Consider the following 57,671-nt stretch of genomic DNA (forward strand, 5'->3'; position numbering starts at 1 on the left):
GCGTCCTGCAGGTGGAGCTGACCGTCGAGGACAACGATGGCGATACGGCCAGCGACAGCGTGGAGCTGGGCAACCTGATCAGCTTCGAGGACGACGGTCCGACGGTTACTACCTTTGCCGCCCAGCAAGAAGCTGCGCTGGTTCTGGATGAATCGGCTGGCCCTGATACTGTTGCCGACCCCAACGCGGGTGATGAGGCGGACACCGATGACACGGATGCTATCGGCTATGCCACCCTGGCTGGCGATGACCTGTTCACCATCACGGTGGACGGTGGCGCCGACGGTGAGAACGCCGACGCGCGCAGTTTCGCCTTGAGCTTGGTCCTGGGCGAGGGCGAGAGCACGGTCGACTCTGGCCTGTCGGCCACTGACGGTGGCGCCATTCTGCTGTCGATGGACGGTGATGATGTGGTGGGCAAGGACGGTGACGACGACACCGTGTTCCGCATCGAGATCGACGCCGATACCGGTGCCGTGACGGTGACCCAGTACGAAGCTATCGACCATGGTGACGATGACAACGATCACGACGCCTCGCTTAGCATGGCCACTGGCGTCCTGCAGGTGGAGCTGACCGTCGAGGACAACGATGGCGATACGGCCAGCGACAGCGTGGAGCTGGGCAACCTGATCAGCTTCGAGGACGACGGTCCGAACTTCATCAGCCCCGACATCGGTTTCCTGGTCAATGATCCGGACTCTGCCTTCAATACCTTCGTAGGCAAGCTCGATCTAGATGGTCAAGTCGAGGACAATTTTGGTGCTGACCAAGACGGCAAGGTACGTTTCAGTGCGACAAATGGTACTGAAACTACGCTGACTTCGAATGGCGCAATTATCTATCTGTACGTTAGCGAGGACGGTCAGACGCTAATTGGCTCAACCTTTGGAGATGGAGGAAGCGCGGGTAGCTCTGACGTTCAAGCGGAGGAGGTGTTTACTGTCAACCTGAGCGTGGACCCTGAGGGTGAAGACACTTATGATTTCACGCTTCATCAGCAGATTGATGGCGGTGCTGGCAGCTTTACCACCACGGAAGGTGACTATGACTTTTCTGGTGGTAACAAGAAGTGGGTATCTTTTGACTCGGATGATGGCCCTAACCAAGACATCCTGATCACACCTATCAATGGTTCAACAATTAATACAACTAACTCTGTTGGTGGCACTGCTGGTGTTGCGAACACCTTCGTGGGGCCTTCGAATGATGGAGACCAAGCTGTTCGAGTCGACTATGTGACGAATTTGGGTGGGACTGCATCATCCGGTGGGTCCTATGACGTGAATAATCCCAGTCATACATTTGATGGTCATTATACGGTTAATGGTGCAACTGCAATCTTGGTGGAAGCCGATGATACAACCATAAATATCAAGGCGTTTGATTATCCGGATGATTATAATGGTGATGTTGTCGGCGGAAGTGTTGCAGGCCATGAAGAAGATGTCGTTACCCGTGTGGTCATAAATTATCAGGGCGTAGAGGGAAGTCTTGATCTATCTGACTGGAACGTAGGTGATAGTGGTCAGATTGTGCTAGTTGATGATGCGGATGAAGTCGTTGACACTTACACGGTAACCTTGCAGGGGAGTGGTGTTGATATATCTGGCCTGGATGCAGGGGCTCAGGTCGGAGTCTCAACTCAGGATGGTTTCAATAGTGTCGAGTATCATTATGCCTCCGGTGGCGTGTTCCAGATAGGTGGTTTTGGTGGTGTTTCCTTCTCACCTGGTGATGCTATCGACTTTGGCATCGATCTCGATATAATCGACGGTGATGGCGACAGCCTGACCGTGATGGATGCCATTAAATTGCAGCTAGCCCCAGACAGTCATATCGTTCAGGAAGGAGGGGCTAGTGATGATACCTTGATGGTTGATGACAGCACCGAAGGAATGCTGCTGGGTGGTGATGGAGACGACGCCCTTACCGGTAATCAGGGCAATGACATCATCTATGGCGGCGACGGTAACGACACCATTGTGGGTGTGGGTGGTGATAACCTGCTTTACGGCGGTGCCGGCGACGATACCATCACGGGTGACACAGGCAACGACACCATTATCGGCGGAGCCGGCGACGACGAGTTGACCGGTGGCGGTGGCAACAACGTCTTCGTCTGGCACTTGGGTGACCAAGGCACCGATGGCAGCGAGGCTACCGACACCGTTATGGACTTCGACAGTAACGGGGGGGTAGATAAACTGGTCCTTTCCGATCTGCTGCAGGGCATGGAGACCGCTGATGATCTCTCAAGCTTCCTGCATGCCAAGCAAGACGGTGACAATACAGTTCTACATATCAGCTCAACAGGCGGGTTTGCTGAAGGGCAGTTTGATGCTGATGTTGTTGATCAGACCATCATCCTCAAGGATGTCGCCTACAGCGATACCTTGATTCAAGATATGCTCGGCAACGGCCAACTCGATATCGAGTAATCCCTTTCCACTCCCCCAAGCGCCCGGCAGTTCAATTGCCGGGCGCTTGCTTTCACACCATGCTGCACGGCTGCACGATCTGGCTTAGCATGCACGGTATAGCCAGAAAAGAGAGCTTCCATGTACATCAAACGCGACGATGAAGGCCACATCGCGCTGGTCAGCCGCGACGAGACGCCGGAGTGTAGCGAGTACCTAGCGGCGGATTCCCCGGAGCTGCTGGCCTTCCTGATGGAGGGCGAGAAGGGCAGGGGGCAGGCGCCTTTTCAGGCATCGGACCTGGCCTTCGTGCGGGTGCTGGAGGACGTGATCGAGCTGCTGATGGACAAGGGCGTGATCAGCTTCACTGATCTGCCGGAGCCGGCTCAGGAGAAGGTGATGGAGCGCCAGTCGCTGCGTCGCCGGCTCAATGGGCTTCAGTTGATGTCCGGCAGCGACGAGGGAAGCGGGGTGATCTAGACCCGAAGAAACAGCACAGAAGACGACAGCACGGGCCGGCATCTTTCAGAATGCCGGCCCGTGTTGTGTTCAGCCTGCGGGCTTGTCGTGCTGGCGGATGCCGGGGCCGGTGGCGCCATCCAGACCCAACTCGTAGAGCATCCGGGCCTCTTCCAGGTTCACGACCCCCTCACCGATGGCCAGTATCCCCAGCGAATGACAGAGCGTGGCCATGCCGCGCAGGATGGTCTGCTGCTCGGCGCTCTGGTCGATGTCCTTGACCAGGGACCCGTCGATCTTGAGATAGGCCAGGCCCAGGTCCTGCAGGTCGGCGATGCGAGTGAATTCGGCGCCGACATGCTCCAGGCCGAGCTTGCAACCCAGCGGCTGCAGGGCGCGGCACAGGCTGCGGAAGCTGGCCAGGTCATGGATCGCCATGGATTCGGGGATTTCCAGCCAGAGCCGCTCGGCGACATCAGGCCGTGACCTGAGACGGGCCTGAAGCTCCATGACGAAGCGCGCATCCTGGATCGAGGCAGCCGAGATGTTGATGCCCAGAGGCTTGCCGCGCTGGGTGATGTCGCGAACCGCTTCGTCCACTACCGCCAGGTCGAGCTGGCGATCGAGCTCGAGCCGCGAGATCCAGGGCATGAAGATCCCGGCGGGCTGCCACTCGCTGTTCAGCCGCAGCCGCGAGGGGCTCTCGAAGTGCAGCAATTCTCCCTTTTTGTCCAGTACCGGATAGTGGGCCAGGTAGATGCCCTTGGCCATGGCCTCCTTGAGGGCGCGGCGCCATTCGTCGTGGCTGGTGAACAGACTGCGGCGCTGGGGACCCTGGGCGATGACCAGGCCCGTGTCACCGCGAATCTCGGCGGAAGACAGGGCGCCGTCCAGGCTGGCCAGCAGTTCGTTCATCTGGTTTCCCTGGGCGTAGTCGACCAGCGCCGCGGGCAGGCCGAGGGGAACCTGACGGTGCTCTCTCAAGGCGGCGAGACGCTTGCCGAGCTCATGGCGTAGCTGTTCCAGGTCATGAGCGTCGGGCAGCAGCAGGGCGAAGTCGCTGCCATTGAGCCGGCCCACGACCCCGCCACCGAGGACCTTGCCGAACTGGTCCAGGCCACTGGCCAGTTCCTTCAGCAAGGCATCGGTGTCGCGATGTCCGAGACGTTCGTTGATCTCTGCCAGGCGGGCGAGGCGTACCAGGGCGAGCGTGCCGCTGGCCCGGGAGTCCTGGCTCTCCAGGTGGATCTGCAGTTGGGCGAGGAAGGCCTCGCGCTTGAGGACGCCGGTCACGCCGTCGTGCTGCAGTCGCCGGCGCAGGAGGTCGAGTTTCTGGCTCTCTTCGCCCAGCATGTTCCGCACGGCGGCGGAGAGCTGGTTCATGGCCAGTACGACCTCGCGCAGCTCGCGCGTGCGCGGGGCGGGAATGGTGGTGAAGCGCCGATCGCCGATATGCAGGGCCTGCTCGACGACATTGCGCAGCGGGCGGCGAATGGTCCGCACGATCCACCAGGCCAGCAGCAGGCTGAGGGCGCCGGCCAGGGCGAACCAGCCGACCAGTTCCAGGCTGCTGCGCCACAGCGACCGGTAGGCGTAGCTGTGCTGGCTCTCGAGCGTGAGGGTGCCGAACTGTCGCCAGCCGTCCTGGATGACGGCCTGTCCCGCGGGAACATCGAAGTCCACCAGATCGACGAACCAGGCCGGCACGTCCTCGATGGCCTCGCCAGCGCTGCGTTGCTCGATGATCTCGCCCTGGGGGTCGCGCAGCTCTATCTGCCGATAGTGGCCGGTATCGAACTGGGCGGCTATCAGCAGCTCCAGGGTCACCGGGTCCTTGGGCATCTGACTCATGGTCAGCGCCAGGGCATTGGCGTTATCGGCATTCTTGATGCGGACTTCCTGCTCGATGTAAGCCCGGCTGGAACTGACCCCGATGAAGAGGCTGCCACCGAAGGCGAGCAGCAGCAGTATGCCGATGGTCAGCCAGAGCTGCTTGATAAGCGACATCGTGCTTCCCTCTTGTGATAGGTCGGCTTGCAGGTCGGTTGTGCGTCGGCGACCCCCAATCAGATGAATCCCTGGTCCTGCATGCGTCCGATCACGCTGCGCCAGCGCGACAGGCGCGCTACCGGGTCCGCACGTGACCGGGTCGAGCCGCCGGCCCAGAGGCCGCTGCTGTTGAAGCTGAACAGCGGGTCCAGGTCGTCGCGAAGTGAACCGCGAGTGATGGTGGGCTGCAGGTTGTCGAGTACCAGCGGATCCGCTGCCGGCGTCTCGTAGTAGCCCAGCACCATGTGGGCCTGAGTGATACCGCTGCGGCCGATGCGGGCCTTGACGTAGATCATGCGTAACTCATCCCCCGGCACTCCCAACTCCTTGAGCGTGATGTACTTGGCAATGGAGTAGTCCTCGCAGTCCCCCTGGCCACGGCCCAGGGTCTCCAGCGGCGTGGCCCAGTAGTCTTCCTGACCCCAGATGTCGATATCATCCAGCCAGCGGACGCGCCGATTGAAGAAGTCGTTGACCTCGCGCAGGCGGGTCTCCAGGCCGGCGGTACGCAGCCGCTCCAGCAGTGCAAACCACGCCTCGAGGCTTGCCAGTCCCCTCTCGCCGTACTGGGCCTGCATGCTGCGGCGCAGGCGCTGTGGCGAGAGGTTGGCCCCGACGCTAGCGGGACCAAGCCCCAGGCCGACGGCCAGCCCCAGGCTGCCGAGCCCCGCCAGGAAACGACGGCGCCCGGGCGAGGCGAGTGTCCGGATGAGAGGCGACGTCATGGAGCTGGCCTGTATGGGCATTGGCTCAAGTCTAGGGGGGGAGCCCTCCTAATGCGAGTGGCCCGGAGCCAAGAGGTCGAGAGTTTCCGCGCTTGTCGGGGCTTCGCCTGAGTGATCACGCCGCACGTCTCATGCCCCCTGCCTCGATTCTCAGCGGCAGCGTCCCGCCTTGTTGAGCACGGGGTTGGCATACTGGGTCAGCCACCAGTGGCGGAGTTCGTCGGGCACCGTATGCAGACGCGCCTGGAAGCGGGCGCGGTCGGCGTCGCTGATCTCGCTCAGGTCGAGCAGATCCGGGGCCTCGCCCAAGGCCTGCAGGGCCAGGTAGTGGCTGGGAAAGAGGTGATAGCCGGCGAGCACCTGGCGATCGATCTCGGCGGCCGCGGCATCGGGGTCGTGGAACGCCGCCGTGAGCGGGGTGCCGAAGGTGAGCTGCACCCGCCCCTTGTGGCCGGTGATGCCGGCGACGATGGAGCTGATGTCCTCGAACTCGCTCTTCTCGTAGTTGCCGCTGGTCTGCATGGCGTGCAGTTCCCGGGCCTTCTGCAGGTCGCAGGGGTCGTACTCGTAACTGATCGACACTGGCACCAGGCGCAGTTCGGCGATGGCCTCGCCGATGCTTGCGTCCCGCGATTTACCGCGCCGGGCCATGGTCAGCATCTTGATGATCGCCGGGTCGGTGCGGTCGATGCCATCCTTGGCGCGCCCCTCGCGCTGGGCCATCCAGATGGAGTGGTTGTCCTCGAGAATGGAGTGGCGGATATAGGCCGAGAGGTTCTGGTAGGCAACCAGCATGGCCCGCTTGCCTCGGGCGCTGCGCGGCACGATGAAGCTCTTGTTGAGCCGCATCAGGTCGTTGACGTAGGGCTTCTTGAGCAGATTGTCGCCGATGGCGATGCGTACGGTATCGCGTCCGGCCAGGTAGAGGGCGTAGTTGACGAAGGCCGGGTCCAGCGAGATGTCACGATGGTTGCCGATGAAGAGATACGCTCTGTCCGGGTCCAGCGAATCGAGCCCCTCCACCCGAAAGATGTCGGTGGAGGTGCGGATCATGCGCTGCATGTAGTGGGCGATGCGCATCTGGAAATCATTCACGCTGGTGACGTTGCTTACCTCACGGCGGATGGCGACGCTGGCCAGAATGCGTGACAGGCGCGGCATGAAGCGGCTAAGTCGCGGCAGTCGATAGCGGGTCAGGGCATTGAGCAGCTCGGGATCATGGGCCAGGCGCGCGAGAACCTCGGCCACCTCGTCGTCCTGGTAGGGCCGGATCTCGGCCCAGGGGTCGGCTGCGGGGGTGTCGTGAGTCGTGGTCATGGTTACCAGGCTGTGGTCGGAAGCGGTCAGGCGCTGCGGGCGTCGCCGGCACTGCCGGCCTCGCCACCCAGCCACTCGATCAGGCGCTCGATGCTTTCCGCCAGCGCCTGGGTCATCAGGATGAAATCGGTCTCCAGGCGCACCAGGGCATCATCGCCATCATCGGTCTGGGACGCCTCGTCGATCAGGGCGTCGTCGAAACGCAGCGACTTGATCGCCAGATCGTCATGTAACACGAAGCTTAGTCGCCCTTCGATCGACAGTGCCAGTTTGCTGGCCTGGCGACCGCTCTCCAGCAGCTGCTGGATCTCGTCGCTGTCGAGGTCGACCTGGCGGGCACGCAGCACGCCATCGTCCCCCTTGGCCTTGAGCTCGACCTGGTCGCCCAGCACCAGATCAGCGGGGCGCTCGCTCGGGTCGCCGAGCCAGGTGGTCATGGCCCGCATGGGCAGCGTCTGGCTGGCCAGCGGGGTGACCTTGAGGCTGCCCAGGGTCTCGCGCAGCAGGTCGAGGAGTTCCTCGGCGCGCTTGCGGGAGCTGGCGTTGACGGCGATCAGCTGGCGGCGGTTGTCCCACCACAGGTCGACCTTCTGGCTGCGCACGAAGGCACGCGGCAGCAGCTCCTCATAGACCTCTTCCTTGATGGCCAGCTTCTCCTTGCGAGGCAGCTTGCGGCCCTCGCGGGTCTCGATGGCTTCGCTGCGCTCCTCGACCTCCTCGCGGACCACCGAGGCGGGCAGGATGCGTTCCTGGCGCAGGGCGGTGATCAGACGCTGGCCCTGCAGCTCGTGCAACAGCTGCGTGCCGGCCCGACCGGCCGGAGCGGACCACCCGAGGCGGCGCGCTTCGCTACCTCCCAGAGGGCGAAAGGCCTGTTCGCCCAGGGCCGTTTCCAGGCTGTCGGCATCCAGCTCCGGAGCGTCGTGCAGGCGATAGAGATGCAAGTGCTTGAACCACATGGAGCATTTCCCGAGAGAAAAGGGGGCACATTATGGCCAAAGGGAGGCGCCTGTGCCAGCGCATGAGAGAGCAGCGCAAGATATCGACGTTCAAACGATGGTTTGAATATCGATTGCCACTTTGACTAGACTCGAGGCTTTTCCTGTCAAGTAGCACGCCAGCATGGATTCCCGCATCTCTCGCAGTACCCTGCGAGTCAGAGGCTATCATCTGGATGGTTATGGCCATGTGAACAATGCCCGCTATCTGGAATTCCTGGAGGAGGGCCGCTGGGCCTACTTCGACGACCGTCCCGGGCTGGCCGCCTTCCTGCAGAAGCGCGACGTGGCCTTCGTCGCGGTCAATCTCAATATCGACTATCGGCGTGCCGCCGTTGCCGGCGACGATCTGGAAGTCCTGACGCGGCTTGCCGAGCTCGGGTCGCGACGTGCTCGCATGCACCAGGAGGTCTGTCGCGTGCGGGACGGCAAGACGGTGGCCAGCGCCGACATCACCTTCGTGCTGCTCGATGTGGCAACGAATCGCGCGACCGAGATCGACGGCGAGATTCGCAAGGCCATGGCAGCGCTGGTCTTGCCGTAGCCCCTTGCACAGCTCCCTTTGCACCCGCCGGGATGGTATGATGTCAGGCTGATATTGCGCGCCATGTCTCGGCCACGTGGCGCGCCAACCTGTTGCAGTGCAAAGGATTCGACGACCCATGGGTGACATCGCCAGAGAGATTCTGCCAGTCAATATCGAGGACGAGCTCAAGCAGTCGTACCTCGATTACGCGATGAGCGTGATCATCGGCCGTGCGCTGCCTGACGTGCGCGATGGCTTGAAGCCGGTGCACCGGCGCGTGCTGTTTGCCATGCACGAGCTCGGCAACGACTGGAACAAGCCGTACAAGAAGTCCGCCCGTGTGGTGGGCGATGTCATCGGTAAGTATCACCCGCATGGTGACAGCGCTGTCTATGACACCATCGTGCGCATGGCCCAGGACTTCTCGATGCGCCACGTGCTGGTCGACGGCCAGGGCAACTTCGGTTCCATCGACGGCGACAGTGCCGCCGCCATGCGTTACACCGAGGTGCGTATGGCCCGGCTCGCCCATGAGCTGCTGGCCGACCTGGAGAAGGATACCGTCGACTGGGTCGACAACTATGACGGAACCGAGCGCATTCCCGATGTGCTGCCGACCAAGGTCCCCAACCTGCTGATCAACGGCTCGTCGGGTATCGCCGTGGGCATGGCGACCAACATCCCGCCGCATAACATGGCCGAGATCATCAGCGCCTGTCTGGCGCTGATCGACGACTACACCCTCACCGTCGACGACCTGATCGAGCACGTGCCCGGCCCGGACTTCCCCACCGCCGGCATCATCAACGGGCGCGCCGGCATCCTCGAGGCCTACCGCACCGGTCGCGGGCGCATCTATGTGCGGGCCCGCCACACCATCGAGCATGACGACAAGACCGGTCGCGACCACATCATCGTCAACGAGCTTCCCTACCAGGTAAACAAGGCGCGACTGATCGAGAAGATCGCCGAGCTGGTCAAGGAGAAGAAGATCGAGGGGATCGCCGAGCTGCGCGACGAGTCCGACAAGGACGGCCTGCGGGTGGTGATCGAGGTCAAGCGCGGCGAGTCCGGCGAGGTGGTGGTCAACAACCTCTTTGCCCAGACCCAGCTGCAGACCGTCTTCGGCATCAACATGGTGGCCATCGAGGATGGCCAGCCGAAGATCATGAACCTCAAGGAGATTCTCGAGGCCTTCATTCGCCACCGCCGTGAGGTGGTGACCCGGCGTACCTTGTTCGAGCTCAAGAAGGCTCGCGAGCGCGGTCATATCCTCGAGGGCCTGGCCGTCGCCATCTCCAACATCGATGAGGTGATCGCGCTGATCAAGGCCTCGCCGAACGCCTCCGAGGCCAAGGAGAAGCTGCTGGCCCAGTCCTGGCAGCCGGGACAGGTCACCGCGATGCTGGAGCGTGCCGGGGCCACGTCGTGCAAGCCGGAGAACCTGGAGGAGGGCTTCGGCCTCAGCCAGACCGGCAGCGAGTACCGCCTGTCGCCGGCCCAGGCCCAGGCCATCCTCGAATTGCGCCTGCACCGCCTGACCGGTCTCGAGACCGAGAAGCTGCTCGACGAGTACCTCTCGATCCTCGAGAAGATCGCCGAGCTTACCGCCATCCTGGCCTCCGCCGAACGGCTGCTCGAGGTGATCCGCGAAGAGCTGAATGCCGTTCGCGACCAGTTCAGCAACCCGCGCAAGACCGAGATCCAGGCCAGCCATCTCGACCTGCGCCTCGAGGACCTGATCGCCGAAGAGGACATGGTGGTCACGGTGTCGCGCACCGGCTACGCCAAGACCCAGCCGCTCTCCGACTACCACGCCCAGCGCCGCGGCGGGCGCGGCAAGTCGGCCACGGCCATGAAGGACGAGGACGTCATCGAGCACCTGCTGGTGGCCTCGACCCATGACACCGTGCTGCTGTTCTCCAATCGCGGCAAGGTCTACTGGCTCAAGGTCTACGAGATGCCCGTCGCCAGCCGAGGCTCGCGGGGCAAGCCGCTGGTCAACCTGCTGCCGCTGGACGAGGGCGAGGCGATCAACGCTATCCTGCCGGTGCGTGACTACCATGCCGACAACTACATCTTCTTCGCCACCGCTCGCGGCACCGTCAAGCGCACCAGCCTCGAGCAGTTCTCGCGGCCGCGTAGCGTCGGCCTGATTGCCATCGACCTGGATGAGGGCGACCGCCTGGTGGGTGCCGCCATTACCACGGGCAGCGACCATGTCATGCTGCTCTCGTCCAACGGCAAGGCGATCCGCTTCGAGGAGTCCAACGTGCGTGCCATGGGCCGCACCGCCCGTGGCGTGCGTGGCATGCGGTTGCTCGGGAAGGCCGAGGTGATCAGCCTGATCATCCCGCAGAGCCAGCAGATCGATGCCGAGGCCGGTGTGGAAAGCGAGGCCGAGGTCGAGGCCGAGGAGGGGACGAGCGTCGAGAACGGCAACGGCGGCCAGATCTATATCCTCACCGCCAGCGAGAACGGCTATGGCAAGCGCACTCGCCTCGAGGAGTTCCCGCTGCGCGGGCGCGGCGGCCAGGGCGTGATCGCCATGCAGACCAGCGAACGCAATGGTGCCCTGGTGGCGGCCATGCAGGTCTACCCGACCGACGAGATGATGCTGATCACCGACCGCGGCACCCTGGTGCGCACTCGCGTCGAGGAGGTCTCGATCACCTCGCGCAACACCCAGGGCGTGATGCTGATCCGTCAGGGCAACGACGAGAAGCTGGTCAAGACCGTACGCATCGACGAGCCCGAAGAGACCGTGGCGGCATCGCCGGAGGCGGTAGACGAGACCGACCAGGCCACCGGCGCGGCGTCATCCGACGAGGGGGCGCCGACGGCCGGTGCGGAAGAAGATGCCGACGGTGAGCCAGACCAGGAATAAGGACAGGCAACACTGATGACACGTCACTACAACTTCTGTGCCGGCCCGGCCGCGCTGCCCACGCTCGTTCTAGAGAGAGCCCGGGACGAGCTGCTGGACTACCAGGGTCGCGGCCTCTCGGTGATGGAGATGAGCCATCGCAGCGAGGCGTTCGTCGCCATCGCCGAGCGGGCCGAAGCCGACCTGCGCGAGCTGCTGGCCATTCCCGACCACTATCGGGTGCTCTTCACCCAGGGCGGGGCCAGCCTGCAGTTTGCTGCGGTGCCCTACAACCTGCTGGGGGCCGGCGGCACGCCCAACTTCCTGCATACCGGCATCTGGGGCAAGAAGGCGATCAGCGAGGCCCGCCATCTGTTCGGCGCTGTCCACCTGGCCGCCAGCAGCGAGGAGAACGGCCACAGTGCCGTTCCACGTCAGGAAGACATCGTTCTCTCCGAGGACGCCGCCTACCTGCACTACACCGCCAACGAGACCATCGGCGGTCTCGAGTTCGACTATATTCCCGAGGCGAGGCGGCCGGATGGCACACCGGTACCGCTGGTCTGCGACATGTCCTCGAGCCTTCTTTCCGGGCCCCTTGATGTCTCCCGGTTCGGCGTGATCTATGCCGGCGCCCAGAAGAACATCGGGCCCGCCGGCCTGGTGGTGGTGATCGTGCGCGATGACCTGCTGGACCAGGCCCGTGGCGACATGCCGTCACTCTTCGGCTACAAGACGCTCAGCGAGGCGGGCTCGATGGTCAACACCCCGGCGACCTACAGCTGGTACCTGGCGGGGCGCGTCTTTGACTGGTTGCAGCGCGATATCGGCGGGCTGGCAGCCATGGACGCCATCAACACCCGCAAGGCGGCCCGTCTCTATGCCGCCATCGACGGCAGCGGGCTCTATGCCAATCCGATCACGCTGCGCAACCGCTCGCGGATGAACGTGCCCTTCGTGCTTGCTGACCCCGGACTGGACCGTCCCTTCCTGGAGGAGGCCGAGGCGGCGGGGCTACTCAACCTCAAGGGACACCGCAGCGTCGGTGGCATGCGGGCCAGCCTCTACAACGCCGTGCCCGAAGCCGCCGTCGAGGCCTTGATCGACTTCATGGCCGATTTCGAGAAGCGGCATGGGTAAGCTTCGATTTGGGGTCAGACCCTTAAATGGACTTAGGGGTCTTTATCCCAAAGTCCATTTAAGGGTCTGACCCCGATGACTCAACTAACTCAGGGGACAAAAAATGACCGACACCCCCAAAAACCTCGAAGCGCTCCGCCAGCGCATCGATGCCCTGGACAACGACATCCTGCGCCTGATCAGCGAACGGGCGGCCTCCGCTCAACAGGTGGCCGAGATCAAGGCGGACCATGAACCCGGTTCGGTCTTCTACCGGCCCGAACGCGAGGCCCAGGTGCTGCGCCGGATCATGGAGCTCAACAAGGGCCCCCTGGACAGCGAGGAGATGGCGCGGCTGTTCCGCGAGATCATGTCGGCCTGCCTGGCTCTCGAGCAGCCGGTCAAGGTCGCCTACCTGGGGCCGGAGGGCACCTTCACCCAGCAGGCTACCATCAAGCACTTCGGCGAGAGTGCGATCAGCCTGCCGATGGCCGCCATCGATGAGGTGTTCCGCGAGGTAGAGGCCGGCGCCGTCAACTACGGCGTGGTGCCGGTGGAGAACTCCACCGAGGGGGTGATCAACCATACCCTGGATTCCTTCATGGACTCCGGGCTTCGCATCTGCGGCGAGGTGGTGCTGCGTATCCACCACCATCTGCTGGTGGCCGAGACCACGCGTCGGGACAAGGTGTCACGGATCTACTCCCATCCGCAGTCCTTCGCCCAGTGTCGCAAGTGGATCGACGCCCACTTCCCCCAGGCCGAGCGGGTGCCGGTCTCCTCCAACGCCGAGGCTGCTCGCCTGGTCAAGACCGAGTGGCACAGCGCCGCCATCGCCGGCGACATGGCCGCCAAGCTCTACGGGCTCGCCAGGCTGGCCGAGAAGATCGAGGACCGGCCGGACAACTCGACCCGCTTCCTGATCATCGGTAACCAGGATGTGCCCATCTCGGGCGAGGACAAGACGTCGCTGGTGGTCGCCATGCGCAACCAGCCGGGGGCCCTGCACGACCTGCTCGAGCCCTTCCATCGCCACCAGATCGACATGACGCGCCTCGAGACGCGCCCGTCGCGCACCGGCGTGTGGAACTACGTGTTCTTCATCGACTTCAAGGGGCATCGCGAGGAGCCGCGCGTCGCGGCCATGCTCGAGGAGGTCCAGCTGCGTGCGGCCGAGGTGAAGGTGCTCGGCTCCTACCCGGTGGGCGTGCTCTAGGCATGACAGTAGCGCTTCGCGAGTCACGCATCCTGATCGTCGGCCTGGGGTTGATCGGCGGCTCGCTGGCCGCCGCCCTTCGACAGGCGGGCTTCGGGCGCCTCGATAGCCATGAAGCCGGCGTGGGGGGGGCGGTTGAGAGAGCCGAGATCCTCGCCTGCGATCCGGATGCCGACGAGATCGCCCGCGGCATTGAGATGGGCCTGATCGATCGCGGCGACACCCGTCTCGAGACGATGGTCGAGGGCGCGACCCTGGTGGTGCTGGCCGTGCCCGTGCTGGCCATGGCCGGTGTCATGAAGGCCCTGGCCGCCTGCCTGGATCGCGCCGCCCCGACTGTCGTTGTCACCGATGTGGGCAGCACCAAGGCGGCGATCCGCGAGGCCGCCGTGGCTGCCTTCGGGCGCATGCCGGCCAGCCTGGTGCTCGGCCATCCCATCGCCGGCTCGGAGAAGAGCGGAGTCGCGGCCGCCGATCCCGAGCTCTATGCAGGCCACAAGGTGATTCTCACCCCCGAGCCGGATACCGACCCGGCCGCCACGGCCAGGGTGCGCGCGCTCTGGGCAACCACCGGAGCCGAGGTGCTGGAGATGGACGTGGCGCGCCATGATCAGGTGCTGGCACGGACCAGCCATCTCCCGCACCTGCTGGCCTTCTCGCTGGTGGACACCCTGGCCCGCCAGGACGAGCGCCTGGAGATCTTTCGCTACGCCGCCGGCGGCTTTCGCGACTTTACCCGCATCGCCGGCAGCGACCCGGTGATGTGGCGGGATATCTTCATCGCCAATCGCGACGCCGTCCTCGCCTCGCTTGACGACTTCGACGTCGGCATTGCCCGGCTGCGGCGCGCGGTGGAGCGCGGTGACGGCGATGCCATGCTGGCGACTTTCGACCGGGCGAGTCACGCACGACACTATTTCGAATCCCTGCTCAACCAGACCAGCTATCAGGCGGAGTATCAGATGCAACAACACGGCAAGCTGCGCTATCGGGTGAGTCCCGGCGGTGGTGTTATCGGGCGAATTCGCGTGCCCGGCGACAAGTCGATCTCCCACCGCTCCATCATGCTCGGGGCGCTGGCCGAGGGCGTCACCGAGGTGAAGGGCTTTCTCGAGGGCGAGGATAGCCTGGCCACCCTGCAGGCCTTTCGCGAGATGGGCGTGGCCATTGAAGGCCCGCATCAGGGGCGGGTCACCGTGCATGGCGTGGGCATGCAGGGCCTCAAGGCACCTTCCGGACCGCTCTACGTGGGCAATGCCGGTACCGCCATGCGACTGTTTGCCGGGTTGCTGGCCGGCCAGGCGTTCGATACCGAGCTGACCGGAGATGCCTCGCTGACCCGGCGGCCCATGGGGCGGGTGGCCGATCCACTGCGCCTCATGGGCGCCGAGATCGATACCGCCGAGGGAGGGCGTCCGCCGCTGCATATCCACGGCGGCAAGGCGCTCAAGGGCATCCGCTACGACATGCCCATGGCCAGCGCCCAGGTGAAGTCCTGCCTGCTGCTGGCCGGCCTGTATGCCGAGGGCGAGACGCGGGTGCGCGAGCCGGCGCCGACCCGGGACCATACCGAACGCATGCTGTCAGGCTTCGGTTACGAGGTGCATCGCGACGGCGACACCTGCTGGCTGCAGGGCGGGGGCCAGCTGATCGCCGCGCCCATCGATGTGCCCAGCGACGTCTCGTCCGCCGCCTTCTTCCTGGTGGCGGCGGCCATCACCCCGGGGGCGGACCTGGTACTCGAACATGTCGGCATCAACCCGACCCGTATCGGCGTGATCAATATCCTCCAGCTGATGGGCGCTGACCTGCGCCTGGAGAACGAACACGAGGTGGGCGGCGAGCCGGTGGCCGATCTGCATATCCGCTACGCGCCGCTCAAGGGCATCGATATCCCCGTCGATCAGGTGCCGTTGGCCATCGACGAGTTCCCGTCGCTGTTCGTGGCCGCGGCCAATGCCGAAGGTACGACGCGCCTGCGGGGCGCCGAGGAACTGCGCGTCAAGGAGTCCGACCGTCTGCAGGCCATGGCCGATGGCCTGGCCACGCTGGGTGTGACGCACACCCTGTACGAGGATGGCATCGAGATCATCGGCGGTCACTATGGCGGCGGGCGGATCGACAGCCTGGGGGATCATCGCATCGCCATGGCCTTCACCGTCGCCGCCCTGCGCGCTGGCGGTGAGATCGTCATCGACGACTGCGCCAACGTGGCCACCTCCTTCCCCGGCTTTATCGACCTGGCACGTCGAGTCGGGCTGAGCCTTGTCGAAGAATCGTCCAGCGAGGAAGGCACATGAGCACGACGTCCGCTGCGAACGCGCCTCCCATCCTGACCATCGACGGCCCGGGCGGGGCCGGCAAGGGCACCATCAGCCGCCTGATCGCCGAGCGGCTGGGCTGGCACCTGCTGGACAGCGGGGCGCTCTATCGCCTGACCGCGCTGGCCGCCGTGAAACATGAGGTGCCGCTGGACGACGAGGCCGGCCTGGCCGAGGTGGCGCGCGACCTCGATGTGGTCTTCATCGCCGAGGAGGACGCCACCACCGTATTGCTGGAAGGGCAGGATGCCACGACCACGATCCGCACCGAGCAGGTGGGCGATGCGGCCTCCCGGGTCGCCGCGCTGCCCGCGGTGCGCCAGGCCCTGCTGCAGCGTCAGCGCGACTTCCACCAGGTGCCCGGTCTGGTCGCCGATGGCCGCGACATGGGCACCGTGGTATTCACGGAGGCACCGCTCAAGATATTTCTCACCGCGAGCGCCGAGGAACGGGCCCACCGCCGTCAGCGCCAGTTGCAGGACGCCGGGGTCGATGCTAGTCTATCGAGTCTTTTAAAGGAGATTCAGGCGCGCGATGCACGTGACACGCAGCGCAGTGTGGCCCCGCTCAAGCCGGCCGATGATGCCATCACGCTTGACACCACGCGCCTGACGATACCGGAAGTGGTGGATCGGCTGACGGAACTGCTGACCGAGCGCGGTCTGGCCCCCGACACCTGACTCTCCCTTGCGGCGCCTCCGGCAGGATGTAATGGCGTGATCCGGCAATTTCTGGTTGTACACAATTAGCCGTGAGCCGGGTCAGGTCGAACCAGCGCTAACATCCCCGGGGGCTTGGTAAATAAGGCCCGCACTCGCTGGTGGTGCGGAGAAGGCGGTAACGCCGTACTCAACGTTGATCACGTAGGAACATCATGAGCGAAAGCTTTGCTGAGTTGTTTGAACAGTCTCTCCAGGACATCAACATGGAGCCGGGCGCGATTGTCCCGGCAACTATCGTCGACATCGACGGTGACTGGGTCACCGTCAATGCCGGCCTGAAGTCAGAAGGTCAGATCCCCGCGGCCCAGTTCCGCGATGACAATGGCGAGCTGACCATCGCCATTGGCGATGAGGTTCATGTCGCCCTGGAAGCCGTCGAGGACGGGTTCGGCGAGACACGCCTGTCCCGCGAGAAGGCCAAGCGCGCCGAAGCGTGGAAGGTGCTGGAAGCCGCCTTCGAGAAGGAAGAGATCGTCAAGGGCGTGATCAACGGCAAGGTCAAGGGTGGCTTCACCGTCGACGTCGACTCCATCCGTGCCTTCCTGCCGGGTTCTCTGGTGGATGTCCGCCCCGTGCGCGACACCACCCACCTCGAGAACAAGGAACTCGACTTCAAGGTCATCAAGCTCGACGCCAAGCGCAACAACGTCGTCGTGTCCCGTCGCGCCGTGCTCGAGGCCGAGAACAGCGCCGAGCGTGAAGCGCTGCTGGCGACGCTGCAGGAAGGTCAGCAGATCATCGGTATCGTCAAGAACCTCACCGACTACGGCGCCTTCGTCGACCTGGGTGGCGTTGATGGCCTGCTGCACATCACCGACATGGCCTGGAAGCGCATCAAGCATCCGAGCGAAATCGTGGCAGTCGGCGACGAGATCAACGTCAAGGTGCTCAAGTTCGATCGAGAGCGCAATCGCGTTTCCCTGGGCTTGAAGCAACTGGGCGAGGATCCGTGGGTCAACATCAAGGATCGTTACCCGGAAGGCACCAAGGTGCATGCCACTGTCACCAACCTCACCGACTACGGCTGCTTCGCCGAGCTGGAAGAGGGTGTCGAGGGGCTGGTCCACGTCTCCGAGATGGACTGGACCAACAAGAACATCCATCCGTCCAAGGTCGTGCAGGTCGGCGACGATGTGGACGTCATGGTGCTGGACATCGACGAGGAGCGTCGCCGCATCTCCCTGGGCATCAAGCAGTGCACCACCAATCCGTGGGAAGACTTCAACGCGCGCTACAACAAGGGTGACCGCGTCACCGGCACCATCAAGTCGATCACCGACTTCGGTATCTTCATTGGCCTGGAAGGCGGTATCGACGGCCTGGTGCACCTCTCCGACATCTCCTGGACCGACACCGGCGAGGAAGCCGTTCGCCAGTTCAAGAAGGGCGACGAGGCGGAAGCCGTTATCCTCTCGATCGATCCGGAGCGTGAGCGCATCTCGCTGGGCATCAAGCAGCTCGATACCGACCCGGTGTCCGAGTTCCTGGCCGTCAACGACAAGGGCTCCATCGTCACCGGCCGCGTGATCGAGGTCGATGCCAAGGAAGCCCAGGTCGAGCTGGCCACCGATGTCGTCGCCGTACTCAAGGCCTCCGAGATCAGCGCCGACCGCGTCGAGGATGCCCGCAACGTGCTGAGCGAGGGCGACAGCGTCGAAGCCCGCATCATCGGGGTCGACCGCAAGAATCGTCAGATCGCCTTGTCCATCAAGGCCAAGGATCAGGACGACACGCGTCAGAACCTCAAGAAGCTGCGCGAGGAGTCGCCTGAGAGCGGTGGTCCGACCACCATCGGTGACCTTATCAAGCAGCAGATGGGCCAGGACTGATAGCCACGGGGACTCTGTCCTCCTGCTCGGCTCTGCTTGGCAAGTCAAGACGCCGCCCCTCGGGGCGGCGTCTTTGTGATCGTTCAATGTCTTTCATGCGGCGAAACAACTCTTGCCACGCGAATTGCCATTGCTCTTGTTCGATCAGTTCTCCGGAACGACTTGTTTTCATGTGTTCCTATTGATAAACATGCCGCTAGATTTCCTGTATCCTGTTAGACGAATTTCGAAACCATGTGCATAATGTTGCCAATGAAGTATTAAAAGGCAATAATGCCGCTGCATCCCGTCATCCCCGAAGGAACTCTTTATATGTCATCACTGCTTAGCAACTACATGCAGATGGAACAGCAGCTCAAGCAACTCCAGTCGGAACTGGACAAGCTGCAGAACGACGACCGCCTCAAGGCCGAGCTCGAGTTCAAGGAAAAGCTCGAAGCGCTGATGCGCGAGTACAACAAGAGTGCCGCCGACGTCATCGCCCTCATCGACCCCAAGCCGGCCACGTCGAATCGTAGCAGTGCCGCGGCCCCGGCGACCGGTGGTACCCGCCGCAAGCGCAAGCTGAAGATCTACAAGAATCCCAATACCGGGGAAGTCGTGGAAACCCGCGGCGGTAATCAGAAGACCCTCAAGGCCTGGAAGGACGAACACGGCTCCGACACTGTCGAGTCCTGGCTGGTGCGTGTCGAGGAGTGACTTGCGATACTTGAAGGCGCGCCGCCGTTCTTACGGGCGTCGGCGTTGTTCCCGAGTACTGACGGAGGCCTGCTTCTCTCTTCCCGCCAAGGCCTCCGTCTCGACACGATTGGAAACCAATGAAATCACCCAATCAGCGACAGCCCATGGATGAGCGCGAGAAGTTGCGCAAGTTTCGCGAACTCGATGATGCCTTCTCCGATGCACTGCGCGAACTCGAACGTCCCGATAGCAAACTCGATATTCCCACCGGCCCGCCGGTCCGCTCACTTGAATGCCTGGAACAGAAGGCGCGGGCCGCGCGCCAGGACGAGCAGGCTCTCCAGCGTGCCTTCGAGCAGCGTCTCAAGGCCCTGATGACCGAGTATGCCCAGCCGGCGGAGAGCGTCAGCTGCCTGCTGCGGACCCTCGAATCTCTTGGCCGGATTGCCTGACAAGCGCCTTCCCATGCCGTCAGTGTCCGTTACCGCTAGCGCCACTCACCTGTATCGATAGACGCGTAGGCTCGGCAGGAAGGCCGTGTCTTCCAGCCGCTCGTCGCTGCGCCGGGCCCGGGTGCGGGTAGCAGGCGGGTGAGAAGGCGGCAGATTGTGGTCGGGCAGCCGGCCATCGGGGCTCGGCACGAACAGCGGCAGGGCGATGTTCATGGCCCGCCGGCTGCGGCCATCCTCGAGCGGTTCGCGATAGAAGAGGTTGGCACGCATCAGGGGGGCCTGGCTCTGCACCTGGGCCAGCGGCTCGCCATCGGGGATGCCGGCCAGCTGTCGCAACTGGATGCGTATGTGAGGTGCGTCACTGTCCAGCGCCAGCAGCTTTTCCTCGGCCTCGCGCACCGTCAGCCGCTTGATTGAGCGCCCGCTGGCATACCAGGCCAGGCGCACCCGGGCTACCGGGGCCTCGGCCAGGGGAATCGTCCGCCAGCACTGCTTGAGATGCAGCCTGGCGAGCCCCGTGCCTTGCAGGTGTTCGTGCAGAGCCGGATGCCGGAAGGGCAGCACCGCCTTGACCTCCGGGATCAGCGATGGAACCTCGCTGCGTATCTCGGCCAGCAGGGCGGCGAAGACCTTCTTGGTGGCATTTACCCGGGCGACCGCCTCCATCACCGCCTCGTCGGCCGCCACCAGGCCTACATGGCTGCGGGTGGCGCGACCGTCCTGACCATCCTGGTACCAGACGTCGAGCAGCGCGTGACGCAGCCAGGCGGCATCGGCCGTGTCGCCTTCGAAGGACCAGGCCGACGCACCCGAGGCCTGCCAGGTCGCCACCAGGGTATCGGTCTCCTCCACCAGGCGATCGAAGAGGGCTTCAAGCTCCGCCAACAGGCGGTATTCCGGGCGCTGCCCGTCGCGGCTCACGACGGCTCGCCGTCCCTGTCCGCACGAGCCAGCAGGGCGTCCAGGTCGCTCTCGTCCATGGCGGGCTCCCCGGCGATGCGATGGGACTCGTCCGCCCAGGCGCCCAGATCGAGCAGGCGGCAGCGCTTGCTGCAGAAGGGGCGGTAGGGGTTGTCTTCGCGCCACAGCACTTTCTTGCGGCACTGTGGGCAGGCGACTTCCAGGGGACGCTCGGTGTCTTGCATGTTCATACGTTGTCGTCTTCGGCAGGATGTCGGGGAAGGATGACGAATCACGGCGCGGGAGGCAAACCGACGGCTTGCCGGTACTGACGGTCGAGCTCGGCCACCTGCCCCTCCAGGCCCGCCTCGTCGGTGGCATTGTCGATCACGTCATCGGCCCGCGCCAGGCGCTGTGCCCGTGGCATCTGGGCCGCGACGATGGCGCGCGCCTGAGCCTCGTCCACCCCGTCGCGGGCTGCGGTGCGGGCAATCTGGGTGGCCTCGGGGACATCGATGACCAGACAACGATCGACCATCCTGTCCTGGCCGGACTCGAACAGCAGGGGTGAGATCAGCAGCACATAGGGGGCGTTCTGAGCCTGGAGCCGCTCGAGATGGGCCGCCAGCCGCTCGCGGATTCGCGGGTGAGTGATCCGCTCCAGCCGCTTGCGCGCCTCGGCATTGGCGAAGACGATCTCGCGCAGCGCTCGGCGATTCAGGCGGCCGTCGGGCGCGAGGACATCGTGGCCGAACTCCTCGATGATCTCGCCGAGAGCCGGTTCGCCCGGGGCCACGACCTCTCGGGCCACCTCGTCGGCATCCACCCAGGGGATGCCCCGCGCGGCAAACGCCCGCGCCACCGTGGACTTGCCCGAGGCGATGCCGCCCGTCACGCCGATGATCATCCTTGCCTCCCTGGTCGTTAGGTTGTCCCAGCCGTGATGAGCTTAATAGAGCAGGCCGGTGTAGAGCGCCATCAGCGGCTCGCCGGCCAGCAGGGCAATCCAGCCGGCCATCACCAGCCAGGGCCCGAAGGGCAGGGGCGCCCCGCGCAGGCGCGGGATGGCCAGCTGGATGAGAATGCCCACCACGGCCCCCGCCCCGGCGGAGAGGATCAGGACCAGGGGCAGGTATTGCCAGCCCAGCCAGGCGCCCAGGGCCGCCAGCAGCTTGAAGTCGCCGTAGCCCATGCCCTCCTTGCCGGTGATCAGCTTGAACAGCCAGTAGAAGCTCCACAGCACCAGATAGCCGGCCATGGCGCCGACCACGGCCGAAGGCAGCAGCAGCGGCTGGAAGAGCAGCTGGTAGAGCAGTCCCGCCCACAGCAGGGGCAGGGTGAGCAGGTCCGGCAGCAACTGGGTGCGCAGGTCGATCACCGCCATGGCCAGCAGGGCCAGGCAGGCGCCGAGGATGAACAGGGCCTCAAGCGTCGGCCCGTAGAGCGCCAGCACCGACAAGGCCAGTACGCCTCCGGCAAGCTCCACCAGCGGATACTGGGGGCTGATGCGCGCCTGGCAGCTGGCACAGCGTCCGCGCCGCTTGAACCAGCCCAGCAGCGGGATGTTGTCATGCCAGGCGATGGGGGCCTCGCAGCGCGGACAGAGCGAACGGGGCGTCAGCAGGTTGAAGGGGCGTGTATCTTCCGGCTCGAGTTCCAGGGCCGCACGGGCCTCGGCGCGCCAGCCGACCATCAGCATCACCGGCAGGCGGGTGATCACCACATTGAGGAAGCTGCCCAGACACAGGCCCAGGACAACCGTGAGGGGCCAGAGCAGAAAGGGGGGAAGGTCGGCGAGCAAGGGGGTAACTCCTGTCCAGTCGTATCCGGTCCAACATTGTATCGGGGGATAGCGTCAATTGCCCGGATACTCCGTGATGCAGGCAGACTGTCCTGTGCCGAGGCTTTGGTCTAGAATCGGCTCCCTTTCATGTTTCTAAGGCACGATCATGACCCAGATGCTCGGACCGGTGATGATGGATCTGGAGGGCCAGAGCCTGACCCCCGAGGAGCGCGAGCTGCTGGTGTGCCCCGAGGTCGGGGGCGTGATCCTGTTTGCCCGCAACATCGCCTCGGCCGGCCAGGTCCGCACGCTGTGTGACGAGATCCGTCGCGTGCGTCCCGATCTGCTGCTGGCGGTCGATCAGGAGGGAGGACGGGTCCAGCGGCTGCGCGAGGGGGTTACCCGTCTGCCGGCGATGGGACGCCTGGGCCGCGACTTTGCCCAGCAGCCCGAGGTAACACTGCGTCTATCTCAGGATGCCGGCTGGCTGCTGGGCATGGAACTGGCGGCCTGTGGCCTCGATCTCTCCTTCGCGCCAGTACTGGATGTGGACGGTGGCACCTCCAGCGTGATTGGCGATCGCAGCTTCTCCTCGGACCCTTGGGCGGTGGCCCGCCTGGGCCGTGCCTTCCTCGATGGTCTGCACGAAGCGGGCATGGTGGCCGTGGGCAAGCATTTCCCGGGCCACGGTGGTGTGGCGGCCGACTCGCATCATGAGCTTCCCGTGGATGGGCGTTCCCTGGAAGAGCTGCGCCGCCACGACCTCCTGCCCTTCGCCGAGTTGGCGCCCCGCCTCGATGCGGTGATGCCCGCGCATGTCGTCTATCCCGGCTTCGACTCCCGTCCGGCGGGCTTCTCGCCGGCCTGGCTAGGCATGCTGCGCGAGAGCCTGGGCTTCAAGGGAGTGATCTTCTCCGACGACCTGAGCATGAGCGGAGCGGCCTCCGCCGGCACGCCCGCAGAGCGCGCCCGGCTGGCGCTGGCGGCGGGGTGCGACATGCTGCTGGTGTGCAATGACCGCAGCGCAGCCCGTGAGGTGCTGGATGCTTGCCGAGGACGCCAGGCGCGTCGCGCCACGCGCCTGCGCTACGGCCGGGCCCGCCCCGACCTCAAGGCGCTGGAGGCTCTGTCACGCTGGCGTCGCATCCACGCGCGGCTCGAGGCGATGGCCGCGGGCTGAAACGTTTTCCCGATTTTCCGACTCCCTTCAAGAGCCGACCGATGATGTCCCGACTCGATGCCGATTCCCTGACGTCCCTGAGCGACATGCGCGATGTCATGGACAATGCCGACTGTCTGATCTCGCAACCCGAAGTCGAACGTGCCCTGGACCGCATGGCGGACGAGATCACCCGCGACCTGGGTGATCGCCTGCCGGTCTTCTACTGCGTGATGAACGGGGGCTTGATCACCACCGGCCACCTGCTGACGCGACTGGGCTTTCCGCTGGAGGTCGACTATCTCCACGCAACGCGCTACCGGGGTGGCCTGCGGGGTGGTGAGCTGTTCTGGCGGGTCTCCCCGGAGGTGCCCATGGCCGGTCGCCACGTGGTGATCGTCGATGACATCCTCGACGAGGGCGCCACCCTGGCCGCCATTCTCGACTACTGCCGGCAGGCGGGAGCGGCGAGCATCTCCACGGCGGTGCTGGTCGACAAGCAGCACGCGCGCAAGGCGGTGCCCGGGCTCCGGGCGGATTACTGCAGCCTGGAAGTCGCCGACCGCTATGTCTTCGGCTTCGGCATGGACTACAAGGGCTACTGGCGTAACGCACCGGGGATCTATGCGCCCAAGGGGCTCTGAGCGCCAAGCAGCCTTGGCCCAATGTTGTGGGAGCTGTCGGTTCGAAGCCTCGACTTTCACCGCGAAAAGTGGAGTGCACGAGGTATTGTGGGAGCGGTGCTCGCACCGCGAAAAGCGGAGGGCGAAAATCGCCGTGCAAGCACAGCTCCCACATTATTGCCGGTGCCATCATCCTGTTCGGCGCTCGGCGCTCGGCGCTCGGCGCTCGGCGCTCGGCGCTCGGCGCTCGGCGCTCGGCGCTTACGCCAATCCCAGCTCGTGGGTGGCTTCCTCGCGCATCTTGAACTTCTGGATCTTGCCGGTGACGGTCATCGGGAAGTCATCGACGAACTTCACGTAGCGCGGGACCTTGTAGTGAGCGATCTGGCCCTTGCAGAAGGCCTTGAGCGCCTCCTCGTCGAGCGACTCACCCTCGCTCAGCTTGACCCAGGCCATCACCTCCTCGCCGTACTTCTCGTCGGGCACGCCGATCACCTGCACATCCGAGATGGCCGGATGGGTGTAGAGGAAGTCCTCGATCTCGCGGGGATAGATGTTCTCACCCCCGCGGATGATCATGTCCTTGATGCGCCCGACGATCGACACATAGCCCTCTTCGTCCATGGTGGCCAGATCGCCGGTGTGCATCCAACCGGCCGCATCGATGGCCTTGTCGGTCGCTTCCGGGTTGTTCCAGTAGCCGAGCATCACGCTGTAGCCGCGGGTGCAGAGCTCGCCGGTCTCGCCGCGGGGCACCACGGCACCGGTATCCGGGCTGACCAGCTTGACCTCCAGGTGGGGGTGGATGGTGCCCACCGTGGTGACGCGCTTCTCCAGCGGCGCATCGGTCTGGGTCTGGGTGCTCACCGGGCTGGTCTCGGTCATGCCGTAGCAGATGGTGACGTCCTGCATGTTCATGCGGTCGATCACATTGCGCATCACCTCGATGGGGCAGATGGAGCCGGCCATGATGCCGGTGCGCAGGCTCGAGAGATCGAAGGCCTCGAACTCGGGATGCTCCAGTTCGGCGATGAACATGGTCGGCACCCCGTAGAGGGTGGTGGCCTTCTCCTCGGAGACGGCGCGTAGCGTCTGCTCGGGTTCGAAGCCGTCGCCGGGATAGATCATGGTGGCGCCGTGGGTCACACAGCCCAGGTTGCCCATCACCATGCCGAAGCAGTGATAGAGCGGTACCGGAATCACCATGCGATCCTTTTCGGTGAGGTTCATGGTGCGGGCCACGAAGAAGCCGTTGTTGAGGATGTTGTGGTGGGAGAGGGTGGCTCCCTTCGGCGCGCCTGTGGTTCCCGAGGTGTACTGGATGTTGATCGGGTCATCGAACTGCAGGCTGGCCTGGATATCGGCCAGGTGCTCGGCGGAGGTCTCGTCGGCGTGGGAGAGCATCGACTGCCAGCTGAACATCCCGGTCAGGGCGCGCTCCGCGTCGAGGCAGATCACGCGCTTGAGGTCGGGCAGCCTGGCGCTGGAGAAGGTGCCGGGGCCACCCTCACGCAGTTCCGGGGCGAGCTCGGCCAGGGTGGCGACATAGTCGGACGCCTTGAAGGAGCCCTGCAGGATCAGCGTCGAGGCGCCGGACTGCTTGAGGGCATACTCGAGCTCGTGGGTGCGATAGCTGGGATTGATGTTGACCAGAATGGCGCCGATCTTCGCCGTGGCGAACTGGGTGATGGTCCATTCGGCACAGTTGGGTGACCAGATGCCGACGCGGTCTCCCTTGTCCACTCCCAGGGCAAGCAGTGCCCGGGCCGCTTCGTCGACGGCCTGCTGGAGCGCCTTCCAGCTGTAGCGAAGCTCCTGGTGTCGGCTGATCAGGGCATCGCGCTCGGCGAAGCGCGCCACGGTATCGTCGAAGCAGTCACCGATGGTCTGGCCCTTGAGGGGGGTGTTGCTGGTGCCGCTGACGTAGCTGATCGATTGATGTTGGCGTGTCATGATGTTTCTCGTCTTGTTGTCGCCTGTGGCGGTGTGCGTGAAACGGGTGATGACGTCGTGGATCGCTCGGGTACTCGCCTCTCAGTCTTCCTGGCCGAGGCTGCCTTCCTGGTCGAGGCTGCGCAGTACCTCCCGGGCACGGTGGTCCACGTCGTCGAGCTCCATGCGCATCAGGCGGATGTCCTCCAGCTGCCGATCGAGATTGGCCCGCTTGTCGGCCAGTATCTCCAGCAGGCGCCACAGCTGGCGCGCGTTGCCGTCGGGCATGGCGTCGTACATCATCACCACCTCGCGAATCTCGGCCAGCGAGAATCCCAACCGCTTGCCGCGCAGGGTCAGTTTCAGGCGCACCCGGTCCTTCTCGCGGTAGATGCGTTTCTGCCCTTCGCGTCGCGGGGCCAGCAGGCCTTCCTGCTCATAGAAGCGGATGGTGCGCGGCGTGACCTCGAACATCCTCGCCAGCTCACCGATGGTGTAGTGTCGGTGCTGGCGAGGCAGTGCCTCCTGACTGGCCTCATTGGCCGGAGCGGTTGGCTGTGTCATGGCGTCGATCCTGTGGCCGGGTGGTGAACCGGCAGTTTTCCACCTCGTCTGGCAACACTAGACGAGCTTTACGTTAACGTAAAGTGCTTGTTCGACCATGGGGTGATATGGGATAAACCTAGCAAGTGCTAGGTTGGTGTCCAGTCGCAAGAGGCAATGATGCCGCCGGGATGTCCTCGCGACCTGTCCCGGAACCGAGCGGCCCGGACAATAACCACAAGACGTTATCTACTCATTGCTGAACAAGAGGATTCCCCATGGACTTCTCCCTGACTGATGACCAGAAGGCGCTGGCTGCGGCCGCCGCCGATTTCGCGAGGGCCGAGCTGGTCGAGCATGCCGCCGACTGGGACGCGCAATCCCATTTCCCGGTGGACGTCATCCGCCGGGCAGGCGAGGCGGGGTTCCTCGGCATCTATACCCCGGAAGAACACGGCGGTCTGGGCCTTTCGCGCCTCGAGGCCTCATTGATCTTCGAGCAGCTCGCCCAGGGCTGCGTCTCCACCACCGCCTACCTGACCATCCACAACATGGTGACCTGGATGATTGCCAGCTGGGGCGACGGTGCCCTGCGTGAAGCCTGGGTCCCCGCCATGGTAGCCGGCGAGGCGCTCGGTTCCTACTGCCTCACCGAGCCGGGTGCCGGTTCCGATGCCGCCAGCTTGCGCACCAAGGCCGTGCGCGAGGGGGAGGAGTATGTCCTCTCCGGCAGCAAGATGTTTATCTCCGGCGCGGGGGCCACCGAGGTACTGGTGGTCATGGCCCGTACCGGCGAGCCCGGAAGTGGCGCCGGTGGCGTCTCGGCCATCGTGGTGCCGGCCGATGCCGCGGGTGTCGAGTACGGCAAGAACGAGGAGAAGATGGGCTGGAAGAGCCAGCCGACATGCCTGGTCAGCTTCGACGGCGTGCGTGTGCCGGTCACCAACCGCCTGGGCGCTGAAGGGGAAGGCTTCAAGTTCGCCATGAAGGGGCTGGATGGCGGACGCCTGAACATCGCCAGCTGTTCGCTCGGTGCCGCCCAGCAGGCCCTGACCCTGTCGCGTGACTACCTTGCCGAGCGCAAGCAGTTCGGGCGCGAGCTTTCGAGCTTCCAGGCCCTGCAGTTCAAGCTCGCCGACATGGCCAGCGAATTGACGGCTGCGCGGCTGATGGTACGTCACGCCGCCTGGCGTCTCGACCAGGGCGACCCCGAAGCCACGGCCCACTGCGCCATGGCCAAGCGCTTCGCTACCGACATGGGGTTCACTGTCTGCAACGAGGCTCTCCAGCTGCATGGCGGCTATGGTTACATCCGTGAATATCCCCTGGAGCGCCTGGTCCGTGATACCCGCGTGCATCAGATTCTCGAGGGTACCAATGAGATCATGCGCCTGATCGTCGCCCGCCGCCTGCTGGCCGACGGCGTCATCGAATCCTTGCAATAGGAGTCCTCAGATGTCGGACCTTGCAGTACTCTTCGACGAGCTGCCCACTCGCGATGGTGGCCGCATCGGCGTGGCCACCCTCAACGCACCGAAGTCGCTCAATGCGCTGTCGCTGGAGATGATCCGCCAGCTCGAGGCCAAGCTCGATGCCTGGGCCGTCGATCGCAGCGTGGTGGCGGTGTGGCTCGAGGGCAGCGGCGACAAGGCCTTCTGTGCCGGCGGTGACGTGGTGGCCCTCTATCGCTCGCTGACTGAGGAGGGCGAGAACCGCGGAGCTGGCCCCGACGGCCTCTTCGCCGAGACCTACTTCACCGCGGAATACCGCCTCGACTTCCGCATCCACACCTACCCCAAGCCGCTGATGGTCTGGGGTGACGGCATCGTCATGGGGGGCGGTCTGGGACTGATGGCCGGCGGCTTCCAGCGCCTGGTCACCGAGACCACGCGCATCGCCATGCCGGAGATTACCATCGGTCTCTATCCCGACATCGGGGCCAGCTGGTTCCTGGGCCGTATGCCCCCCGGCGTGGGTGCCTATCTGGGCCTGACCGGGGCTCAGCTCAATGCCCGGGATGCCCTGGACCTGGGGATGGCTGACCGCTTCATCCCCCGCGAGCGCCGCGAGGCGCTGCTCGGTGCCCTGGTCGAGGCCGATTACGGCGACCGCAGCTTGCCGGCCTTGCGTGCCGGCGTACAGACGGCGCTCGATGACCACGAGGATCGCCGCGCCGCCCCCCCCGGCCAGGTGTGGCCCCACCTCGATCATCTCCAGGCGCTGGTGGGGCGGGTGGATGCCGCCACGGCCGTCAGGCGAATCCTGCGGGACACCACCGACGACGGCTGGCTCGCCGCCAACCGTGCGCGTCTCGAGGTCGGCTGTCCGATGAGTGCCCAGCTGGTCTGGCGCATGCTCGAGCGCCATGCCCACACCAGTCTTGCCGATGCCTTCCGCGACGAACTCGGCCTGTCGGTGCAGTGCTGCCGCCAGGGGGACTTCGTCGAGGGGGTGCGTGCGCTGCTGGTCGACAAGGACAAGGCGCCACGCTGGCAGCACGACAGCGTGGCCGGGGTCCCCCATGCCGATATCCAGGCCCTGATGACCCCACCCTGGTCCAGCGAGTCACATCCCCTGCGCGACCTGGGGCTGGGTCACCGGGTCGGCTAAAGGCATTACGCCGTCCCTGAACAACTCATAACGCAACAGGAGCCATGCCAATGAAAATCGCCTTTATCGGCCTCGGCAACATGGGGTCGCCCATGGCCATCAACCTGGTCAAGGCCGGCCATGACGTTACCGTCTTCGACCTGGTCGAGAGCGCCATCCAGGCCCTGGAAGCCGAGGGAGCCAAGCGCGCCGCCAGCGCCGAGGTCGCCGCCAAGGGGGCGGATGTGGTCGTCTCCATGCTGCCGGCCGGGGTGCACGTCAAGGGGCTCTACATGGGCCGCGACGGCAACCCGGGGCTGCTCGATGCCTTGGAAGGCAAGCCGCTGCTCGTCGATTCCTCGACCATCGCCCCCGACGATGCCCGCCAGGTAGGCGCCGCCGCCGCCGAACGCGGCTTCACCTACCTGGACGCCCCCGTCTCAGGCGGGGTGGGCGGTGCCAAGGCGGGCACCCTGACCTTTATCGTCGGGGGGGCAGAGGAGGGATACGCGCAGGCGAAGCCCCTGCTCGAGGCCATGGGCAAGAACATCTTCCACGCTGGCGAGGTGGGGTCGGGGCAGGTCGCCAAGATCTGCAACAACATGCTGCTGGGCATCCTGATGTCGGGTACCGCCGAGGCCCTGGCGCTGGGCGTGAAGAACGGTATGGACCCGGCCGTGCTCTCCGAGATCATGAAGCAGAGCAGTGGCGGCAACTGGGCGCTCAACGTCTATAATCCCTGGCCCGGGGTGATGGAAGGCGCCGCTGCCTCTCGTGATTACCAGGGCGGCTTTCTGACCGACCTGATGGCCAAGGACCTGGGGCTGGCCTGGGAGCTGGCACTGGGCTCGAAGTCCACGGTGCCCATGGGCTCACAGGCCCGCAATCTTTTCGCCCTGCACAGTGCCCAGGGCAGCGGGCAGCTCGATTTCTCCAGTATCCAGACCCTTTATCGTCAGGGCGAGGACAAGTAAGCCCCAAGCAGCCAAGCAGCCAAGCGGCCAAGCAGCCTTGGCCCAATAATGTTGTGGGAGCGGGGCTTTGTGGGAGCTGTCGGTTCGACGCCTCGACTTTCACCGCGAAAAGTGGAGTGCACGGGGTATTGTGGGAGCGGTGCTCGCACCGCGAAAAGCGGAGGGCGAAAATCGCCGTGCAAGTCGAGACGTCGAACCGACAGCTCCCACATTACTGCCGGTGCCATCATCCTGCTCGGCGCTCGGCGAGCTTTGCCCTCCATCCGGGGAAGCGGCACAATCCAGTGCCCGTTTTCCGTCGAGAGCCTCCATGAGCGCACCCGCTTCCCCCTCCTCGCCGCCTGCATCCCGCTCCCGTCCCGCCCGCCGCGAGCTGCTCGAAGGGCCCATCGGCCTGACCCTGCTGCGCAAGAGCCTGCCGGTGGTCGGCGGCATGATCGCCATGATGAGCTTCAATCTGGTAGATACCTGGTTCATCTCGCGCCTCGGCACCGAGGAGCTGGCGGCGGTGGCCTTCACCTTTCCGGTGGTGTTCACGGTGATCAGCCTGGCCATCGGCCTGGGAATCGGGACCTCGGCGGTGGTGGCTCGCCGGCTGGGGCAGGGCGAGTTCGGCACGGTGCGACGCCGAGCCACCGATGCGGCCCTGCTGGCTGTGGTGGTGGGGCTGTGCATGACGCTGCTGGGGCTAACCACCCTGGAGCCGCTGTTCCGCCTGATGGGTGCCGATGACCTGCTGATGCCGCATATCCGTGACTACATGGGCATCTGGTATCTGGGGGCGGCGGCGGTGATCGTGCCGAGGGTACTCAACAGCATCCTGCGCGCCCACGGCAATACCGCTACCCAGGGGCTGACGATGGCACTGGCGGCTGGCGTCAACGTGCTGCTGGACTGGTGGCTGATCTTTGGCATCGGGCCCTTCCCGGCCCTGGGAGTCTCCGGCGCGGCGCTCGCCACGGTGATGAGCTGGGGGCTCATGGCGGTTGTGCTGGTCTTCCAGCGCGAGTTGCGCGAGCTCTTCGACTTCGCCGGTCTGACGGGGCGAGGTCTTCTCGATTCCTGGCGGGAGCTGAGCCGCATCGCAGGCCCGGCCGCCGTCACCAGTGTCTTCACGCCCATCGCCCTGGGGCTGATAACCCGCATCGTGGCCGGTCATGGTCATGATGCGGTAGCAGGCTTCGGCGTCGGATCGCGCATCGAGGCCATCTCCCTGATCGCCGTGCTGGCACTCTCCATGACCCTGTCACCGCTGGTCAGCCAGAATGCCGGCGCCGGCCAGCATGACCGGGTCCGCCGGGCAATCCTGGGCTGCTTTGTCTTCGTGCTGGCCTGGCAGCTGCTGGTCTGGGGCGGACTGCAGCTATTGGCGCCCTGGCTGGTGGCTGGCTATGCCAAGCGCGATGCGGTCGGGGAGGTGCTGCGCCGCTTCCTGTGGCTGGTGCCACTGGGGCTCGGCGCCCAGGGCGTGGTGATCCTCGCGGTTTCCTCCTTCAACGCCCTGCACCGTCCCGCCCGTGCCATGCGGCTGTCGGTGATCAGGCTCTTCGCGCTGACCGTGCCGCTGGCCTGGCTGGGTGGCCGGTTGGCCGGTAGCACCGGCATCTTCGCCGGCATGCTTGTTGCCAACCTGCTGGTCGCCTTGCTTGCCTGGTGGCAGATTCGCCGCGTGCTGGCTCGGTACCCATAAGCGGGTAGCGGGGTTTCAACCAGGACGCTCAGGGGAATTTTTTCGAGGGGAGGCTTGGCAGATATCTCTTGTTGGTCTACATTTAATAAAAATATAGACATTTTAGCGCGCCAACCGAGGATGCCCCATGAGCCAGATCACTCCCGTCACCTGGGACGACCCCTTCCGCCTCGTCGACCAGCTCTCCGAAGACGAGCGCATGGTCCTCCAGACTGCCCACGACTATTGCCAGGAGAAGCTGCTGCCGCGAGTGCTGGAAGCCAATCGTCACGAGCGTTTCGACCGCGAGATCATGAACGAGATGGGCGAGCTGGGTCTGCTCGGCGCGACCATCGATGGCTACGGCTGCGCCGGGCTGAACTATGTCAGCTACGGCCTGATCGCCCGTGAGGTAGAGCGCGTCGACTCCGGCTACCGCAGTGCCATGAGCGTGCAGTCGAGCCTGGTGATGTACCCGATTCACGCCTTCGGCAGCGAGGCTCAGCGCGAGAAATACCTGCCCAAGCTGGCCAGCGGTGAGTGGGTGGGAGCCTTCGGCCTCACCGAGCCCGACCACGGCTCCGATCCGGGCGGCATGAGCACTCGTGCCACTCGCACCGAAGGCGGCTGGCGGCTCAACGGCACCAAGACTTGGATCACCAACTCGCCCATCGCCGATGTCTTCGTGATCTGGGCCCGGGATGACGAGGGCGTAGTCAACGGTTTCATCCTCGAGAAGGGCATGAAGGGGCTTACGGCCCCCAAGATCGAGGGCAAGTTCAGCCTGCGCGCCTCCATCACCGGCCAGATCGCCATGCAGGACGTGGAGGTCTCCGACGAGCAGCGGCTGCCCAACGTTACCGGCCTCAAGGGGCCGTTTTCCTGCCTCAACCGCGCCCGCTTCGGCATTGCCTGGGGCACCATGGGCGCCGCCGAGGCCTGCTGGCATGCGGCCCGCGACTATACCCTGGAGCGCAAGCAGTTTGGCCGCCCCCTGGCCGCCAACCAGCTGATCCAGAAGAAGCTTGCCGACATGCAGACCGAGATCACCCTGGGTCTGCAGGCAGCGCTGCGCGTCGGCCGCATGATCGACGACGGCCAGCTGGTGCCCGAGGCGATCTCGCTGATCAAGCGCAACAACTGTGGCAAGGCCCTGGACATTGCCCGGATGGCCCGTGACATGCACGGCGGCAACGGCATCAGCGACGAGTACCACGTGATCCGCCACGTCATGAACCTCGAGGCGGTGAATACCTACGAGGGCACCCACGACGTCCATGCCCTGATCCTCGGACGCGCCCAGACCGGCATCCAGGCCTTTACCGGGTAATGGGAGGCTCGAGATGAGCGGGCCGCTTGAGGGCATCACGGTGCTCGACATGTCGCGGGTACTGGCCGGGCCCTGGGCCGGCCAGCTGCTCGCCGATCTCGGGGCCCGGGTGATCAAGATCGAGCACCCGAAGCGGGGCGATGACACCCGCGGCTGGGGGCCGCCCTGGCTGGCAGAACACCTCGAGAAGGGGCAGGACGATGCCGAACGGGTAGCGGCCTACTTCCTGTGCGCCAACCGCGGCAAGCAGTCGCTGGCCGTGGACATCGCCACCGAAGGCGGACAGGAGCTGGTCAGGTCGCTGGCGAAGGGTGCCGATATCCTGCTCGAGAACTTCAAGGTTGGCGGCCTCGCCAGGTACGGGCTCGACTATGCCAGCCTCAGGGCGATCAACCCACGTCTGATCGGCTGTTCCGTCACCGGTTTCGGGCAGGACGGCCCCTATGCCCATCGGGCCGGCTACGACTTCATGATCCAGGCCATGGGCGGGCTGATGAGCCTCTCAGGCGAACCCGACGGCATGCCCATGAAGACCGGCGTGGCGATCACCGACGTGATGACCGGTCTCTATGCCGCGGTGGGCGTGCTGGCGGCCCTGCAGGAGCGCGCGCGCACCGGCCGGGGGCAGCACATCGACCTGGCGCTGCTCGATGTTCAGGTAGCAACCCTGGCCAACCAGGCACTCAACGCCCTGGTCGAAGGCCAGTCACCCCAGCGCCATGGCAACGCCCACCCCAATATTGTGCCCTATCAGGCCTTCGCCTGCGCCGACGGCCATCTGGTGCTCACCGTGGGCAATGATACCCAGTTCACGCGCTTTGCCGATATGCTCGGCCATCCCGAGTGGGCCGAGGATCCCGCCTACGCCACCAATGCTGCTCGGGTCGGCAACCGGGAGGTGCTGGTCTCGCTGATCCAGCCGATCCTGCTCGAGCGCGATCGCGATGACTGGTTGAACGAAATGGAAGCGCGCGGGATCCCCGCGGGCCCCATCAATACCCTGACCGAGGTCTTCGACGATCCTCAGGTGCGCCATCGCGGCCTGCGGCGGACGTTGCCGAGTGGCGATCTCGAGGTCCCCCAGGTTGCCAACCCGCTGCGTTTCGACGGTAAGTCCGCCACCAGCGAGGTGGCGCCCCCTCGGCTCGGCCAGGATAGCGATGCGATCCTCGCCGAGATGGGCCTCACCAGGGACGATATCGCCAGGCTCAGAAGGGCAGGGGTGGTCAGGTAGCTACAAGGCTCAAGGAGCAAGTGACAAGGAAAATGCTCTGCGATCTGCGTTGCCGGGCACATACTGAGTTGCTCCTTGCTCCTTGCTCCTTGCTCCTTGCTCCTTGCTCCTTGCTCCTTGCTCCTTGCTCCTTGCTCCTTGCTCCTTGCTCCTTGCTCCTTGCTCCTTATCTGGGCGAAAACCGCCGTGTCAGGCCGGTCTCGGCGATCATCCGGGTGGAGATCTCCTCCACGGAGAAACGGGTCGTGTCGATATAGGGAATATGCATCTGGCGATAGAGCCCCTCGGCCTGCTCGACCTCCTGGACGCACTGGTCCATGGAGCTGTAGCGACTGTTGGGTCGACGCTCGTGGCGAATCGCCGCCAGCCGTCGCGGGTCGATGGTCAGTCCGAACAGCTTGTGGCGATGCGGGACCAGAGCCTTCGGCAGTTTCAGGGTGCCGTTCTCGTCCTGGTCGTCTTCGGTGAGCGGGTAGTTGGCTGCACGAATACCGAATTGCAGGGCCAGGTAGAGCGAAGTGGGCGTCTTGCCACAGCGGGAGACGCCGACGAGGATAAGGTCGGCCTTGTCGTACTGGTGGGTGCGGGCCCCGTCGTCGTTGTCCAGGGCGAAGTGCACCGATTGGATGCGATCCATGTAGACATCGTCGCGACCGATGGAGTGGGTACGACCGACGCTGTAGGAGGAGTGGGCTTCCAGTTCCTCCTCCAGTGGCTTGAGAAAGGTCGAGAAGATGTCGACCTTGAAGCCCGGGGCCTGGCGGATCACCTCGCGAATCTGCTCATCGACGATGGTGTCGATAATGATCGGCTGCTCGCCATCGCGCACCGCCGTGGCCTCGATGATGGCCACCAGGGTTCGCGCCTTGTCGAGGGAGTCGATATAGGGCTTGGTGAGCATACGGATCTCGACGCTTTCGAACTGGGCAAGCAGGCTGCGGCCCAGGCTCTCGGCGGTGATGCCGGTACCGTCGGAGATGAAGAAGGCGGTGCGCGTCATGGCGAGTCGCTGTCGTCCGTGGAGTTGCGGGCATTGTCGGCCTTGGCCGGGATCGGGACAAGAGCTGGGGCGCTCGGCCAGTCGGCGGGGTGTTGTAAAAATCCTTCAGTGACTTAGATCTTAGACGAATGGCGAATATCGAGGGATGCTGTTAACGTCATCAGCACTTTTTCATGCCCGAGTCTTGCGTTGCCTGCCGGCATGTTGCATCCGTCATCGATATTCGGGGAGACCTCATGGACGATTATATTCAGTGGTTCGATCAACTGGGTATGGACGATGTCGAGCGAGTCGGCGGCAAGAATGCCTCGCTCGGCGAGATGATCTCCAACCTGTCCGGCGCGGGCGTCACCGTCCCCGGCGGGTTCGCCACCACGGCCCATGCCTATCGCGAGTTTCTCTCCCATGAAGGGCTCAACGAGCGCATCAACCGCCGGCTCGCCACCCTGGATGTCGACGACGTGGCCGAGCTGTCGCGGGCCGGTGCCGAGATCCGTCAGTGGGTCATCGACACGCCGCTGCCGCCGGCCTTCGAACGCTACCTGCGCGAGAGCTACGAGGCGCTCGCAGCGCTGCATCCCAACCTCAAGGTCGCCGTGCGCAGTTCGGCCACCGCCGAGGATCTGCCGGACGCCTCCTTTGCCGGTCAGCAGGAGACCTTCCTCAACATCGAGGGCTTCGACAACATCAAGCGTGCCGTGCATGAGGTGTTCGCCTCGCTGTTCAACGACCGCGCCATCTCCTACCGGGTGCACCGCGGCTATGCCCATGAGAACGTGGCGCTCTCCGCCGGTATCCAGAAGATGGTGCGCTCCGAGACGGGCGCCGCGGGCGTCATGTTCACCCTGGACACCGAGTCCGGCTTTCGCGATGCCGTCTTCGTCACCGCCTCCTGGGGGCTGGGCGAGACGGTGGTGCAGGGGGCGGTGAACCCTGACGAGTTCTATGTCCACAAGTCGACCCTGGCGGCGGGGCGTCCCGCCGTGCTGCGTCGCAATCTCGGCTCCAAGCTGATCAAGATGATCTATACCGACGACACCAGCGCCGGCAGGTCGGTGGAAACCGTCGAGGTGCCGCTGGCCGACCGCGCGCGCTTCTGCATCAACGACGAGCAGATCATGGCGCTGGCTCGCCAGGCGATGACCATCGAAGAGCATTACGGCCGCCCCATGGACATCGAATGGGCGTTGGATGGCGACGATGGCGAACTCTATATCGTTCAGGCCCGCCCCGAGACCGTGGTCTCCCAGCAGGAGGGCGGCAAGCTCGAGCGCTTCCAGCTCAAGGAGAAGGGGCGCACCCTGGTGGCCGGTCGGGCGATTGGCCAGCGCATCGGCAGCGGTGCGGTTAAGGTGGTGTTCTCCCCGGATGACATGGAGAAGGTCAATCCCGGCGATGTCCTGGTCACCGACATGACCGACCCGGACTGGGAGCCGATCATGAAGCGCGCCTCGGCCATCGTCACCAATCGCGGTGGCCGCACCTGCCACGCGGCGATCATTGCCCGCGAGCTGGCGATCCCGGCGGTGGTGGGCTGCGGTGATGCCACTGAAGCCTTGTCTGACGGGCGCGACGTCACCGTCTCCTGTGCCGAAGGGGATACCGGACACGTCTATGAGGGTCTGCTGGCGTTCGACCGTCGCGTGACCAGCGTCGATGCCATGCCCGAGATCCCCTTCAAGATCATGATGAACGTCGGCAACCCGGATCGTGCCTTCAGCTTCGCCAGCCTGCCCAATGCCGGGGTTGGCCTGGCCCGCCTCGAGTTCATCATCAATCGCATGATCGGGGTGCACCCCAAGGCGCTGCTCGAGTACGACACCCTGCCCGCCGATCTGCAGCAGACCATCGACCTGCGGACTGCCGGCTACAGCGACCCGGTGGAGTTCTACGTCGACAAGCTGGTCGAGGGTATTTCCACCCTGGCGGCGTCCTTCTATCCGCAGCGGGTCATCGTGCGCCTGTCGGACTTCAAGTCCAACGAGTACGAGAATCTGATCGGTGGCAAGTTGTACGAGCCGGGCGAGGAGAACCCCATGCTCGGCTTCCGCGGCGCTTCGCGCTATATCTCGGAGACGTTTCGCCCCTGCTTCGAGCTGGAGTGTCGGGCGCTCAAACGGGTCCGCGAGGTGATGGGACTGGACAATATCGAGATCATGGTGCCCTTCGTGCGCACCACCGAGGAGGCCCGCGAGGTGGTCGAGCTACTGGCGGCCAACGGATTGGCCCGGGGCGAGCAGGGGCTCAAGGTGATCATGATGTGCGAACTGCCGGCCAACGCCCTGCTGGCCGAGGAGTTCCTCGAGTACTTCGACGGCTTCTCCATCGGTTCCAACGACCTGACCCAGCTGACCCTGGGACTGGACCGCGACTCCGGCATCGTCGCCCATCTGTTCGACGAGCGGAACCCCGCCGTGAAGAAGCTGCTGGCCATGGCCATCCAGGCCTGTCATGCCCAGGGCAAGTACATCGGCATCTGTGGCCAGGGTCCCTCCGACCACCCGGATCTGGCCAAGTGGCTCATGGAGCAGGGCATCGACTCGGTCTCGCTCAACCCCGATGCCGTACTGGAAACCTGGTTCATGCTGGCCGGCGAGACCCTGGGCTGATCGGCGCCTGCCGCCAGTGATCGACGACACCCGGGCTTGCCGGGTGTCTTGCTTTGTGCACGGCTCTTGCACGATGGCGGTCTAGACTGTGGCTACATCCCGTATCAGGAGGTCTGTATGAAGACCCGTTTCCCTCTTTATCCCTTGGTGGTTGCCGGCGCGCTCGGCCTGGCCCTGGCGGCATCCCCGCTTCTGGCGCAGCCCGGCAACAGCCAGGGCAAAGGGCAGGGCGCTGCAGCCTGGAAGGAAGAGGGCCAGCACTCGCGCGGTCAAGGGCGGAGTCACCGAGAGGCCCGTAGCCAGGGCTCGCGTCAGCTGGAAGAAAGGAGCCCGCGAGACCGCCACGAGGACCGAGACGGTGGGCGTGACGGCTCCCGGGAGCGGTATTACGACGAGGCAAGCCGGCCGATGATCGAGGAGCGCGAGATTCGCGAGATATTCCGCAGTCGGCGCGACGCTATCCGTCAATACGACCGCGACAGTCTGCCGCCCGGCATCCGCATGAACCTGGAACGCGGCAAGCCCCTGCCTCCCGGCATTGCCAAGAAATTCGACGCGAGCGTGCGGCGTGACCTGCCCGACTACGAGGGCTATGAGTGGCGTCGCGTCGGCACCGACGCCGTCCTGGTCGACCTCACCAACGACATCATCTACGAGGTAGTTCACGACATCCTGCGATGATCATCCCGGGCGGGCCCGCCGGTGCCCGCCGCCTCTGTGCCCGCTCTCCTTGATCTCCATCAGGCAGGACCCTTCGTCATGTCTCATACTGCCCGTGTCTGCAAAGGAGAACTGCCATGCTGGAACCCCTTGGAGTCGCGCAGGTGTATCGGACCTGCTCGACCGATGTCTTCGATTTCGAGGTCACCAGCGAGCTGGAGTCACTGGACCTGCTCGTGGGCCATGAGCGCGCCCGGGATGCATTGAGCTTCGGCACTGCGATCCGCAGCGACGGCTTCAACCTCTTCGTGCTGGGTCAGCCCGGTCACGACCGGCACAGCCTGGTGGGCAGCTTTCTTTCCGAGCAGGCCCGGGGTGCTTCGCCCCCTTGCGACTGGTGCTATCGCTTCAATTTTGACGATCCGGCCGTGCCGCTGGCCCTCTCGCTGCCGCCCGGCCTGGGGCGGCAGCTGCGCACGGACCTGGAGGCGCTGGTCGAGGAACTGCGCAGCGCCATCCCCGCGGTGTTCGAGAGCGAGGAGTATCAGAACCGCGTGCAGGAGATGAAGCAGGCCATGGATGAGCGCCAGCGCAATGCGATCGAGGAGGTGCGCCGCGAGGCACGCGAGCAGGGTATTCTGCTGATGTCGACCTCCAATGGCTTCACCTTCGCGCCGGCCGACGGCGATCAGATGATGTCACCGGAGGACTACGAGAAGCTGCCGGAGGACCAGCGCAAGCGTATCGAGCGCACCGTCGAGGAACTGCAGCACAAGCTGACCCAGAAGATTCATCAGATGCCGCGGCTCGCCAAGGAGCTGCGCAATGAACTCAAGGCGTTCAGCGAAGAGATGCTGCAATCGGTGATCGACGGGCCGATGGCTGATCTGGAAAAGCGCTACCACGAGGAGGAGGGGGTGCTGTCGCACCTCAAGGCCATTCGCACGTCGATTCTGGAGCACGTCGAGTCGTTCCAGGCCGAACAGCCGGACGTACCGCCAGAAGCGCTGTTCAACCGCTTTCAGGTCAACCTGCTGGTGGACAATGCTGAAGCCGAGGGGGCACCGGTGATCTACCAGGACCTGCCCACCCATCAGCATCTGGTGGGCCGCATCGAGCACCATATGCACAACGGCACCCTGCTGACCGACTTCTCGCTGATCCGGGCTGGCGCCCTGCATCGTGCCAACGGCGGCTACCTGGTACTGGACGTGCGCAGCGTGATCACCCAGCCGGGGGCCTGGGATACTCTCAAGCGCGTGCTGCGGGCCGGTGAGATCCGCACCGAGTCGCTGGAGCAGGCCTATGGCCTGATCAGTACCGTGACCCTCGAGCCGAAGCCGATCCCGCTGGACGTCAAGATCGTGTTGCTGGGTGAGCGACGACTCTATTACCTGCTCTGCGAGTATGATCCCGAGTTCCTTGAGCTGTTCAAGGTTCAGGCCGACCTCGAGGATGAACTCGACCGTGATACCGAGCACGAGGCCTTCTACGCTCGCATGGTGGCGACCCTGGCCCGCGAGGCGGCGCTGCGCCCGCTGGACCGCAGCGGCGTGGCCGCGGTGATCGAGCGGGCTACTCGATTGGCCGACGACCAGCGCAAGCTGACCGCGCGTCATCGTGACCTTCGTGACCTGGTGCTGGAGGCCGACCACTGGGCCGGCGAAGAGGCGGCCGACGTGATTGCCCGACGTCATGTCGAGAAGGCGGTCGGGCAGCAGCTGTGGCGGGCGGGACGCCTCCGCGAGCGCAGCCACGAGATGATCACGCGCGGTACCTTGATGGTTGCCACCGAGGGACGCGCGGTCGGTCAGGTCAACGGTCTCTCCGTGCTGCAGCTGGGCGAGTACGCCTTCGGTCAGCCGTCGCGCATCACCGCCACGGCGCGTCCCGGCAACGGTCAGGTGGTGGATATCGAGCGTGAGGCGCGCATGGGCGGGCGCATCCACTCCAAGGCGGTGATGATCCTGTCGCGCTATCTGGCCAGCCGCTATGCAGGGGAGGAGCCGCTCTCGCTCTCCGCGAGCCTGGCCTTCGAACAGTCCTATGGTGGGATCGAGGGTGACAGTGCCTCGGTGGCCGAGGTGTGCGCCCTGGTCTCGGCCATCGCCCGGGTGCCGCTCGATCAGGCCTTCGCCGTGACCGGTTCCATCGACCAGCATGGTCGGGTTCAGGCGGTCGGCGGTGTGAACGAGAAGGTCGAGGGCTTTTTCGATGTCTGTGTTGCCCGTGCCGACCTCGAGGGCCAGGCGGTGATCCTGCCGGCGGCCAATGTCGAGCACCTGATGCTCAAGTCCGAGGTTCGCGAGGCCATCGAACAGGAGCGCTTCCGGGTCTTCGCCATTTCATGGGTGGATGAGGCACTGGAATTGCTCACCGGCCTGCCCATCGGCGCGCCCGACGCCCGGGGACACTTCCCCGAAGGCAGTCTCGGTGCCCGCGTGGCCGAGCGGCTGAAGCATTTTCGCGAGGTGGTAAAGCATGCTCGGCAGGAGCAATGGGGAGGCAATGGTGACCAGCAGGAGGAGCAGGACGATGAACGCTGACGCGTCGCGGCCGACCTCCGGCGAGCAGGCGCGGGCTGAAGGCGACCCGGAGGCGCGGGTGCTGGCGCTGCTCGATGCCTCCCGCCACAGCCTGGCGGCCCTGGCCGCTGCGGTGGATCTAGCGACACTGCGTCACGCCGAGCTGGTGGGGCTGTTCGTCGAGGACCAGGATCTGCTGGGCAGCGCCGGCTTCCCCTTTTCCCGGGAGATCGGTGCCGTCTCGGGGCAGGTGCGCCGCTTGTCGAGGAGCAATCTCGAGGCCGGCATGGCCCGGCAGGCCCACCGCGTGACCGAGGCTCTTGAGGCCGCAGTGGCTGGCCGTGAGGTGCGCCACCAGATGCGGGTCAGTCGTGGTCGGGTGGTCAGCGAGGCGTTGTCGCTGGCCGCCCCGGCGGATCTCCTGGTACTCGGCAAGGCCGGACTCTCGGGCCACTGGGGCGTGCGCCTGGGTTCCACCAGCCGGGCCCTGATTCTGGAGGCGCCCTGCACGGTGATCATCTGGGATGAGCGCCAGTCGCTCGCCCGCGGCATCCTGCGTATCCTGGACGACACCGGGACGAGCGGCGATGAACTTCGCCCCGTTGCCCAGGCGTTGACCCGCCTGTTCGCCGGCAGGGAGACCCTGTCGGCGAACGATGCCCGGCAACTGGAGCAGCAGCTGGCCCACGTGGACAGCGGTGCCCTGCTGCTCCATCGCCCTCAGCTCACCCGCCTGGTCAACCAGGATACCGACCTGCTGGCCCGCCTGCCGATCCCGGTCATTGTGGTCCCCTGAAGCGACCCAGCGATTCTGCCCCACGGCGCGGCGAGAATTTGGCATGATGGCGCCTCCAACGAGCCGAAGGGGACCTGTCTGGATGGCATACTTGCTGGTGATGGGGGGACTGGCATTGTCCGTCTTCTTTACGCTGGGCTGGGGCCTGATCTGCGCCACGCGCTGGCTGGCGGGTCGACTGCCGGGCGCCAGTCGCCAGTCGGCGCGGCGCTCGACGCGCCGTACGCCGGCCAGGCCCAAGGCCGCCACACGGTCCAGGACTCGCCAGACCACGCCCGCCAAGGCGCCGTCGGAACCCTGGCGGCTGACTTGTTGGCTCGCCCGGTGGCGCTCTCCACTACCGCTGGGCCTGCTGGCGCTGCTGCTCTACGGCGGTGGCCGCCTGGTCGACTACGGCATGACCTATCGCCCGCAGGCCGCCCCCGGAGAGTTCCATGGCCTGGTCAGCTCCCTGGGCTGGGCCGCCGCCGCCTTGCTGATCCTTGCCGGCATGAACCTGCTGGCCCTCTGGCGCTGCCGTCGCCAGTGAGAGTGGTGCCGATCCGCGCCGTGAAGGCGTGGTGAGGGGGGTCAATTCCTCAGCCAGTTGCGCAGCTTGACCAGCAGCACGGCGCCGTCGCCCAGGCGGCGGCGCTCGGCGATCAGCTCGGCGAGCATGGCCGGCCGGTCGGTGATGATGGCGTCCACCCCCAGGTCGATCAGCTGCGACATCCGGGTGCGATCATTGATGGTCCAGGCGTGCAGCTCGTAGCCGTAGTATCCAGCCAGGCGTACCTCCTCCTCGTCGATCCGGTTATGACGCAGGGCCAGGGCATCGAAGCCCTGGCGCTCGAGGGTGCCCGACATCACCAGCTGGGCCAGCAGGCTGGTGCGCAGCTGGGGCTCGCGGCGCGTGGCCTCGCGCAGCAACCAGGGCGACATGGCGGCGACAAACATGTCTCGCATGATATCGGGATCGCCGCAGGCGAGTGCGGTTACCCGATCCTCGGCGCGGTGACGACAGGCGCGACGCACGTCCCGCTCCCTTTCCAGGTCGTCGAGGACCGCGTCGACCAGTTCCAGCTCGCGACCGGGATCGGGCTTGAGTTCGATCATCAGACTGGCGCGTCCGCGCACCGTCGCCAGCACCTCGTCCAGCCCAGGAATCGGCTCGCCGATGAAGGGGTCACCGAACCAGCTGCCCACATCGACCTCGGCAAGTTCCGAGCGCGTCAGGGCGCCGACTCGGCGGTTGTCGCCGGCCAGTCGCCTGAGACTCTCGTCATGGTAGAGGACCACCTCGCCGTCGGCGGTGAGGCGCACGTCGATCTCGATGCCATCGGAGCGGTCCCGGATCGCCTGTTCCACGGCGGCCATGGTGTTCTCCGGCGCCTTCAGCGAGCTGCCGCGATGGGCGATAACGGAGACCTCGTCGCGAATCTCGAAGCGGTTGACGATCAGCCAGGCCTGGCCGATGGCGAACAGCACGACGGCGAGTTCGACGGCCCAGGCCAGGCGCCCGGGGTGGGTGCCGGGCGGCGGTGGTTCGGGCCTTGGCTCACGATGGGCCAGGTGCAGGTAGAGGCAGGTGGCCTGCAGGGCATTGGCGGCGATGCCGCCGAAGGTGATCGCCAGGGCGATGAGCAGGTAGGCGGTCAGGTATGCGAGCATGGCCGGGACCAGCACCGTGTTGCGCTCGGGAAGCCACCACAGCAGCGGCGTAACGATCCAGTCGAATAGTGCCGTTGCCAGCAGGGGTAGCAAGACGATGCCCAGCAGCAGCAACACCACGGCGGCGGCAATATGGTGCCCGCGGCCTCGCGTCAACTGCACGCTGCGCGCCAGGGCCGAAGTGGGCGAGAGCCCCTCTAGTGTCAGCGCCGGCAGGGCCAGGTGCCAGCGGACATAGAGGGTTCCGGCGAGCAGGATCCAGGCCAGTACCGGTATCAGGCTGCTGCCGAGAAAGGCCCAGAGCGCGGGGGGGCGCATGTTCTGCACGAAGTAGGGATCCAGTCCTCCCAGGAAGAAGTCATGCAGCCAGGCCAGGCTGAGCGCCAGCGGGACCAGCAGCAGCAGCTGGCTCCCCACCTGCAGTACCACCAGACCGCTGATGGCCGGCAGACGGCGCAGCGTGGCCCACAGGGCCTCGAAGGCCAGACGAACATGGTGGTCCCGGGGGCGTACCGCGACCAGGATCATGCCGGATTGCTGCAGGTAGAGCACCAGAAAGGTCAGTCCCACCGCGACCAGCAGCCAGAGCAGACCACCCGGGCTCATGAGTAGGTCGATCAGCTCGCTGTTGGTGATCACCGGTCGGCCGAACTGGGAAAGCAGGCCCGAGAGAGTCCAGCCCACGGCCGGCAGCAGCAGGCTCGAGGCCAACAGCGTGAAAAAGAGGTGATAGGCGATCAGCGGACGCAGATGCTCGCGCAGGGTGCGCAGCACGTCGCCGCTCAGTCGTGGCAGGGGTAGCATGGACAGGCGCGTGAAGGGAACATGACGTCAGAGTGACAGCCCTTGGCTGTCACGGGCAAGTGCCTGTTATTGCCGGCTTCGGTTCAGTTCAGCGCTCCAGGTCCAGCTGCTCCTCGGCGACCAGGATGCCGTTACTGTCGGCATAGAGCCACTGGCCTGGGGTCAGGGTGACGCCGGCAAAACTGACCGGGATGTCACGCTGCCCCTCGCCGCGTTTCTCGCTCTTGCGCGGATGAGCGCCCAGGGCCTGGATGCCGAGCTCTGTCTCGGCGAGTATGTCGACGTCACGTACGCAGCCATACATCACCACCCCGGCCCAGCCGTGACCGGCGGCCTGTTCGGCCAGCATGTCGCCCAGCATGGCGCAGCGGGTGGAGCCGCCGGCGTCGATGACCAGCACGGCGCCGTCGCCGGGCTCGGTCACCGCCTGCTTGACCAGGGAGTTGTCCTCGAAGCACTTGACGGTGCGGATCGGTCCGGCGAACTCCTCGTGGCCGCCAAAATTGATGAAGATCGGATCGAGCACCTGCACCTCGGGATAGGCGTCGCAGATGTCCGGCGTGACGATATGGCTCACGGTGAGGCTCCTCGTGACGTGGGCTATCCTGTCATGATGCCATGGCACGGGCAGAACGGAAGCCCCCTTTGGTGGCACTAGGGGGAAACAAAAAAAACGCCCCGGATGGGGCGCTTCGTTCATCGGCTCCGGCCGCCGCGGACGGCGGCCTTCGATGTTGCGAGCATCGGAGTCGAACCTGACTCTATCAGAATTCGGGGTATCAGGCTTCCTGGGCGATCGGAATCACGTTGGACGCCGCGTTCTGATACTCCTCGATCTCGTGGAAGTTCATGTAGCGGTAGATCTCACCGGCCATGGCATCGAACTCGCTCATGTAACGGCGGTATTCATCCACGGAAGGCAGGCGGCCTTCCACGGCGGCCACGGCCGCGAGTTCCGCGGAGGCGAGGTAGACGTTGGCGCCGTCACCCAGGCGATTCGGGAAGTTACGGGTCGAGGTGGAGACCACGGTGGACTTGGCGGCCACGCGGGCCTGGTTGCCCATGCACAGCGAGCAGCCCGGCATCTCCATGCGTGCCCCGGCGCGGCCGTAGATGCCGTAGTAGCCCTCCTCGGTCAGCTGATGCTGGTCCATCTTGGTGGGCGGCGCCAGCCACAGGCGGGTCTTCAGGCTGCCGGCTGGCTGTTTCTCGAGCAGCTTGCCGGCGGCGCGGAAGTGGCCGATGTTGGTCATGCACGAGCCGATGAATACCTCGTCGATCTTCTCGCCGGCCACATCCGACAGCAGGCGAGCGTCGTCCGGGTCGTTGGGCGCGCAGAGTACCGGCTCCTTGAGCTCCTCGAGGTCGATCTCGATGACCTCGGCGTAGTCGGCATCCTGATCGGCGCGCATCAGGCTCGGGTTGGCCAGCCACTCCTCCATGCCCTCGATACGGCGCTCGATGGTGCGACGGTCGCCGTAGCCGTTTGCGATCATCCACTTGAGCAGGGTGATATTGGACTTGAGGTACTCGGTCACGCTGTCCTCGGACAGGGTGATGGTGCAGCCCGCGGCGGAACGCTCGGCCGAGGCGTCGGAGAGCTCGAAGGCCTGCTCGACGGTGAGGTCTTCGAGGCCCTCGATCTCCAGTACGCGACCGGAGAAGGCGTTCTTCTTGCCGGACTTCTCGACCGTCAGCAGCCCTTGCTGGATGGCGTAGTAGGGAATGGCGTGTACCAGGTCACGCAGGGTGACGCCCGGCTGGCGCTTGCCCTTGAAACGCACCAGTACCGATTCCGGCATGTCCAGCGGCATCACGCCGGTGGCGGCGGCGAAGGCGACCAGGCCGGAGCCTGCCGGGAAGGAGATGCCCAGCGGGAAGCGGGTATGGGAGTCGCCGCCGGTGCCGACCGTATCAGGCAGCAGCATGCGGTTGAGCCAGCTGTGGATGATGCCGTCGCCCGGGCGCAGCGAGACGCCGCCACGGTTCATGATGAAGTCGGGCAGGGTGTGGTGGGTGTCCACGTCCACCGGCTTGGGGTAGGCGGCGGTATGACAGAAGGACTGCATCACCAGGTCAGCCTGGAAGCCCAGGCAGGCGAGATCCTTGAGCTCGTCGCGGGTCATGGGACCGGTGGTGTCCTGGGAGCCCACGGTGGCCATCTTCGGCTCGCAGTACATGCCCGGGCGCACGCCTTCCAGGCCGCAGGCCTTGCCGACCATCTTCTGGGCCAGGGTGAAGCCCTTGCCGGTGTCCTTGGGCTGCTCGGGCAGGCGGAAGACATCGGACGGCGCCATGCCCAGGGATTCGCGCGCCTTGGTGGTCAGGCCGCGGCCGATGATCAGCGGGATACGGCCCCCGGCACGCACCTCGTCGAGGATCAGCTGGGTCTTCAACTCGAAGGTGGTGAGCACCTCGTCGGTGCCGTGTCTGCACACCTTGCCTTCATAGGGATAGACGTCGATGACGTCGCCCATGTCGAGCTTGGAAACGTCCATCTCCACGGGCAGGGCACCGGAATCTTCCATGGTGTTGAAGAAGATCGGCGCGATCTTGCCGCCAAAGCAGAAGCCGCCGGCGCGCTTGTTGGGCACGTTGGGGATATCGTCGCCGAAGAACCACAGCACGGAGTTGGTGGCGGACTTGCGCGACGAGCCGGTGCCCACCACGTCGCCCACGTAGGCGACCGGGAAGCCCTTGGCCTTCACCGCCTCGATCTGCTTGAGCGGGCCCTTGACGCCCGGCTGTTCCGGCTCGATGCCGTCGCGCTCGTTCTTGAGCATGGCGTTGGCATGTACCGGGATATCGGGGCGCGACCAGGCGTCCGGGGCGGGGGAGAGGTCGTCGGTGTTGGTCTCGCCGGGCACCTTGAAGACGCTCAGGGTGATCTTCTCGTCGAGGGCCGGTTTGGAGAGGAACCACTCGGCGTCGGCCCAGGACTGGATGACATCCTTGGCCACGGCGTTACCCGCCTTGGCGCGCTCTTCCACGTCGTGGAAGGCGTCGAACATCAGCAGGGTGTGCTTGAGCTGCTCGCCCACTTCCTTGGCCAGCGCCGGGTCGTCCAGCAGTTCGACCAGGGAGACGATGTTGTAGCCGCCCTGCATGGTGCCCAGCAGCTTCACCGCATGGATCCTGTCGATCAGCGGCGACTCGGCCTCGCCCTTGGCAATGGCGGTGAGAAAGCCGGCCTTGACGTAGGCCGCCTCATCGACGCCGGGTGGAACGCGATGGGTGAGCAGATCGAGGACGAACTCTTCCTCGCCGGCGGGCGGGTTCTTCAGCAGTTCGACCAGTGCGGCGACTTGCTCGGCGTTCAGCGGCTTCGGCGGCACGCCCTCGGCGGCGCGCTCCTCGACATGGTGGCGATAGGCTTCAAGCACGTTGGGGCCCTCATCGGTGGTGGTGGCCGAAGCCGGCAGAACTTGTCGCGCATCGATTAGTCGAGCGTCGACGACAGGCACGCTTCGGCGCGGAAAACGTCTGGCAGAGTCTTCTTGTTACCAGGGTGTCAGCGGTGCCGCGATCATAGAGGAAACTGTCGACAATGTTAAGTTTGGTCCGTGATGACGGCCTTGAACTTTGGTCGCCGGCAACTTCGGGCTGCCAGCCCGGCGGCGTCCGCGTTACTATGGTGTTCTATCAGCGTACGTTAACGTCAACGGGAGGGGACATGGGAGAGCGCATCACCTCACCGTGCGTCGGTCTCTGCTCGACTACCCTGGGTGACCCGGTTTGCCGTGGCTGCCAGCGCGTCGACAGCGAGATTCGCGACTGGCCGGCCTTGTCCGGCGAGCAGCGACGCTCACGCATGGCCGAGCTGGACCGGATGCGGGCCGAGGTCGCCGGGCGCTTCCTGGAGATCGTGGACGCTGCGAGCCTGGAGGCTCAGTTGCGCCGCCATCGGATCCGCTTCCGCGATGAACAGCCGCCGCTGTCCCGCGCCGTGGAGCTGCTGCGAGTGGGCCGTGACCGGATTCACGACCTCTCGTGCTACGGGCTGGTCGGTCATGATGGCGAGGACGCTGCCACGCTCCATGAGCGAATTACCGCCGATCTGCTGGCTGCTGCCGAGCGGCGACAGGCCCTGCTTCCTGACCTCCTTGACGCCCCGACACTGGATCCATGAGGCCCCCGATGCCGACCCTCGAGATGACCGATTACCGGAACCTGCTGCCCGTCGAGCTGCTGGCGTTCCTGCCCTGTGCCACCCCGGATGCCTGGGTAGACTGGGCCCTGGCCAACCCCGAGCTGTTGCTGATCGATCATGCCCAGTGCGAAAAGAAGGCGGCCTCCACGGCCATGAGCCTGCTCTATCGCTATGTGGATCAGCCACTGCTGCTGACCAAGATGTCGCAGCTGGCCCGGGAAGAGTTGCTGCACTTCGAGCAGGTCGTCAAGCTGATGGAGGCGCGGGGCATCGTCTATCGCCAGATCAGTGCCTCGCGCTACGCCGAGGGGCTGCGTCGCCATGTTCGAGGTCAGGAACCGGAGCGCCTGGTGGATATCCTGATCATCGGTGCATTGATCGAGGCACGCAGCTGCGAGCGCTTTGCCCGCCTGGTTCCGCATCTGGATGACGAACTTGCCAAGTTCTATCGCAGTCTGGTTAAGTCGGAAGGTCGCCATTTCGAGGATTACTTGATGCTGGCGCGCCGCTTGGCCCCGGCGTCCATCGACGCGCGTATCGCCTTCTTCTCCGATCGCGAGGCCGAGCTGGTCACCATGCCGGATACGGCCTTTCGTTTTCACAGCGGCGTGCCGGCCTGAGGCCATCACTTCCGCCACGCAGGAATGATCACCATGCGGGATGCTGCCGACGACGTACACGACAACGACCGGGATCACCTGGCACTCTTCGGCCACTTTTCCCTGAGTCTGGGCGACGATGTTCTGACCCAGTTCAGCTACGACAAGGTCAAGGCGCTGCTGGTCTATCTGCTGCTGCACGACCAGCCGGTCAGCCGCGCGACCCTGGCCGAACTGCTGTGGCCCGACCAGGGCCTGTCATCGGGGCGTACCAACCTGCGCCATGCCCTGCACTGCCTGCGTCAGTCCCTGGGCGATGAGGCCGAACGGGTGCTGGCGGTGTCCCGCCAGACGATTGCCTTCCGGCTCCCGGAGCGCTGGCACTTCGATATGCACCGGCTGCAGGGCCTGCTCGATGGCCCCGCTGAGGTGGCTACGCTCGAAGCGGTGCTGGCCTGTTACCGAGGCGATCTGGCCGAAGAGCTGCATCTCGCCAGCTGTGCCGAGTATCAGCGCTGGCTGGTTCAGGTCCGCAATGAGTGGCGTCAGCGGGTGATCCGCTTCGCCGAGAGTGTCCTGGAGCGTCAGGATGCGCTGCCCGGGGGAGTGCTGGAGTCACTGGTCAGCCGTTTTTCCGGCTACGGGCCCTTCCATGAGCGCCTGGTGCGCCAGTTGGCCGAGCAGGGGCAGCTGGCCGCCGCCCATGAGCAGTACAACGCTTACCTGCAACTGCTGGCGCTTTCCGGCCAGCAGCCGGAGCCCTCCTTCCTGCAGCTGGCCAGCTACTGGTCTGACGTCCAGGCCGAGGGGGCTCATATCGGCCCCAACGGTGCCTTCTCACGCACCCTCGCCATGGACAGCGCCCCGCTGCGTGAGGACGAGATCGAGCAGCGCCAGCTCTCGGTGATGGCCATTCGTCTGCGTCTCAAGGCCGATCTGTCGGCCCGTGCCGATGCCTGCGCCTGCCTGACATTGCAGGTCGAACTGATGCGCTGGCTCGAGCAGCAGTGCCACCACCTCGGTGGCTTCTGGCTGCCCGGGGCGACCGGCGGCCTGGGCCTGGCCTGCTTCGGCACCCATGGCCCGGCGCACCAGCTGGCCGAGCTGGTGGCGCTCTACGAGCACTGTCGACGCGTGCTGCCCGACGAGTCCCAGCGCCACTGGAGCGGCGAGGGCGAGCCGCCGCGCATCGAGCTGGCCGCCGGCCTGGACAGCGGCCGGGTGGTCTACCTCCCCGAGCGGCATCTGGTCGACCCGCTCGGCCAGGTGACCCAGGGCGCCCTTGACCTGATGAGTGCCGCCGAGGGCAGCGAGCTGGTCATCTCCCAGGACGCCAGCCAGCATATGCCGCCGGCCCTCGACCTCCAGCCACGGCTCTCCACGCGGCTGGTGGCAAGCGACGGCCGGGTGCGCCTGCGGGCGCTCGTCCTCGGTACCAACGAGGGCGGGCGCGAGGCGCCACCGCCCAGCCTGGTGGGACGCGAGAGCTCCCTGCGCACCCTGCGCGATGCCCTGGCCCGAGCCGGCATCGGCCTGCGCCAGAGCGTGCTGGTGCGCGGGCCCTCGGGGCTCGGCAAGTCGGCGCTGCTGGTGGGCTTTCGCCAGCTCGAGCAGAGCCGCGAGGCGGCGATCTGTTGGCAGCCCACCACGCGGCTCTCCGTCCAGGAGCCCTACGGCGTGGCGCGGCAGCTGCTGCGCTGGCACCTGGGGGGGCGCCTCGACGCCGAGGCGCTGTCGCGGCTGCTGAGCGCCGATGATGCCCTGGCCCCCGACGCCGAACACCGCCTGCTGCTGGAGGAGGCCCTCGGTGTGCGTGAGCCCCGCGAGTTGGCGGTACTGGCCCAGAGCGGGGAGGCCGTGGAACTGGTGGTGGGACTGATCCATCGCCTGATTCGCGAGCTCTCCAGCGAGCGCACCCTGGTGCTGATGATCGATGACCTGCAGTGGCTTGACGAGCCCTCCTTCAAGGTACTGGCCGGCCTCCAGGCACGGCTGCCGATCAACAGCCCCTTCCTGCTGGTGGCCAGCCACCACGGCCGGGAGGCGTTGCCGGCGAAGCTGCACTGGGATCAGCAGATCTCCCTGGGGCGGCTGGATGCCATGCAGTCCTCGCGCCTGCTCTCCCAGCTGGCGCGTCGCTATCGCATCCATCTCAGCCCGCGGCTGCGCGGGCAGATCATCGAGCGCTGCGACGGCGTGCCGCTGTATCTTCAGGAGATCTGCCGCCGCGTCGATATGGATCGCCGTGAAGGCCGTAGCGTGCAGCTCGACGAGCTGCCACGTGGCCTGCTGGGCCTGCTGGCCAGCCGTATCGATCAGCTCGACGCCGACCGCGAAGTGGCTCATCTGGCGGCGGTGCTTGGCCGACGTTTCCGTCTCGACTTCCTGGCGGAATGCAGCGGCTGGGAGATGAACCGCCTGGCATCGGCGCTGGAGCAGATGCGTCGACTGGAGATCATCGAGCCGGCCGAAGGCGAGGAGGGGGAGCGCGAGTATCAGTTTACTCACCAGCTGCTGCAGGAAGCCGCCTATCTCTCCTGTCCCCGGGACGTGCGGGTGAGCATCCACCGTCAGGTGGTCAGTCTGATCGAGGAACACTTCCCGATGTGGATCAGCCGCCACCCCGGCGACTTCGCCACCCATCTGCGGCGTAGCGGTCACTATGCCCGCGGTGCCCGCTACTTCGAGCTGGCCGCTCGGGAGGCGCTCAAGGTGAGTGCCAACCGCACGGCGCTGAAGATGGCCGACTTCGGTCTGGCCAGCCTGCGCCACGTCGAGGGTCAGGCCGAGCGCGAAATCAGCCTGCTGACCGTGCGCGGGCAGGCCGCCTTCGCCCTGGAGGGGCATGGCTCGCCCACCGCCCACGAGAGCTTCGTTCGAGCTCGGGAGCTGCTTGCCCAGGAAGAGACCACTCCGGAGGACGGCGGCGATCTGGAGCAGGCGTTCCTGGTCCAGTGGGGGCTCTGGGTAGGCTGTAGCCAGCGCCACGCCCACGCCGATGCCTTTTCGCTGGCCTCGCGCCTGGCCAGCCTCGCCGACTGCCTCGAGGACCCCCGCTACCGGCGCCTGGCCGACTTCGCCCGGGCCAGCTGCGAATACTGGGCCGGGCGCATCTCCCAGGCCTATGATCACCTGGAAGAGATCGATCCGCTCAATGTGCCGATGATGATCGAATGGCTGCCGTTCTCCGACCATCCCCAGGTCGCCGCGGCCTGTTTCCAGGGCTGGACGCTCTGCCTGCGGGGCGACTACCAGCGCGCCGAACGGCAGGTAGAATCGGCCATCCGGCTGGCCGAACGTATCGGTCATCCCGGCAGCCTGGCCATGGCGCTGATGTATGCCGCGGCCCTCTATCGCCAGCTGGGCCATGTGCACCTGGCCACCATGCGGGCCGAGCGGGCCTTCGAGCTGACCGGCACTCCCGACCTGCATCTCTGGCAGGTGGCCTCGCGCAGCGTGCTGGGCTGGCAGCGGGCCCTGGCCGGCGACCGCGAGGGACTGGCCCAGATCGAGTCGGCCCAGGAGGAGCTGGCCGAGGTCACCGGGCGCGACCCCTACCAGCGTCCGGCCCTTTGGTACGTGGATGCCTGCCTGGCCCTAGGGGAGCTTTCACGGGCCGAGGACTACCTCGACCAGTGCCTGATGATTGCGCGTGAGCGCACCACCCTGTTCGTGCCAGAGCTTGCCGTGCACCTGGCGCGCGTCCGGCAGCGCCTCGGACATCCCCTCGAGGAGGTCAAGAGTCTCGTCGAACAGGCACTGCTGCAGGCCCGAGAGGACGGCAATCTCCATCAGCAGCTTGCTGCACTGGAGCTCTGGTTGACCTTCATCGCTCCCCGTGACGAGGCCTCCCGGGCGGAGTTCCGCGAGTTGCTGGGTGAGGTGAGCCACAGTGACGCCCCGGTCCTGATGCGCTGGCGCACCCTGCTCGACCGGCGTTTGCCCCATACGGCAAACCTCTCCTCCTGAGACGCGGCTACGCGACCCGCAGACGAGAACGGCACCTTTCACGGTGCCGTTCTCGTTTCGAGACGGGGGTGTCAGGTGGCCAGTTCCAGGGCCTCGATGCGCCTGAGCGCCTCGTCGCGATGCTCGCCGCACAGCTCCGGATCGTAGTCGAAGCGTGCGCAAACCCCCGGACGGCGCGGATCACCAAAGAGCCGGCAGAGGTTGGCCTCATCGAGCTGCGCGCAGCGGACGCCCGCCGGCTTGCCGCCGGGCATGCCGGGGATCGGCGAGCTGATCGACGGTGCGATGCAGCAGGCACCGCAACCGGGGCGGCAGGCATCCGTCATGGCGTTGACCCTGTGCAGAAGATTTCCAGGGGCCAAGACTACTTGACGCCGCCCGTCACGAAAACATGTGACAGCTCGGCGCGCGGCGCTTGGCGCTGTTATACTCCTGCCCCCTTTACACCCTGCGCCGTCGCGCGCCATCGTCCTGACAACGGTGACCTCAGATGCAAGCTCCCGAACTGCTCTCCCCGGCGGGGACGTTCAAGAACATGCGCTACGCCTTCGCCTATGGTGCGGATGCCGTCTATGCCGGCCAGCCGCGTTATTCCCTGCGCGTTCGCAACAACGACTTCAAGCTCGACAACCTGCACCGTGGCATTGCCTATGCCCACGAGCGTGGCAAGCAGTTCTACGTCGCCTCGAACATCGCGCCGCATAACAGCAAGTTGAAGACCTACCTTCGCGATATGGAGCCGGTGATCGAGGCCGGCCCGGATGCGCTGATCATGTCCGACCCCGGCCTGATCATGATGGTCCGCGAGCGCTGGCCGGAGCAGGTCATCCATCTCTCGGTGCAGTCCAACGTCGTCAACTGGGCTGCGGCGAAGTTCTGGCAGCAGCAGGGCATCAGCCGCATCATCCTGTCGCGGGAGCTGTCGCTGGCGGAGATCGCCGAGATCCGCGCCGAGTGCCCGACGCTGGAGATCGAGACCTTCGTTCACGGTGCGCTATGCATCGCCTACTCCGGGCGTTGCCTGCTCTCAGGCTACTTCAATCATCGCGATCCCAATCAGGGCACCTGCACCAACGCCTGCCGCTGGAAGTACAACACCGTGGCCGCTGCCCAGGACGAGACCGGCGACATCGTCCCCGCTAACTCGGCACGTGCCCACGCGGGGAGCGGGATCTGGACACCGGGGAACGGGCATCAGCAGGGCGGGCTGATCGCTTCCGGGGGCGGTAGTGCCGAGGTAGCCACTACCGCCACCGCCGGCGGCGTGGAGGGCCAGGACGAGCTCTCGGCGCTGATCGAGGATCGCACTCGCCCCGGCGAACTGATGCCGGTGTTCGAGGACGAGCACGGCACCTATATCATGAACTCCAAGGACCTGCGCGCGGTCCAGCACGTGCCTCGGCTCACCGAGATGGGCGTCACCTCGTTGAAGATCGAGGGGCGCACCAAGTCCCACTACTACGTGGCGCGCACTGCCCAGGTCTACCGCCAGGCCATCGATGATGCCGTCGCCGGTCGGCCCTTCGACATGCGCCTGATGGACGAGCTCGACAACCTGGCCAACCGTGGCTACACGGAGGGTTTCTATCGTCGTCATGTCCACGACGAGTACCAGAACTACGAGCAGGGCAACTCTGTGGGGGTGCATCAGCAGTTCGTCGGCGAGGTCACCGGCTATGACCCCGATCGAGGCGTGCTCGAGATCGACGTCAAGAATCGTTTCGAGGTAGGCGACGGCATGGAACTGATGCTGCCCGGCGGCAACCGTCGCTTCGTGCTCGAGCAGATCGAGAACCGGCGCGGGGAATCCGTGGGTGCCGCCCCGGGGTCTGGCCATGTGGTGCGAATTCCGGTGCCGGGCGAGGCGATCGCGCCGGAGCGGATCGAGTTCGCGCTGCTGATGCGTGATCTCTGACCCGCAAGGCGGCTGGACATACAGGGTCGCCGGCGACATTGTGGATATCGGTTGATCATCGAACAGGGAGCGGCATGGCCACCATCGAACACAGCGCGATTCTCAAGGCATCCCCTGAGCGGGTCTTCGCCCTGCTCGAGCGGGTCGAGGACTTTGCCGACTACTCGGATCTGATCCAGGCCATCGAGCCGTTGGGGAAGGACCGCTATCGCTGGCATGTCCACGCGGTCGGCATGGACTGGACCTTCGATGTGGAGATCACCGAGGCCCGAGCCCCGGAAGTGCTGGCTTGGGAATCCTTGGACGGGGTGCACAACCGTGGCTGCTACCGCCTGACGCCCGTATCGGGGGGCACCGAGGTGGCCCTGACGCTGACCTATGACATCCGCAACCGACTGCTGGAAAAGGCGGTCAACCGGGCCGCCAAACCTCTGGTCAGCAAGGTCAGCCGGCAGATCCTGGAAAGAGTCGAAGCGCGGCTATGAAGTTGCGCTCCGTGAGCGTGCGTCTCTCGCTCGGCGGTTTCATGCTCCGCCGTTGAATCAGCCCTTGCGCAGCGAGGTGTTGAGGTGGTCGACGACCTCGGCCCAGTCGGCGTCTTCCTCGAGGGCCTCGCGCAGGAACTCCGCCTGGCCCTCGTTCCAGCAGGGCGCGTCGGGCAAGGCGATGTCCTCGGGAATGGGAGCGTGGCGATCGATGAAGCGCTTGATCGCTTCGGGGCTCGAGGCAAGGCCGAGCTGCTCGAAGAGCTCGGTGAAGGGATGGTCGGGGTGTTCCATGAGGGGGCTCCTGCTGTTCTGTCGATATACTCCCACCTTAGCGATTTCCGCGACGATATGCTCGAGGCACGTCAACGCTGCAAGAAACGCCTCAACGCTCACCGACGAGCGGGGCGAGAAAGCGCCGTCGCCGCTCCTCTTCCGGGAGTGGCAGGGCCAGCAGGTGGACCAGCTTGGTGAAGGTGGCCTCCGGGGTCATGTCATCGGCCGAGAGCACTCCGGCATCAGCCAGGCCCCTCCCCGCGGCGTAGCCGCCGAAGGCCACCGGGCCATGGGGACACTGGCTGAGGGCCGCCAGCAGCTTGCCCTCGCCGCTGGCGCGGGCGAGCGCCCCGACCAGTGCCGGATCATCCGGCAGGTTACCGCCTCCCCATGCCTCCAGCACGACACCCTTGACCCGATCATCTCGCAACCAGGCTTCCAGCTGCCAGGCCTGGATGCCCGGCCAGAGGGCGAGACGAACGATAGCTCCCGGCGGTATTGCCGAGTAGTCGGCGAGCTCGAGCCGCGGAGCGCCCCGCTGGTGATCCACCAGGCCGCGCCCCGGGTAGAGCACCACCTCGTCATCGACCCGCTCGCCGAGCAGCGGCTGGTTGGGGCTGGTAAAGGCGTCGGCCTCACGTGTCCGCCACTTGCGGGAACGGCAGCCCCGCAGCAGCTTGCCGGCGAAGCAGATCGCCACCTCCTGTAGTCGCGGTGTCACCGCGAAACGCAGGGCATCCTCGACATTGGCCACCGCGTCACTCCCCTCGGCCTCCAGGGGGCGCATGGCCCCGGTGAGGATCACCGGGCGATCCAGGCCCAGCAGCTGGAAGGCCAGGCTCGACGCCGTCCAGGCCAGGGTGTCGGTGCCGTGGAGAATGACGATCCCGGCATGCTGACGGTAGTGGTGCGCCACCAGGGAGGCCAGCCGCTGCCAGTCTTCAGGTGTGGCACTGCTGGAGTCGATGGGGCGATCGGTCTCGAGCACCTCGAAGGGGGGCAGGCTCGCCCGGCGTACCGGGGGCAGGTCAGCCAGGGCGCGCCGCAGGCGTGCCTCGATGTGGCCGCCCGGGGCCAGGCCGCGGGCGGTCTCGATCATGCCCAGGGTGCCGCCAGTGTAGATCACCAGCACGGTGCGCTCTTCTAAAACCGGGGCGGACATCTGGGCTCCTGTCGGTGAAGGTTCGGCAACGGGATGCCGCCATGATAACCGCTCGCCAAAGGGCGACAAGAGCGAACGGGTTCGCCGGGGGTCGGGGAGAATGACCGCTAACGGGTGACCAGGCGTCCCGTGTCGTCGATTTCCAGCCGCCGGTTGCGGCCGGCGAACAGGGCGAAGCTCATGCTGACGGCGATGATACCCAGCAGCACCAGGGTCAGAGTGGTCAGCCCTACCTCGAACTGCAGCATGACACCGATCCCCAGTGGTCCCATGGCGGCCAGGGTATAGCCGCCCCCCTGGACCAGCCCCGAGAGCTTGCCGGCGAGGCGCGAGGTGGCGGTGCGCAGCACGATCAGGGTGAGGGCCAGGCTGAAGCCGCCTCCCTGACCGAGGCCCAGCAGCACCACGCCGGGCCAGCGCCATACCGCCGGTGCCTGCAACAGCAGCCAGAAGCCGGCGGCGACCAGGCCCAGCACGATCAGCAGGGCAGGCCGCTGGTCGCGACCCAGCCGTGCCAGCCAGGGTGCCGTCAGGGCCGAGATCAGCTGTACCATCACCGAGGCGCCCATCATCCAGCCGGCCTGTGCCTCGCTGAACCCGCGAGCCACCAGCAGGGTGGGCAGCCAGCCGAAGAC

Annotated in this window: 47 protein-coding genes (1 of these 47 cut by a window edge); 29 read left to right on the top strand and 18 right to left on the bottom strand. The window is 65.4% G+C overall.

Annotated features, from left to right (window positions below; all coding sequences use genetic code 11):
- Both HALO32_RS18025 and HALO32_RS16260 read left to right on the top strand, forming a co-directional pair.
- A partial coding sequence (locus HALO32_RS18025; RefSeq protein ID WP_225810109.1) for a DUF5801 repeats-in-toxin domain-containing protein occupies positions 1–2,441 on the top strand: 2,441 nt, incomplete at its 5' end.
- 120 nt (positions 2,442–2,561) lie between these two features.
- Positions 2,562–2,900: a hypothetical protein gene (locus HALO32_RS16260; RefSeq protein ID WP_040187146.1), complete on the top strand. Its 339-nt coding sequence runs from the start codon at positions 2,562–2,564 to the stop codon at positions 2,898–2,900.
- 69 nt (positions 2,901–2,969) lie between these two features.
- Here HALO32_RS16260 and HALO32_RS16265 read toward each other — a convergent pair whose 3' ends face one another.
- From HALO32_RS16265 to HALO32_RS16280, 4 genes are all read right to left on the bottom strand, one after another.
- Complete coding sequence (locus HALO32_RS16265) at positions 2,970–4,886, bottom strand: EAL domain-containing protein (RefSeq protein WP_151444941.1); 1,917 nt, start codon at positions 4,884–4,886, stop codon at positions 2,970–2,972.
- 59 nt (positions 4,887–4,945) lie between these two features.
- Complete coding sequence (locus HALO32_RS16270; RefSeq protein ID WP_151444942.1) at positions 4,946–5,653, bottom strand: transglutaminase-like cysteine peptidase; 708 nt, start codon at positions 5,651–5,653, stop codon at positions 4,946–4,948.
- A 150-nt stretch (positions 5,654–5,803) separates the two neighbouring features.
- A complete protein-coding gene (locus tag HALO32_RS16275) occupies positions 5,804–6,970 on the bottom strand; it encodes a 1-acyl-sn-glycerol-3-phosphate acyltransferase (RefSeq protein ID WP_151444943.1) in 1,167 nt (388 codons plus the stop codon).
- A gap of 26 nt (positions 6,971–6,996) precedes the next feature.
- On the bottom strand, positions 6,997–7,929 hold the full coding sequence (locus HALO32_RS16280) for a recombination-associated protein RdgC (protein WP_151444944.1): 933 nt from the start codon (positions 7,927–7,929) through the stop codon (positions 6,997–6,999).
- Positions 7,930–8,092: 163 nt separating this feature from the next.
- On the opposite strand from HALO32_RS16280, the gene HALO32_RS16285 reads away from it, so the two are divergent.
- The 9 genes from HALO32_RS16285 to HALO32_RS16325 all read left to right on the top strand — a co-directional run bounded on the left by HALO32_RS16285 (position 8,093) and on the right by HALO32_RS16325 (position 19,700).
- On the top strand, positions 8,093–8,512 hold the full coding sequence (locus HALO32_RS16285) for an acyl-CoA thioesterase (RefSeq protein ID WP_151444945.1): 420 nt from the start codon (positions 8,093–8,095) through the stop codon (positions 8,510–8,512).
- 118 nt (positions 8,513–8,630) lie between these two features.
- Entirely contained in the window at positions 8,631–11,381 is a 2,751-nt protein-coding gene (gene gyrA / locus HALO32_RS16290) for a DNA gyrase subunit A (protein ID WP_151444946.1), read from the top strand.
- A 15-nt stretch (positions 11,382–11,396) separates the two neighbouring features.
- Positions 11,397–12,500, top strand: a complete 1,104-nt coding sequence (gene serC, locus HALO32_RS16295) for a 3-phosphoserine/phosphohydroxythreonine transaminase (protein ID WP_151444947.1) — start codon at positions 11,397–11,399, stop codon at positions 12,498–12,500.
- Positions 12,501–12,603: 103 nt separating this feature from the next.
- A complete protein-coding gene (gene pheA / locus HALO32_RS16300) occupies positions 12,604–13,695 on the top strand; it encodes a prephenate dehydratase (RefSeq protein WP_151444948.1) in 1,092 nt (363 codons plus the stop codon).
- 2 nt (positions 13,696–13,697) lie between these two features.
- A complete protein-coding gene (locus HALO32_RS16305; RefSeq protein WP_151444949.1) occupies positions 13,698–15,995 on the top strand; it encodes a bifunctional prephenate dehydrogenase/3-phosphoshikimate 1-carboxyvinyltransferase in 2,298 nt (765 codons plus the stop codon).
- Positions 15,992–16,696, top strand: a complete 705-nt coding sequence (cmk, locus tag HALO32_RS16310) for a (d)CMP kinase (RefSeq protein WP_151444950.1) — start codon at positions 15,992–15,994, stop codon at positions 16,694–16,696. The genes HALO32_RS16305 and cmk overlap by 4 nt, the downstream gene beginning before the upstream one ends.
- Before the next feature lie 194 nt (positions 16,697–16,890).
- Positions 16,891–18,567, top strand: coding sequence for a 30S ribosomal protein S1 (rpsA, locus tag HALO32_RS16315; RefSeq protein ID WP_151444951.1), 1,677 nt, complete (start codon positions 16,891–16,893; stop codon positions 18,565–18,567).
- A gap of 312 nt (positions 18,568–18,879) precedes the next feature.
- Positions 18,880–19,266, top strand: a complete 387-nt coding sequence (locus HALO32_RS16320; protein WP_151444952.1) for a histone-like nucleoid-structuring protein, MvaT/MvaU family — start codon at positions 18,880–18,882, stop codon at positions 19,264–19,266.
- Between the two features lie 119 nt (positions 19,267–19,385).
- Positions 19,386–19,700, top strand: a complete 315-nt coding sequence (locus tag HALO32_RS16325) for a hypothetical protein (RefSeq protein ID WP_225810112.1) — start codon at positions 19,386–19,388, stop codon at positions 19,698–19,700.
- Positions 19,701–19,745: 45 nt separating this feature from the next.
- On the opposite strand, the gene HALO32_RS16330 is transcribed toward HALO32_RS16325, so the two are convergent.
- The 4 genes from HALO32_RS16330 to HALO32_RS16345 are packed head-to-tail and all read right to left on the bottom strand — an operon-like array spanning position 19,746 to position 22,401.
- Positions 19,746–20,621: a DNA replication terminus site-binding protein gene (locus tag HALO32_RS16330; RefSeq protein WP_151444953.1), complete on the bottom strand. Its 876-nt coding sequence runs from the start codon at positions 20,619–20,621 to the stop codon at positions 19,746–19,748.
- Positions 20,618–20,851 (bottom strand): DNA gyrase inhibitor YacG, encoded by a 234-nt coding sequence (gene yacG, locus HALO32_RS16335; protein WP_151444954.1) that lies wholly within the window; start codon positions 20,849–20,851, stop codon positions 20,618–20,620. Before yacG ends, HALO32_RS16330 begins: the two co-directional genes overlap by 4 nt.
- A 41-nt stretch (positions 20,852–20,892) precedes the next feature.
- Positions 20,893–21,507, bottom strand: a complete 615-nt coding sequence (gene coaE / locus HALO32_RS16340) for a dephospho-CoA kinase (protein ID WP_151444955.1) — start codon at positions 21,505–21,507, stop codon at positions 20,893–20,895.
- Between the two features lie 42 nt (positions 21,508–21,549).
- On the bottom strand, positions 21,550–22,401 hold the full coding sequence (locus HALO32_RS16345) for a prepilin peptidase (RefSeq protein WP_151444956.1): 852 nt from the start codon (positions 22,399–22,401) through the stop codon (positions 21,550–21,552).
- 148 nt (positions 22,402–22,549) lie between these two features.
- Between HALO32_RS16345 and nagZ the strand changes: the two genes are divergently transcribed.
- Positions 22,550–23,563, top strand: a complete 1,014-nt coding sequence (gene nagZ, locus HALO32_RS16350) for a beta-N-acetylhexosaminidase (RefSeq protein WP_151444957.1) — start codon at positions 22,550–22,552, stop codon at positions 23,561–23,563.
- A 44-nt stretch (positions 23,564–23,607) separates the two neighbouring features.
- The gene (locus tag HALO32_RS16355) at positions 23,608–24,186 is read left to right on the top strand and encodes a hypoxanthine-guanine phosphoribosyltransferase (RefSeq protein ID WP_151445167.1); all 579 of its coding nucleotides are present in this window, start codon (positions 23,608–23,610) and stop codon (positions 24,184–24,186) included.
- A gap of 240 nt (positions 24,187–24,426) precedes the next feature.
- Here HALO32_RS16355 and HALO32_RS16360 read toward each other — a convergent pair whose 3' ends face one another.
- Positions 24,427–26,118, bottom strand: coding sequence for an AMP-binding protein (locus HALO32_RS16360; protein WP_151444958.1), 1,692 nt, complete (start codon positions 26,116–26,118; stop codon positions 24,427–24,429).
- 81 nt (positions 26,119–26,199) lie between these two features.
- Positions 26,200–26,661, bottom strand: coding sequence for a MerR family transcriptional regulator (locus HALO32_RS16365; protein ID WP_151444959.1), 462 nt, complete (start codon positions 26,659–26,661; stop codon positions 26,200–26,202).
- A 257-nt stretch (positions 26,662–26,918) separates the two neighbouring features.
- Here HALO32_RS16365 and HALO32_RS16370 point away from each other — a divergent pair, with 257 nt between their 5' ends.
- The 6 genes from HALO32_RS16370 (at position 26,919) to HALO32_RS16395 (ending at position 34,436) form a co-directional block, all read left to right on the top strand.
- Entirely contained in the window at positions 26,919–28,085 is a 1,167-nt protein-coding gene (locus HALO32_RS16370; RefSeq protein ID WP_151444960.1) for an acyl-CoA dehydrogenase family protein, read from the top strand.
- A 10-nt stretch (positions 28,086–28,095) separates the two neighbouring features.
- On the top strand, positions 28,096–29,250 hold the full coding sequence (locus HALO32_RS16375) for an enoyl-CoA hydratase/isomerase family protein (protein WP_151444961.1): 1,155 nt from the start codon (positions 28,096–28,098) through the stop codon (positions 29,248–29,250).
- Positions 29,251–29,300: 50 nt separating this feature from the next.
- The gene (mmsB, locus tag HALO32_RS16380; protein ID WP_151444962.1) at positions 29,301–30,203 is read left to right on the top strand and encodes a 3-hydroxyisobutyrate dehydrogenase; all 903 of its coding nucleotides are present in this window, start codon (positions 29,301–29,303) and stop codon (positions 30,201–30,203) included.
- A 310-nt stretch (positions 30,204–30,513) separates the two neighbouring features.
- Positions 30,514–31,893, top strand: a complete 1,380-nt coding sequence (locus tag HALO32_RS16385; RefSeq protein ID WP_151444963.1) for an MATE family efflux transporter — start codon at positions 30,514–30,516, stop codon at positions 31,891–31,893.
- Between the two features lie 127 nt (positions 31,894–32,020).
- Positions 32,021–33,202 carry an acyl-CoA dehydrogenase gene (locus HALO32_RS16390; protein WP_151444964.1) on the top strand — a complete coding sequence of 394 codons (1,182 nt, stop codon included), beginning with the start codon at positions 32,021–32,023 and terminating at the stop codon, positions 33,200–33,202.
- Positions 33,203–33,215: 13 nt separating this feature from the next.
- Positions 33,216–34,436: a CaiB/BaiF CoA transferase family protein gene (locus HALO32_RS16395; RefSeq protein WP_151444965.1), complete on the top strand. Its 1,221-nt coding sequence runs from the start codon at positions 33,216–33,218 to the stop codon at positions 34,434–34,436.
- A 166-nt stretch (positions 34,437–34,602) separates the two neighbouring features.
- On the opposite strand, the gene ppsR is transcribed toward HALO32_RS16395, so the two are convergent.
- Positions 34,603–35,436 carry a posphoenolpyruvate synthetase regulatory kinase/phosphorylase PpsR gene (ppsR, locus tag HALO32_RS16400; RefSeq protein ID WP_151444966.1) on the bottom strand — a complete coding sequence of 278 codons (834 nt, stop codon included), beginning with the start codon at positions 35,434–35,436 and terminating at the stop codon, positions 34,603–34,605.
- A gap of 236 nt (positions 35,437–35,672) precedes the next feature.
- Here ppsR and ppsA point away from each other — a divergent pair, with 236 nt between their 5' ends.
- The 5 genes from ppsA to HALO32_RS16425 all read left to right on the top strand — a co-directional run bounded on the left by ppsA (position 35,673) and on the right by HALO32_RS16425 (position 42,555).
- Complete coding sequence (gene ppsA, locus HALO32_RS16405) at positions 35,673–38,045, top strand: phosphoenolpyruvate synthase (RefSeq protein WP_151444967.1); 2,373 nt, start codon at positions 35,673–35,675, stop codon at positions 38,043–38,045.
- Between the two features lie 117 nt (positions 38,046–38,162).
- A complete protein-coding gene (locus tag HALO32_RS16410) occupies positions 38,163–38,726 on the top strand; it encodes an anti-virulence regulator CigR family protein (protein ID WP_151444968.1) in 564 nt (187 codons plus the stop codon).
- Positions 38,727–38,842: 116 nt separating this feature from the next.
- A complete protein-coding gene (locus tag HALO32_RS16415; RefSeq protein ID WP_151444969.1) occupies positions 38,843–41,251 on the top strand; it encodes a Lon protease family protein in 2,409 nt (802 codons plus the stop codon).
- On the top strand, positions 41,241–42,026 hold the full coding sequence (locus HALO32_RS16420; RefSeq protein WP_192576538.1) for a universal stress protein: 786 nt from the start codon (positions 41,241–41,243) through the stop codon (positions 42,024–42,026). The genes HALO32_RS16415 and HALO32_RS16420 overlap by 11 nt, the downstream gene beginning before the upstream one ends.
- An 82-nt stretch (positions 42,027–42,108) precedes the next feature.
- A complete protein-coding gene (locus tag HALO32_RS16425) occupies positions 42,109–42,555 on the top strand; it encodes a hypothetical protein (RefSeq protein WP_151444971.1) in 447 nt (148 codons plus the stop codon).
- Positions 42,556–42,596: 41 nt separating this feature from the next.
- Here HALO32_RS16425 and HALO32_RS16430 read toward each other — a convergent pair whose 3' ends face one another.
- The 3 genes from HALO32_RS16430 to acnB all read right to left on the bottom strand — a co-directional run bounded on the left by HALO32_RS16430 (position 42,597) and on the right by acnB (position 47,863).
- Positions 42,597–44,480 carry a glycerophosphodiester phosphodiesterase family protein gene (locus tag HALO32_RS16430; protein WP_151444972.1) on the bottom strand — a complete coding sequence of 628 codons (1,884 nt, stop codon included), beginning with the start codon at positions 44,478–44,480 and terminating at the stop codon, positions 42,597–42,599.
- An 88-nt stretch (positions 44,481–44,568) separates the two neighbouring features.
- Entirely contained in the window at positions 44,569–45,057 is a 489-nt protein-coding gene (gene rraA, locus HALO32_RS16435) for a ribonuclease E activity regulator RraA (RefSeq protein ID WP_225810114.1), read from the bottom strand.
- Positions 45,058–45,259: 202 nt separating this feature from the next.
- Positions 45,260–47,863, bottom strand: coding sequence for a bifunctional aconitate hydratase 2/2-methylisocitrate dehydratase (acnB, locus tag HALO32_RS16440; RefSeq protein WP_151445168.1), 2,604 nt, complete (start codon positions 47,861–47,863; stop codon positions 45,260–45,262).
- A 290-nt stretch (positions 47,864–48,153) separates the two neighbouring features.
- Between acnB and HALO32_RS16445 the strand changes: the two genes are divergently transcribed.
- The 3 genes from HALO32_RS16445 to HALO32_RS16455 are packed head-to-tail and all read left to right on the top strand — an operon-like array spanning position 48,154 to position 53,198.
- Positions 48,154–48,609: a DUF1289 domain-containing protein gene (locus HALO32_RS16445; RefSeq protein ID WP_151444974.1), complete on the top strand. Its 456-nt coding sequence runs from the start codon at positions 48,154–48,156 to the stop codon at positions 48,607–48,609.
- 8 nt (positions 48,610–48,617) lie between these two features.
- Positions 48,618–49,250 carry a tRNA-(ms[2]io[6]A)-hydroxylase gene (gene miaE / locus HALO32_RS16450; RefSeq protein WP_151444975.1) on the top strand — a complete coding sequence of 211 codons (633 nt, stop codon included), beginning with the start codon at positions 48,618–48,620 and terminating at the stop codon, positions 49,248–49,250.
- A 33-nt stretch (positions 49,251–49,283) separates the two neighbouring features.
- Positions 49,284–53,198 carry an AAA family ATPase gene (locus HALO32_RS16455; RefSeq protein ID WP_151444976.1) on the top strand — a complete coding sequence of 1,305 codons (3,915 nt, stop codon included), beginning with the start codon at positions 49,284–49,286 and terminating at the stop codon, positions 53,196–53,198.
- A 71-nt stretch (positions 53,199–53,269) separates the two neighbouring features.
- Here the strand turns inward: HALO32_RS16455 and HALO32_RS16460 are convergent, their stop codons facing one another.
- Positions 53,270–53,524 (bottom strand): YkgJ family cysteine cluster protein, encoded by a 255-nt coding sequence (locus HALO32_RS16460; RefSeq protein ID WP_151444977.1) that lies wholly within the window; start codon positions 53,522–53,524, stop codon positions 53,270–53,272.
- A 164-nt stretch (positions 53,525–53,688) separates the two neighbouring features.
- On the opposite strand from HALO32_RS16460, the gene trhP reads away from it, so the two are divergent.
- A complete protein-coding gene (trhP, locus tag HALO32_RS16465; RefSeq protein WP_151444978.1) occupies positions 53,689–55,113 on the top strand; it encodes a prephenate-dependent tRNA uridine(34) hydroxylase TrhP in 1,425 nt (474 codons plus the stop codon).
- Positions 55,114–55,187: 74 nt separating this feature from the next.
- Positions 55,188–55,598 carry an SRPBCC family protein gene (locus HALO32_RS16470; RefSeq protein ID WP_151444979.1) on the top strand — a complete coding sequence of 137 codons (411 nt, stop codon included), beginning with the start codon at positions 55,188–55,190 and terminating at the stop codon, positions 55,596–55,598.
- A gap of 57 nt (positions 55,599–55,655) precedes the next feature.
- On the opposite strand, the gene HALO32_RS16475 is transcribed toward HALO32_RS16470, so the two are convergent.
- From HALO32_RS16475 to HALO32_RS16485, 3 genes are all read right to left on the bottom strand, one after another.
- A complete protein-coding gene (locus HALO32_RS16475; RefSeq protein WP_151444980.1) occupies positions 55,656–55,892 on the bottom strand; it encodes a DUF2789 domain-containing protein in 237 nt (78 codons plus the stop codon).
- Positions 55,893–55,983: 91 nt separating this feature from the next.
- Entirely contained in the window at positions 55,984–57,036 is a 1,053-nt protein-coding gene (locus HALO32_RS16480) for an asparaginase (RefSeq protein ID WP_151444981.1), read from the bottom strand.
- Positions 57,037–57,143: 107 nt separating this feature from the next.
- Positions 57,144–57,671: the 3' portion of an MFS transporter gene (locus HALO32_RS16485; protein WP_407646893.1), read on the bottom strand. Its footprint extends 696 nt past the window's final position; 528 of the gene's 1,224 nt are visible here — the last part of the coding sequence; the start codon falls outside the window, past its right edge; it ends in the stop codon at positions 57,144–57,146.

The organism is Halomonas lysinitropha (assembly GCF_902500215.1).
Classification (GTDB): Bacteria; Pseudomonadota; Gammaproteobacteria; order Pseudomonadales; family Halomonadaceae; genus Halomonas; species Halomonas lysinitropha.

Bases quoted from the DNA above. Each gene is read 5' to 3' on its own strand.
- HALO32_RS16305 (WP_151444949.1), top strand. From the start codon at position 13,698: ATGACAGTAGCGCTTCGCGAGTCACGCATCCTGATCGTCGGCCTGGGG.
- HALO32_RS16470 (WP_151444979.1), top strand. From the start codon at position 55,188: ATGGCCACCATCGAACACAGCGCGATTCTCAAGGCATCCCCTGAGCGG.
- HALO32_RS16275 (WP_151444943.1), bottom strand. From the start codon at position 6,970: ATGACCACGACTCACGACACCCCCGCAGCCGACCCCTGGGCCGAGATC.
- HALO32_RS16425 (WP_151444971.1), top strand. From the start codon at position 42,109: ATGGCATACTTGCTGGTGATGGGGGGACTGGCATTGTCCGTCTTCTTT.
- nagZ (WP_151444957.1), top strand. From the start codon at position 22,550: ATGACCCAGATGCTCGGACCGGTGATGATGGATCTGGAGGGCCAGAGC.
- miaE (WP_151444975.1), top strand. From the start codon at position 48,618: ATGCCGACCCTCGAGATGACCGATTACCGGAACCTGCTGCCCGTCGAG.
- HALO32_RS16420 (WP_192576538.1), top strand. From the start codon at position 41,241: ATGAACGCTGACGCGTCGCGGCCGACCTCCGGCGAGCAGGCGCGGGCT.
- yacG (WP_151444954.1), bottom strand. From the start codon at position 20,851: ATGAACATGCAAGACACCGAGCGTCCCCTGGAAGTCGCCTGCCCACAG.
- cmk (WP_151444950.1), top strand. From the start codon at position 15,992: ATGAGCACGACGTCCGCTGCGAACGCGCCTCCCATCCTGACCATCGAC.
- ppsA (WP_151444967.1), top strand. From the start codon at position 35,673: ATGGACGATTATATTCAGTGGTTCGATCAACTGGGTATGGACGATGTC.
- trhP (WP_151444978.1), top strand. From the start codon at position 53,689: ATGCAAGCTCCCGAACTGCTCTCCCCGGCGGGGACGTTCAAGAACATG.
- HALO32_RS16285 (WP_151444945.1), top strand. From the start codon at position 8,093: ATGGATTCCCGCATCTCTCGCAGTACCCTGCGAGTCAGAGGCTATCAT.
- HALO32_RS16455 (WP_151444976.1), top strand. From the start codon at position 49,284: ATGCGGGATGCTGCCGACGACGTACACGACAACGACCGGGATCACCTG.
- serC (WP_151444947.1), top strand. From the start codon at position 11,397: ATGACACGTCACTACAACTTCTGTGCCGGCCCGGCCGCGCTGCCCACG.
- HALO32_RS16375 (WP_151444961.1), top strand. From the start codon at position 28,096: ATGTCGGACCTTGCAGTACTCTTCGACGAGCTGCCCACTCGCGATGGT.
- HALO32_RS16360 (WP_151444958.1), bottom strand. From the start codon at position 26,118: ATGACACGCCAACATCAATCGATCAGCTACGTCAGCGGCACCAGCAAC.
- ppsR (WP_151444966.1), bottom strand. From the start codon at position 35,436: ATGACGCGCACCGCCTTCTTCATCTCCGACGGTACCGGCATCACCGCC.
- HALO32_RS16260 (WP_040187146.1), top strand. From the start codon at position 2,562: ATGTACATCAAACGCGACGATGAAGGCCACATCGCGCTGGTCAGCCGC.
- HALO32_RS16265 (WP_151444941.1), bottom strand. From the start codon at position 4,886: ATGTCGCTTATCAAGCAGCTCTGGCTGACCATCGGCATACTGCTGCTG.
- HALO32_RS16410 (WP_151444968.1), top strand. From the start codon at position 38,163: ATGAAGACCCGTTTCCCTCTTTATCCCTTGGTGGTTGCCGGCGCGCTC.
- HALO32_RS16355 (WP_151445167.1), top strand. From the start codon at position 23,608: ATGTCCCGACTCGATGCCGATTCCCTGACGTCCCTGAGCGACATGCGC.
- HALO32_RS16370 (WP_151444960.1), top strand. From the start codon at position 26,919: ATGGACTTCTCCCTGACTGATGACCAGAAGGCGCTGGCTGCGGCCGCC.
- HALO32_RS16430 (WP_151444972.1), bottom strand. From the start codon at position 44,480: ATGCTACCCCTGCCACGACTGAGCGGCGACGTGCTGCGCACCCTGCGC.
- HALO32_RS16280 (WP_151444944.1), bottom strand. From the start codon at position 7,929: ATGTGGTTCAAGCACTTGCATCTCTATCGCCTGCACGACGCTCCGGAG.
- HALO32_RS16385 (WP_151444963.1), top strand. From the start codon at position 30,514: ATGAGCGCACCCGCTTCCCCCTCCTCGCCGCCTGCATCCCGCTCCCGT.
- HALO32_RS16445 (WP_151444974.1), top strand. From the start codon at position 48,154: ATGGGAGAGCGCATCACCTCACCGTGCGTCGGTCTCTGCTCGACTACC.
- HALO32_RS16480 (WP_151444981.1), bottom strand. From the start codon at position 57,036: ATGTCCGCCCCGGTTTTAGAAGAGCGCACCGTGCTGGTGATCTACACT.
- HALO32_RS16390 (WP_151444964.1), top strand. From the start codon at position 32,021: ATGAGCCAGATCACTCCCGTCACCTGGGACGACCCCTTCCGCCTCGTC.
- HALO32_RS16325 (WP_225810112.1), top strand. From the start codon at position 19,386: ATGAAATCACCCAATCAGCGACAGCCCATGGATGAGCGCGAGAAGTTG.
- HALO32_RS16415 (WP_151444969.1), top strand. From the start codon at position 38,843: ATGCTGGAACCCCTTGGAGTCGCGCAGGTGTATCGGACCTGCTCGACC.
- gyrA (WP_151444946.1), top strand. From the start codon at position 8,631: ATGGGTGACATCGCCAGAGAGATTCTGCCAGTCAATATCGAGGACGAG.
- pheA (WP_151444948.1), top strand. From the start codon at position 12,604: ATGACCGACACCCCCAAAAACCTCGAAGCGCTCCGCCAGCGCATCGAT.
- coaE (WP_151444955.1), bottom strand. From the start codon at position 21,507: ATGATCATCGGCGTGACGGGCGGCATCGCCTCGGGCAAGTCCACGGTG.
- mmsB (WP_151444962.1), top strand. From the start codon at position 29,301: ATGAAAATCGCCTTTATCGGCCTCGGCAACATGGGGTCGCCCATGGCC.
- HALO32_RS16365 (WP_151444959.1), bottom strand. From the start codon at position 26,661: ATGACACAGCCAACCGCTCCGGCCAATGAGGCCAGTCAGGAGGCACTG.
- rpsA (WP_151444951.1), top strand. From the start codon at position 16,891: ATGAGCGAAAGCTTTGCTGAGTTGTTTGAACAGTCTCTCCAGGACATC.
- HALO32_RS16270 (WP_151444942.1), bottom strand. From the start codon at position 5,653: ATGACGTCGCCTCTCATCCGGACACTCGCCTCGCCCGGGCGCCGTCGT.
- HALO32_RS16320 (WP_151444952.1), top strand. From the start codon at position 18,880: ATGTCATCACTGCTTAGCAACTACATGCAGATGGAACAGCAGCTCAAG.
- HALO32_RS16395 (WP_151444965.1), top strand. From the start codon at position 33,216: ATGAGCGGGCCGCTTGAGGGCATCACGGTGCTCGACATGTCGCGGGTA.
- HALO32_RS16475 (WP_151444980.1), bottom strand. From the start codon at position 55,892: ATGGAACACCCCGACCATCCCTTCACCGAGCTCTTCGAGCAGCTCGGC.
- HALO32_RS16460 (WP_151444977.1), bottom strand. From the start codon at position 53,524: ATGACGGATGCCTGCCGCCCCGGTTGCGGTGCCTGCTGCATCGCACCG.